The organism is Mycolicibacterium hippocampi (assembly GCF_010723735.1).
In the GTDB taxonomy this organism is placed as follows: domain Bacteria; phylum Actinomycetota; class Actinomycetes; order Mycobacteriales; family Mycobacteriaceae; genus Mycobacterium; species Mycobacterium hippocampi.
Window position 1 is genome coordinate 5756354 of record NZ_BLLB01000002.1, and the last position, 56678, is coordinate 5813031.

General features: G+C 67.5%; 54 protein-coding genes (2 of these 54 running past the window's edge). 22 read left to right on the plus strand and 32 right to left on the minus strand.

Annotated features, from left to right (window positions below; translation table 11 throughout):
• Nucleotides 1-384: the beginning of an enoyl-CoA hydratase gene (locus G6N53_RS28700; protein WP_205390489.1), read on the minus strand. 513 nt of this gene lie to the left of the window's left edge; the window shows 384 of its 897 coding nt (coding positions 1-384); it begins with the start codon at nt 382-384; its stop codon lies beyond the left edge, outside the window.
• Between the two features lie 78 nt (nt 385-462).
• Here G6N53_RS28700 and G6N53_RS29975 point away from each other — a divergent pair, with 78 nt between their 5' ends.
• Nucleotides 463-630, plus strand: a complete 168-nt coding sequence (locus tag G6N53_RS29975) for a hypothetical protein (RefSeq protein WP_205390490.1) — start codon at nt 463-465, stop codon at nt 628-630.
• Nucleotides 630-2117 carry an alpha,alpha-trehalose-phosphate synthase (UDP-forming) gene (locus G6N53_RS28705; protein WP_163894950.1) on the plus strand — a complete coding sequence of 496 codons (1488 nt, stop codon included), beginning with the start codon at nt 630-632 and terminating at the stop codon, nt 2115-2117. Before G6N53_RS29975 ends, G6N53_RS28705 begins: the two co-directional genes overlap by 1 nt.
• Here the strand turns inward: G6N53_RS28705 and G6N53_RS28710 are convergent.
• From G6N53_RS28710 to G6N53_RS28765, 12 genes are all read right to left on the minus strand, one after another.
• Nucleotides 2104-2592, minus strand: coding sequence for a mammalian cell entry protein (locus G6N53_RS28710; RefSeq protein ID WP_163894952.1), 489 nt, complete (start codon nt 2590-2592; stop codon nt 2104-2106). The two genes, G6N53_RS28705 and G6N53_RS28710, sit on opposite strands and share 14 nt — an antisense overlap.
• Entirely contained in the window at nt 2592-3179 is a 588-nt protein-coding gene (locus G6N53_RS28715; RefSeq protein ID WP_237166670.1) for an Rv1363c family protein, read from the minus strand. The genes G6N53_RS28710 and G6N53_RS28715 overlap by 1 nt, the downstream gene beginning before the upstream one ends.
• Before the next feature lie 172 nt (nt 3180-3351).
• Nucleotides 3352-5106 (minus strand): MCE family protein, encoded by a 1755-nt coding sequence (locus G6N53_RS28720; RefSeq protein WP_163894956.1) that lies wholly within the window; start codon nt 5104-5106, stop codon nt 3352-3354.
• A complete protein-coding gene (locus G6N53_RS28725; protein ID WP_163894959.1) occupies nt 5106-6266 on the minus strand; it encodes an MCE family protein in 1161 nt (386 codons plus the stop codon). Before G6N53_RS28725 ends, G6N53_RS28720 begins: the two co-directional genes overlap by 1 nt.
• Nucleotides 6263-7615 (minus strand): MCE family protein, encoded by a 1353-nt coding sequence (locus G6N53_RS28730; protein ID WP_163894961.1) that lies wholly within the window; start codon nt 7613-7615, stop codon nt 6263-6265. The genes G6N53_RS28725 and G6N53_RS28730 overlap by 4 nt, the downstream gene beginning before the upstream one ends.
• Entirely contained in the window at nt 7612-8670 is a 1059-nt protein-coding gene (locus tag G6N53_RS28735; protein ID WP_163894964.1) for an MCE family protein, read from the minus strand. Before G6N53_RS28735 ends, G6N53_RS28730 begins: the two co-directional genes overlap by 4 nt.
• A complete protein-coding gene (locus G6N53_RS28740) occupies nt 8663-9697 on the minus strand; it encodes an MCE family protein (protein ID WP_163894965.1) in 1035 nt (344 codons plus the stop codon). The genes G6N53_RS28735 and G6N53_RS28740 overlap by 8 nt, the downstream gene beginning before the upstream one ends.
• Before the next feature lie 7 nt (nt 9698-9704).
• Complete coding sequence (locus G6N53_RS28745) at nt 9705-10907, minus strand: MCE family protein (protein ID WP_163894967.1); 1203 nt, start codon at nt 10905-10907, stop codon at nt 9705-9707.
• 10 nt (nt 10908-10917) lie between these two features.
• Nucleotides 10918-11760 carry an MlaE family ABC transporter permease gene (locus G6N53_RS28750; RefSeq protein WP_163894969.1) on the minus strand — a complete coding sequence of 281 codons (843 nt, stop codon included), beginning with the start codon at nt 11758-11760 and terminating at the stop codon, nt 10918-10920.
• Complete coding sequence (locus G6N53_RS28755; RefSeq protein ID WP_163894971.1) at nt 11757-12515, minus strand: MlaE family ABC transporter permease; 759 nt, start codon at nt 12513-12515, stop codon at nt 11757-11759. The genes G6N53_RS28750 and G6N53_RS28755 overlap by 4 nt, the downstream gene beginning before the upstream one ends.
• Before the next feature lie 259 nt (nt 12516-12774).
• Nucleotides 12775-13716, minus strand: coding sequence for a 3-oxoacyl-ACP reductase (locus tag G6N53_RS28760; RefSeq protein ID WP_205390491.1), 942 nt, complete (start codon nt 13714-13716; stop codon nt 12775-12777).
• 13 nt (nt 13717-13729) lie between these two features.
• Complete coding sequence (locus G6N53_RS28765) at nt 13730-13921, minus strand: ferredoxin (RefSeq protein WP_163894973.1); 192 nt, start codon at nt 13919-13921, stop codon at nt 13730-13732.
• A gap of 138 nt (nt 13922-14059) precedes the next feature.
• Between G6N53_RS28765 and G6N53_RS28770 the strand changes: the two genes are divergently transcribed.
• The 8 genes from G6N53_RS28770 (at nt 14060) to lpqN (G6N53_RS28805) (ending at nt 23884) form a co-directional block, all read left to right on the plus strand.
• The gene (locus G6N53_RS28770; protein WP_163894975.1) at nt 14060-15238 is read left to right on the plus strand and encodes an acyl-CoA dehydrogenase family protein; all 1179 of its coding nucleotides are present in this window, start codon (nt 14060-14062) and stop codon (nt 15236-15238) included.
• A 16-nt stretch (nt 15239-15254) separates the two neighbouring features.
• Nucleotides 15255-16358: an acyl-CoA dehydrogenase family protein gene (locus G6N53_RS28775; RefSeq protein WP_163894977.1), complete on the plus strand. Its 1104-nt coding sequence runs from the start codon at nt 15255-15257 to the stop codon at nt 16356-16358.
• A 14-nt stretch (nt 16359-16372) separates the two neighbouring features.
• The gene (gene fadD17 / locus G6N53_RS28780) at nt 16373-17905 is read left to right on the plus strand and encodes a long-chain-fatty-acid--CoA ligase FadD17 (RefSeq protein ID WP_163894979.1); all 1533 of its coding nucleotides are present in this window, start codon (nt 16373-16375) and stop codon (nt 17903-17905) included.
• Nucleotides 17906-17934: 29 nt separating this feature from the next.
• A complete protein-coding gene (casI, locus tag G6N53_RS28785) occupies nt 17935-19575 on the plus strand; it encodes a steroid-22-oyl-CoA synthetase (protein ID WP_237166800.1) in 1641 nt (546 codons plus the stop codon).
• The gene (locus G6N53_RS28790; protein ID WP_163894984.1) at nt 19572-21125 is read left to right on the plus strand and encodes an FAD-binding protein; all 1554 of its coding nucleotides are present in this window, start codon (nt 19572-19574) and stop codon (nt 21123-21125) included. The genes casI and G6N53_RS28790 overlap by 4 nt, the downstream gene beginning before the upstream one ends.
• Entirely contained in the window at nt 21118-22257 is a 1140-nt protein-coding gene (locus G6N53_RS28795; protein ID WP_163894986.1) for a 3-ketosteroid-9-alpha-monooxygenase, oxygenase component, read from the plus strand. The genes G6N53_RS28790 and G6N53_RS28795 overlap by 8 nt, the downstream gene beginning before the upstream one ends.
• A gap of 77 nt (nt 22258-22334) precedes the next feature.
• On the plus strand, nt 22335-23063 hold the full coding sequence (gene lpqN / locus G6N53_RS28800; protein WP_163894988.1) for an envelope biogenesis lipoprotein LpqN: 729 nt from the start codon (nt 22335-22337) through the stop codon (nt 23061-23063).
• Nucleotides 23064-23155: 92 nt separating this feature from the next.
• Entirely contained in the window at nt 23156-23884 is a 729-nt protein-coding gene (gene lpqN / locus G6N53_RS28805; RefSeq protein ID WP_163894990.1) for an envelope biogenesis lipoprotein LpqN, read from the plus strand.
• Between the two features lie 5 nt (nt 23885-23889).
• On the opposite strand, the gene G6N53_RS28810 is transcribed toward lpqN (G6N53_RS28805), so the two are convergent.
• Nucleotides 23890-25446 carry an acetolactate synthase large subunit gene (locus G6N53_RS28810; RefSeq protein WP_163894992.1) on the minus strand — a complete coding sequence of 519 codons (1557 nt, stop codon included), beginning with the start codon at nt 25444-25446 and terminating at the stop codon, nt 23890-23892.
• A 50-nt stretch (nt 25447-25496) separates the two neighbouring features.
• Here G6N53_RS28810 and G6N53_RS28815 point away from each other — a divergent pair, with 50 nt between their 5' ends.
• The gene (locus G6N53_RS28815) at nt 25497-26600 is read left to right on the plus strand and encodes a DNA alkylation repair protein (RefSeq protein WP_163894995.1); all 1104 of its coding nucleotides are present in this window, start codon (nt 25497-25499) and stop codon (nt 26598-26600) included.
• Here the strand turns inward: G6N53_RS28815 and G6N53_RS28820 are convergent.
• Both G6N53_RS28820 and G6N53_RS28825 read right to left on the minus strand, forming a co-directional pair.
• Nucleotides 26597-27718 (minus strand): NAD(P)H-dependent flavin oxidoreductase, encoded by a 1122-nt coding sequence (locus G6N53_RS28820; protein WP_163894997.1) that lies wholly within the window; start codon nt 27716-27718, stop codon nt 26597-26599. The genes G6N53_RS28815 and G6N53_RS28820 overlap by 4 nt on opposite strands.
• A 95-nt stretch (nt 27719-27813) precedes the next feature.
• Nucleotides 27814-29463 (minus strand): medium/long-chain-fatty-acid--CoA/3-oxocholest-4-en-26-oate--CoA ligase, encoded by a 1650-nt coding sequence (locus G6N53_RS28825; protein WP_163894999.1) that lies wholly within the window; start codon nt 29461-29463, stop codon nt 27814-27816.
• A gap of 70 nt (nt 29464-29533) precedes the next feature.
• Between G6N53_RS28825 and G6N53_RS28830 the strand changes: the two genes are divergently transcribed.
• Nucleotides 29534-30343, plus strand: coding sequence for a crotonase/enoyl-CoA hydratase family protein (locus G6N53_RS28830; protein ID WP_163895001.1), 810 nt, complete (start codon nt 29534-29536; stop codon nt 30341-30343).
• A gap of 68 nt (nt 30344-30411) precedes the next feature.
• On the opposite strand, the gene G6N53_RS28835 is transcribed toward G6N53_RS28830, so the two are convergent.
• From G6N53_RS28835 to G6N53_RS28845, 3 genes are all read right to left on the minus strand, one after another.
• Entirely contained in the window at nt 30412-31644 is a 1233-nt protein-coding gene (locus tag G6N53_RS28835) for a cytochrome P450 (RefSeq protein WP_163895002.1), read from the minus strand.
• Between the two features lie 21 nt (nt 31645-31665).
• A complete protein-coding gene (locus G6N53_RS28840) occupies nt 31666-32358 on the minus strand; it encodes an acetoacetate decarboxylase family protein (protein WP_163896430.1) in 693 nt (230 codons plus the stop codon).
• A gap of 97 nt (nt 32359-32455) precedes the next feature.
• Nucleotides 32456-33496: an LLM class F420-dependent oxidoreductase gene (locus G6N53_RS28845; protein WP_163895004.1), complete on the minus strand. Its 1041-nt coding sequence runs from the start codon at nt 33494-33496 to the stop codon at nt 32456-32458.
• Nucleotides 33497-33563: 67 nt separating this feature from the next.
• Between G6N53_RS28845 and G6N53_RS28850 the strand changes: the two genes are divergently transcribed.
• From G6N53_RS28850 to G6N53_RS28865, 4 genes are read left to right on the plus strand one after another with little or no spacing between them, the layout of a single operon-like run.
• Nucleotides 33564-34556, plus strand: a complete 993-nt coding sequence (locus G6N53_RS28850; RefSeq protein ID WP_205390493.1) for a Zn-ribbon domain-containing OB-fold protein — start codon at nt 33564-33566, stop codon at nt 34554-34556.
• A 13-nt stretch (nt 34557-34569) separates the two neighbouring features.
• Nucleotides 34570-35634, plus strand: coding sequence for a thiolase family protein (locus tag G6N53_RS28855; protein WP_163895006.1), 1065 nt, complete (start codon nt 34570-34572; stop codon nt 35632-35634).
• Nucleotides 35634-36812, plus strand: coding sequence for a thiolase family protein (locus G6N53_RS28860; RefSeq protein ID WP_163895008.1), 1179 nt, complete (start codon nt 35634-35636; stop codon nt 36810-36812). Before G6N53_RS28855 ends, G6N53_RS28860 begins: the two co-directional genes overlap by 1 nt.
• Nucleotides 36813-36817: 5 nt before the next feature.
• The gene (locus tag G6N53_RS28865; protein WP_163895010.1) at nt 36818-37699 is read left to right on the plus strand and encodes a TIGR03619 family F420-dependent LLM class oxidoreductase; all 882 of its coding nucleotides are present in this window, start codon (nt 36818-36820) and stop codon (nt 37697-37699) included.
• Here the strand turns inward: G6N53_RS28865 and G6N53_RS28870 are convergent.
• Nucleotides 37696-38292, minus strand: a complete 597-nt coding sequence (locus G6N53_RS28870) for a TetR/AcrR family transcriptional regulator (RefSeq protein WP_163895012.1) — start codon at nt 38290-38292, stop codon at nt 37696-37698. The two genes, G6N53_RS28865 and G6N53_RS28870, sit on opposite strands and share 4 nt — an antisense overlap.
• 92 nt (nt 38293-38384) lie before the next feature.
• Between G6N53_RS28870 and G6N53_RS28875 the strand changes: the two genes are divergently transcribed.
• Nucleotides 38385-39389: an SDR family NAD(P)-dependent oxidoreductase gene (locus G6N53_RS28875; RefSeq protein ID WP_163895014.1), complete on the plus strand. Its 1005-nt coding sequence runs from the start codon at nt 38385-38387 to the stop codon at nt 39387-39389.
• 3 nt (nt 39390-39392) lie between these two features.
• Here G6N53_RS28875 and G6N53_RS28880 read toward each other — a convergent pair whose 3' ends face one another.
• A complete protein-coding gene (locus tag G6N53_RS28880; RefSeq protein WP_163895016.1) occupies nt 39393-39980 on the minus strand; it encodes a TetR/AcrR family transcriptional regulator in 588 nt (195 codons plus the stop codon).
• 4 nt (nt 39981-39984) lie between these two features.
• On the minus strand, nt 39985-41241 hold the full coding sequence (locus tag G6N53_RS28885) for an MFS transporter (protein WP_371870872.1): 1257 nt from the start codon (nt 41239-41241) through the stop codon (nt 39985-39987).
• A gap of 206 nt (nt 41242-41447) precedes the next feature.
• Here G6N53_RS28885 and G6N53_RS28890 point away from each other — a divergent pair, with 206 nt between their 5' ends.
• Together G6N53_RS28890 and G6N53_RS28895 are read left to right on the plus strand one after the other, a co-directional pair.
• Nucleotides 41448-42632 (plus strand): 3-ketosteroid-9-alpha-monooxygenase, oxygenase component, encoded by a 1185-nt coding sequence (locus tag G6N53_RS28890; RefSeq protein WP_163895018.1) that lies wholly within the window; start codon nt 41448-41450, stop codon nt 42630-42632.
• Between the two features lies 1 nt (nt 42633).
• Nucleotides 42634-43101: a hypothetical protein gene (locus G6N53_RS28895; RefSeq protein ID WP_163895020.1), complete on the plus strand. Its 468-nt coding sequence runs from the start codon at nt 42634-42636 to the stop codon at nt 43099-43101.
• A 36-nt stretch (nt 43102-43137) separates the two neighbouring features.
• Here G6N53_RS28895 and G6N53_RS28900 read toward each other — a convergent pair whose 3' ends face one another.
• From G6N53_RS28900 to G6N53_RS28915, 4 genes are read right to left on the minus strand one after another with little or no spacing between them, the layout of a single operon-like run.
• Nucleotides 43138-43896, minus strand: a complete 759-nt coding sequence (locus G6N53_RS28900) for an SDR family oxidoreductase (RefSeq protein WP_163895022.1) — start codon at nt 43894-43896, stop codon at nt 43138-43140.
• Between the two features lie 44 nt (nt 43897-43940).
• Nucleotides 43941-45095: a sulfotransferase family protein gene (locus G6N53_RS28905; RefSeq protein WP_163895024.1), complete on the minus strand. Its 1155-nt coding sequence runs from the start codon at nt 45093-45095 to the stop codon at nt 43941-43943.
• A complete protein-coding gene (locus G6N53_RS28910; protein WP_163895026.1) occupies nt 45092-45883 on the minus strand; it encodes an SDR family oxidoreductase in 792 nt (263 codons plus the stop codon). The genes G6N53_RS28905 and G6N53_RS28910 overlap by 4 nt, the downstream gene beginning before the upstream one ends.
• Before the next feature lie 2 nt (nt 45884-45885).
• Nucleotides 45886-47013, minus strand: a complete 1128-nt coding sequence (locus G6N53_RS28915; protein ID WP_163896433.1) for a hypothetical protein — start codon at nt 47011-47013, stop codon at nt 45886-45888.
• Nucleotides 47014-47121: 108 nt separating this feature from the next.
• On the opposite strand from G6N53_RS28915, the gene G6N53_RS28920 reads away from it, so the two are divergent.
• Complete coding sequence (locus G6N53_RS28920; protein ID WP_163895029.1) at nt 47122-48054, plus strand: IclR family transcriptional regulator; 933 nt, start codon at nt 47122-47124, stop codon at nt 48052-48054.
• Here G6N53_RS28920 and G6N53_RS28925 read toward each other — a convergent pair.
• The 5 genes from G6N53_RS28925 to G6N53_RS28945 form a co-directional block, all read right to left on the minus strand.
• On the minus strand, nt 48051-50150 hold the full coding sequence (locus G6N53_RS28925; protein ID WP_163895031.1) for a RecQ family ATP-dependent DNA helicase: 2100 nt from the start codon (nt 50148-50150) through the stop codon (nt 48051-48053). The two genes, G6N53_RS28920 and G6N53_RS28925, sit on opposite strands and share 4 nt — an antisense overlap.
• 141 nt (nt 50151-50291) lie before the next feature.
• Complete coding sequence (locus G6N53_RS28930; RefSeq protein ID WP_163895033.1) at nt 50292-50765, minus strand: hemophore-related protein; 474 nt, start codon at nt 50763-50765, stop codon at nt 50292-50294.
• A 160-nt stretch (nt 50766-50925) separates the two neighbouring features.
• Complete coding sequence (gene dmpG, locus G6N53_RS28935) at nt 50926-51978, minus strand: 4-hydroxy-2-oxovalerate aldolase (RefSeq protein ID WP_163895035.1); 1053 nt, start codon at nt 51976-51978, stop codon at nt 50926-50928.
• Complete coding sequence (locus G6N53_RS28940; protein ID WP_163895038.1) at nt 51975-52904, minus strand: acetaldehyde dehydrogenase (acetylating); 930 nt, start codon at nt 52902-52904, stop codon at nt 51975-51977. The genes dmpG and G6N53_RS28940 overlap by 4 nt, the downstream gene beginning before the upstream one ends.
• Nucleotides 52905-52931: 27 nt before the next feature.
• Nucleotides 52932-53717: a 2-keto-4-pentenoate hydratase gene (locus tag G6N53_RS28945; protein ID WP_163895040.1), complete on the minus strand. Its 786-nt coding sequence runs from the start codon at nt 53715-53717 to the stop codon at nt 52932-52934.
• A gap of 73 nt (nt 53718-53790) precedes the next feature.
• On the opposite strand from G6N53_RS28945, the gene kstD reads away from it, so the two are divergent.
• Together kstD and chsH3 are read left to right on the plus strand one after the other, a co-directional pair.
• The gene (kstD, locus tag G6N53_RS28950) at nt 53791-55473 is read left to right on the plus strand and encodes a 3-oxosteroid 1-dehydrogenase (protein ID WP_163895042.1); all 1683 of its coding nucleotides are present in this window, start codon (nt 53791-53793) and stop codon (nt 55471-55473) included.
• A gap of 3 nt (nt 55474-55476) precedes the next feature.
• Nucleotides 55477-56337 carry an enoyl-CoA hydratase ChsH3 gene (chsH3, locus tag G6N53_RS28955; protein WP_163895044.1) on the plus strand — a complete coding sequence of 287 codons (861 nt, stop codon included), beginning with the start codon at nt 55477-55479 and terminating at the stop codon, nt 56335-56337.
• 3 nt (nt 56338-56340) lie between these two features.
• Here chsH3 and G6N53_RS28960 read toward each other — a convergent pair whose 3' ends face one another.
• Nucleotides 56341-56678: the 3' portion of a hypothetical protein gene (locus G6N53_RS28960; protein ID WP_163895046.1), read on the minus strand. Its footprint extends 130 nt past the window's final position; the window shows 338 of its 468 coding nt (coding positions 131-468); its start codon lies beyond the right edge, outside the window; its stop codon occupies nt 56341-56343.

The following is a 56678-nucleotide window of genomic DNA, read 5'->3' on the forward strand; positions in this document are numbered from 1 at the left end:
CTGGGCGATGGTGATCTTGCGCAGGTCCCGCCAGCGGCGGGTGTTGTCGAAGAAGTAGTGCCACTCCTGCAGATAGGTGCGTTCGGCCACCGCAGCCCTGGTGGCACCGTTGAACTGGAAGGTCGGGTGCTGGCCGGGACCGGGCGCCCGTTCGGCCAGCGCCTCCTCCGAGCCCAGGTCGTGGCCGGCCGAGAAGTTCTTGCCCCGCGCGGCCAGGATCACCACCCGCACGTCGTCGTCGGCCTCCGCGCGGCCGAATGCCTCGTCCAGCTGCACCAGCAGCGTCCGAGACTGCGCGTTCTGGGCGTCGGGCCGGTTCAACCAGATGCGAGCGATGCGGCCCTCGTCGACGGTTTCATATGTCACCTGTTCAGGGTTCGCCACATCAAGCACACTACGGTTGACGTGCGGACAACTGGCCGAGTGGTCGGTGTGGGGCCGACAATTGGCTAGAGTTGACGCATGCCTGCAAAATCTGATCCCGCCGAGCTCGGCGACGTCGAACCGATTGCCGACACCACCGAACGGCAGGCCCGCCGCGTCGTCGCCGCCTACGCGACCGACGCCGACGAATGCCGGATCTTCCTGTCGATGCTCGGCATCGGACCTGCGAAGCTCGCCGACGCGTAATGAGTCCCGAGAGCGGCCCTGAGGCACGCTCCGGCTCTGCTCCGCCTACCGCGTCGGCGGACTTCGTCGTGGTCGCCAACCGGCTGCCGATCGACATGGTGCAGCTGCCCGACGGCACCACGGAGTGGAAACAGAGTCCCGGCGGCCTGGTGACCGCACTGGAACCGCTGCTGCGGCGGCGACGCGGCGCGTGGATCGGCTGGCCCGGCGTTCCCCAGGAGCCGGGCGAATCCGAGGACGAGCCGATCGTGCAGGACGATCTGACCCTCGTCCCGGTGCGCCTGAGCGCCGAAGATGTCGCGCTGTACTACGAGGGCTTCTCCAACGCCACGCTGTGGCCGCTCTACCACGATGTGATCGTCAAACCGATCTACCACCGGCAGTGGTGGGACCGCTACGTCGAGGTCAACAGGCGCTTCGCCGAGGCGACCGCCCGCACAGCGGCCCAGGGCGCCACCGTGTGGATTCAGGACTACCAGCTGCAGCTGGTCCCGAAGATGCTACGGATGTTGCGCCCCGACCTCACCATCGGCTTCTTCCTGCACATCCCGTTCCCCCCGGTCGAGCTGTTCATGCAGATGCCGTGGCGTTCGGAGATCGTCGACGGCCTTCTCGGCGCTGACCTCGTCGGTTTCCACCTGCCCGGCGGCGCGCAGAACTTCCTGATCCTGGCCCGCCGGCTCGCCGGTGCGAACACCTCACGCGCATCCGTCGGGATCCGTGCCCGCTTCGGTGAGGTGCACGTCGGGTTCCGGACCGTCAAAGTCGGCGCCTTCCCCATCTCGATCGACTCCACAGACCTCGACCAGAAGGCCCGCAGCAAGGCGATCCGGCAGCGGGCCCGCGAGATCCGTGCCGAGCTGGGCAACCCGCGCAAGATTCTGCTCGGAGTCGACCGGCTGGATTACACCAAGGGCATCGACGTGCGGCTGCAGGCATTCTCCGAACTCCTCGAAGAGGGCCGGGTCAACCGCGAGGACACGGTGCTCGTCCAGCTCGCCACCCCCAGCCGTGAGCGGGTGGAGAGCTACAAGGTGATGCGCGAGGACATCGAGCGCCAGGTCGGGCACATCAACGGCGAGTACGGCGAGGTGGGCCATCCGGTCCTGCACTACCTGCACCGGCCCGTTCCGCGCGAGGATCTGCTCGCGTTCTTCGTCGCCGCCGACGTCATGCTCGTCACCCCGTTGCGCGACGGCATGAACCTGGTGGCCAAGGAGTACGTCGCGTGCCGCAGCGACCTCGGCGGCGCCCTGGTGCTCAGCGAGTTCACCGGCGCCGCGGCCGAGTTGCGCCAGGCCTACCTGACCAACCCCCACCACCCGCAGGGCATCAAGGACTCGATCGAGGCGGCACTCAACCAGACCCCCGAAGAGGGCAGGCGCCGGATGCGGGCCCTGCGCCGACAGGTTCTGGCCCACGATGTCGACCGCTGGGCACGGTCGTTCCTGGAGGCGCTGGCCGGAGCCCCGCCTAAATCGGAGTGATGTAGTTGATCAGCCACTTGCCGTCGACCTTCTCGTAGTCGACACGCAGCCGGCTGCCGTCGTAGATCGGTTGGCGATCCTTGTCGGTGACGGTGCGGTTCATGTAGACCATCACCGACGCGGACTCCCGCTGGGCGTCGAGAACTCCGACGCCAACGACGTTGGCCTGGCTGATGAGCTGACGGTCCCGCGCCTGCGGGATGATGTCCTCGGTCGCGCGGTCCTGGAACTCCCGCCGGTAATCGGGAGTGAGCAGCGGGTAGACCTCGTTGAGACTGCGTTCGACGGTCTGGTAGTCGTACCCGAACACCTGCGGGATCTGTTCGGCGGCCAACGGAGCGAGCTCTTCCCGCGCAGCCTGCTCACCGTGCAGCTGCACCCCGTTCCAGTAGAGCGAGCCACCGAACGCGGCCAATCCCACGACGCCGACAGCGAGGATCACCGCAATCGCGCCCCACAGCCGAGCCGCCCGCATCAGTTTCCCCCGTCCGGGTACTTGAGGTCGTAGCCGGTCATGTGACCGTTGTCGTCCTCGTGCACGATCACCCGCAGGCGGTAGGGCTGTGACGGCCTGTTGTTGCCTTCCATGTCGGTGACGGTGACGCGCACCGACACCAGCACCGCCGCGTTGTTGGCGATGTCGTCGACGTCCTCCAGCGCCGCGCCGTTGATCACGGTTTCAGAACTGGCGTTGGTGTCGCGGAACATCGCCTTGAGGTTCTCGACGTTGTTGCCCTGGCTGAGCATGTCGCGGAGCGGGCCGCTGGTGCTGTCGACAAACCTGTTCACACTGTCGTCGATGTTGTCCTGCGTGTAGCTGAACATGTTGGTGACCAGCTGGGAAGCGGTGTCGACGAAGCGTTGGGTACGCGCCTGCTCGGCTTGTGCCTCACGCTGCTCGACCATCATCCACGCGACGCCGCCTGCCAGTCCCGCGACCAGGACGACGAGGGTGAGCACCGACACCAGGGCGACCCGTGTCCGGTTGGGGGCCCGCCGCGGCGGCGGTCCTGAGGGAAGCACCGACCGCACCTGCGGCGGGGTGGGTCCCTCGACCGTCACTCCCCCGACGGCGACGGGGGCAGCGCCGGGTTCGACGCTGCCGGCCGCAGGTCCCGCGGCTCGCGAAGCGCGGCGCCGCGCCGTCCGGCCCGGATTTCGGGGTGCTTCTTCTACCAATGCGACTTCCTATACCTACGTATTGCTGCCCGACTGAGGCGCGGGGCCACATCCACTATGCCTGTTTGGGCGACAGCATCAGGTCGACCCAGTTCTCCGCAGGCGCCAGCTTGTCCGTCCCGGGGGCGTAGATGCCGGTCCCGCCGGCGGGATCGACGAACTCCCCGTTTTGGTCGTAGCTGGCCATCGCGGGACCCGAGGCCATCGCAGCCTCAGCGGGCAGCGGAGCCGTTCCCGCCGGAGGGGGCGGCGGGGGCGCGGGCGCCGGCGCCGGCGCCGGAAATGGTGCCGGGGCACGTCCCGGTGCGGGTGCCGGTGGGGTGCGGCCGTACGGCGGCACCACCTGGTCCGGCGGTGAGAAGTACGGCCACGGCGGCGGCAGCTGATCGGGCTCGTTGGGCGGCACCGGCAGCGGGTACGGCGCGTGCGGAGCCGGCCCCGGACCTGGCTCGACACCCGGGGGCAGCTGAACCGACGGCGGCCCCGGATCCGGATCCATCTCCGGTGGGATGAACGGGAACTTGTTGGGCGGGAAGGTGTTCCGTCCCGGCGGCTCGTAGTGGTTGTCTTCGCGCTGGTCCATCGGCGTGCCGTACGGAATCGGCGGCCCGCGCCAGGGGTTGGTGCCGATCGGGACGTAACCCTTCGGGTCCCGGCACAGCTGGATCGTCGGCGCACGCTTGCCCGGGAACTCCTGACACGGGTAGTTGCGGGCGCCGCGCACCACGCTCGGATCGTTCTGCGCCACCTTGCAGTACAGGTCGGTGGGCAGCTCCCGCAGCGTGGTGTCGGCGGGTGAGCGGATCTGCGGCGGCGGGATGAAACCGACCGAGCAGGGCGGTGGATCACCGAGGTCGACCTTGAAGTCCAGCTTGCCGCCCTCGTCGGGGGGCACGCCACCGGCGACAGTGTTGAGTGCGGCGATCAGCGCCGGGAACACCACAAGCGAATGCTCCAGCGACTTGTTGTAGATCACGCCGATGCGGCCGAAGTTGGCCAGGTTGGCGGCCAGCACCGGGAACGTCGGCCTGATGCCCTCGAACGTCGTATTCGCCGCCTCGGTCGCACCGGGAACGGTCTGCAGCACCGAGCGCAGTTGCGGATCAGCGTTGGCGACCTCGGTGGTGAACCGGGCCAAGCCCTCGGAAAGCGACCTGGTGTCGTCACCGCTGCGGATCTGCGCCTCGAGGAACGGGCCGACCTGGTCGATGAGCTGGGTGGTCTGCCCGTAGTTGGCGTTCGCCTCGTCGATCAACAGCCTGGAGGACTGGATCAGCCGGGCGAGCTCGGGCCCGGATCCGTTGAACGCCTTGAAGGTCTCGTCCAGCAGGTCCCGGATTCGGCTGTCGCCGATACTGCTCACCAACGCGTCGGCCTGCTGGAGCAGCCCGTAGATGTCCTGACCGATCGCGGTGCGGTCCATGCCGATGTCAGCGCCGTTGCTCAGTAACGCCTGTGAGGGTTGTTCCGGCGGCACCAGGTCGATGTACTGCTCACCGATCGCGGACACGCTCTTGACCGTCGCGGTGACGTTCTCCGGCACCGGGGTGCCGCTCTGCAGCCGCATGTGCGCGACGACGCCGTCGTCGCTGAGCCCCACCGACTCGACCCGCCCGACGGTCACCCCCCGGTAGGTGACGTTGGCGTTCTCGTAGAGACCGCCGCCGGCCACGAAGTTCGCGGTCACCTTGTAGGAACCGAGCCCGACCGCCTCGGGGACACGCAGGTAGAAGATCGAGATCGCGCCGACGGTCAGCACTGTCACGACAGCGAAGATCATCAGCTGGATCCTGGTGAGCCGGTCGATCATCAGGGCGTCCCCTCGTGCTGGGTCGCCGTTCCCGGCGGCACCTCGAACGGGTCCGCCGCCTGGCCGGACAGGTTCGCGACCGCACCGGTGAGGAAGTCGGGCGGGGTGATGATCTCGTGCATCCGCTTCATGTTGGGGTCGAGGCCCTTCGACGTGGTGAAGACCGTCTCACCGAGCCGCCGCAGCGTCAGGTCGAACGTCACGAACACGTTCAGGTAATCGCCGCGCACCGCGTTGCGCAGGTAGTCGTAGTGGAACGGGAACGTGGGCAAAAACTCCAGAGACTTGATGAACACGTCGGCGTTGTCGTTGAGCGACTTGATGATCGGGAACAGATCCTTGAAGTCGGCGGCGAAGTCGTCCTTGGTCTGCTCCAGGATCCGCGAGCCGACCGTGGCGAAACCGCGCAGTGCGGCGAACGCGTCGACGATGTTCGTCCGGTTGCGGTTGAGCACCTCCAGCACCGCGGGCAGGGTGTCCAGCGTGCGACCCAGACTGTCCTTGCTGCGCGCCAGGATGCCGGCGAACCGGTTGAGCCCCTCGGCCGCGGCGATGATGTCACCGGTCTGCCGGTCCAGGGAACTGGTCAGCTCGGCCAGCCGCGGGATCAGGTCGGTGAAGGTGCCCTCACGACCGGCCACCGCGTTGTAGGTCTCCTCGGTGATGTCCTGCAGCGCACCCAGGTTGCCCTTGTTGACCACAACACCGAGGGAGGCGAGAACTTCCTCGGTCGTCGGGTAGCGACCGGTGCGATCCAGCGGGATCTCCGATCCCTCACCGAGGCGCCCCACCCCGTCCTCATCGAGGGGTTCGGCGAGTTCCACGTGCTGTGAACCCAGCAGCGAGGTCTGGGCCACCCTGGCGGTGGCGTTGGCGGGCAGGTTCACGTCCTTGTCCAACGACAGCTCGGCCGCCGCGAAGAACGTACCGTCCGGACGCTGCACGGCCTCGAGGCCCGACACGCTGCCGACGGTGACGTCGTCGACCATCACCGGTGAGTTCTGGGGCAGCGTCGAGACGTCCGGCAGTTGCACCGTGATGGTGAAGGACCCGGACCCGTGCCCGGCCGTGCCCGGCATGTCCAGCGAGTTCAGCCCACCGAACTGGCAGCCCGCGAGCAGCACGGACAGCGATGAGATGGTGACGACCTTGCGTATCATCCGCCCGCTCCCGGTGCTGGTGCTGTTTCCGGGCCGCCGTTGTGCGAGTTGGAAGCCTCGGGCGCCTCGGGAACCAGCAGCGAAGCCAGGTCGGCGTCGGGCGGAATCTCCGGCGGGGTGACGCCGGGAGCGTTCTGCCACTGCAGGTAGGGCACCGGGGTCTCCGCCTTGGCTTCGGTGGCCGGGGTGTCGTAGATGACCTGTCCCTTGTAGGCGGTGATGCTGTTGATCGGGTGGAACAGCACCGGCGGATAGTTCATCGCGATGCGCTTGAACACCGGACCCATTCGCTGACGGCAGATCTCGGCGCGCTTGTAGTTGTCAGGAGAGGCGCCGACGTCGAAGGTGCCGCCGCAGATGAACTGCACCGGGTTGGCGAAGTTCGGCAGCGACAACAGACCACCGACGGTGCCCTGGGCGGGGTTGTAGATGTTGTAGAAGTTCGACAACCCATTCGGCGTGATGTGCAGGATCTGCTCGATGTCGTCGCTGTGGTCGGTGAGGATCTGCGTGAAATCGGCGAGCCTGCTGATCTGACCGATCAGCGCCTCGTTGTTCTCCCCGAGGAAGCCGCTGACGTCGGTGAGCGCCTGGTTGAGGGTGCCCAGGGTGTTGTCGAGGTCGGCTGAGCTGTCCGCGAGCACCTGCGACACCGACGCGACGTGGTTGGTGAACTGGACGATCTGCTCATTGCTGTTGGACAGCGCGTCGACGAGACCCTGCAGGTTGCGGATGGTCCCGAACAGGTCCGTGCGGGAATCACCCAATCGCCCTGCCGTCTGCGACAGTTCGCGCACCGCCTGGCGGAACGAATCGCCGTTGCCGTCGAACGTGTCGGCGGCCTGGTTGACGAACTCCGTCAGCGGCCCCTGGACCGACCCCTGCTGCGGGCCGAGCTGAGCGCTGAGCTGGGTGAGCTGTTCTTTGACCTCGTCCCACTCGACGGGGACCGCGGTGCGGTCGGTACCGATCTCCGCGCCGTCGGCCATCGCCGGACCGCCGGTGTACGCCGGTGTCAGCTGGATGAACCTGGCGGCCACCAGGTTCGGCGCAATGATCAGCGCCCTGGCGTCCTCGGGCACCTGCACGTCGCTGTCCATCGTCATCGTGATCTTGACGTCGTTGGCGCGCGGCTCGACCGAGTCGATGGTGCCCACCGGGACGCCGACGATGCGCACCTGGTCACCTGCGTAGATCCCCACGGCGGACTCGAAGTAGCCGACGATCTTGGTCCCGGTGCGCGACGGCCACACCAGGTAGGCGCCGACGGCGAGGATGACCACCAGGGTGGCGGCCAGGGCCACCTTGAACCAGCGACTCTGGGCGAAGGCGGTGTCGGCTGAGGTCATGGTGTCTCCGGCCTGATGATCAGTCGCTCGGAGATGAAGCCGCGCAGATAGTCGGCGAGGCTGTCGGGCAGCTTGCCCGGCTGGAAGTAGGTGTCCAGCAGGACTTCGGACAGACTGACCGGAGGCAGTCCGTAGAGGTTGATGTTGAAGCCCGATCCCGAGCCGACCACCTCCCCCAGGGTCGTCGCATACGGCGGCAGCCGGCGCAGCGCCTCACCGATGTGCTCACGACGTTCCAGCAGGTTGTCCATCACGAGGTTCAGTTGCTCCAGGGCGGGTCCGAACTCCCGGCGGTTGTCGGCGACGAAACCCGAGAGCTGTTGTGAGACATCGTCGATACCGGCGATGAGGTTGTTCAGTGCCTGACGGCGCTCATCCAGTGCGGCGAACAACAGGTTACCGTCGACGATCAACTGATTGACCTGCCCGGAGCGCTGCGCCAAGGTGTCCGACACCCGCTTGGCGTGCATCAGCAGCTGCTCGAGCGCGGCATCGCGCCGGTTGAGGCTTCGCGACAGGTCGGTGACGCCGTCGAGCGCACTGCGCAGGTGCGGGGTGGCGTCCTGCAACGTGTCGGTCAGCGTTTGGATGGCCAGCTCGAAGCGCGGCTTGTCCAGCTCGCTGGCGCTCTGGCCGAGGTCCTGCAGCGCGGTGTTGAGGGTGTAGGGGGTCGTGGTGCGCCCCAGCGGGATCGATGTCACCGAACCGGCGCCCTGGGGTGTCACCGCGAGCGATTTCTGACCCAGCACGGTGTCGGTCTTGATCGACACCATGGACTGGTCACCGACGCGGACCTCCCGGTCCACCGTGAACGTCACCTTGGCGGCATCTCCGGCCAGCGCGACATCACTGACCGAGCCCACGGTGATCCCCGAGACGTTGACGTCGTCGCCCGGCGAGATGCCGCCGGCGTCGGTGAAGAACGCCTCGTAGGACTTGCCCTGGGGCATGAACGGCAACCCGCTGTAGCCGAAGGACACCAGCACCAGGCAGGTGACCAGCACGATACCGAAAATGCCTGTGCGGAGCGGATTCCCACCGTCTGGCCTAGCCATCCTCCGAACACCTCCCCTTGGTCGGGTCCGGCGGGGCGCCGAACGGGATCAGGATGTCACTGCCGGCGGGGCCGTTGATCTTCATCCGGATCGAGCAGTAGTAGATGTTGAAGAACGCACCGTACGCGCCCAATGCGTTGAGCCGCAGGTAGTTCTCGGCCAGCGGCTCGATGACCTTGTTGACGTCGGCCTTGCGCTCGTCGAGACGTTGCGCGAGCGGCCGGGCGTTCTCGATGACACCCTGGATCGGCCGGCGGGACTGCTCGAGCATGTCGGTCAGATCGGTCGACGCTGACGCCAGCGGCCCGATGGCTCCCGCAATCGGGTCACGGCCCTCGGCCAGCCCGGTCAGCAGCTGCTGCAACTGGTCCACGCTGGCGTCGAACTGGGCCCCCTTCTCGTCGACAGTGGCCAACACGGTGTTCAGGTTGGTGATCACATCACCGATGAGCTGGTCCCGGGCCGCCAGGTTCTGGGTGAACGCGCTGGTGGTCGACAACATGTTCGCCAGCGCACCACCCTGGCCCTGCAGCAGCTCGATGACGGCGTTGCTGACCTCGTTGATCTTTTCTCCGTCCAACCCCTTGAGCACCGGGCGCAGGCCGCCGAGCAGCGCGTCGAGATCGAGAGCGGGCTCGGTTTTGTCCTCGGGAATGGTGCTTCCCGGCGGCAACTTCACCAGATCGCCCGGACCCGCGGTGATCTCCATGTACCGGTCGCCGACCAGGTTCTCGTAGCGGACCACGGCCCGGGTCGACGTGTAGAGCTGGTACTGGTCGTTGACGCTGAACGCCACGTTGACGGTGTTGTCCTCGTTGAGGGTGACGTCCTGGACGCTGCCGACGGGCACGCCGGCGATGCGAACGTCCTCACCGGACTTCAACCGCGACGCATCGGCGAACGTGGCGTGATAGCCCTTGTCCGGGGCGAACCGGAACTCGCCGAACACCACGATCAGGCCCGCCGCCACGAGCACCATGACCACGGTGAAGACCGAGACGTTGACCAGGGTGCGCTTTGGATTCATCGGTTGATCACCACTCGTCCCTCTCGGCGTACGCCCCGTTGAACAGGAACTGGAGCGTCGACGGCGCATCGAACTGCAACTCGGTGTTCGGCTGGTAGGGAACGTAGGCGTTGTCGGTGACCAGGAACGGTGTCCGGTACCAGGAACCGCCGAACTGCTTGCTCGGTACATCCGGCAGACCGCGGCAATTGGGCCCTCCGGAGGCATTCACGATCGGCAGGCTCTCCGGGTAGGTGTAGGCCGGCGCGCCGGGGATGAAGCTCGACGACACGAACAGCCCCGGGCGGATGCCACCGATGATTGGAGCGAACCGGTCCACAGCCACCGCCGTGCCCTTCAGGACACAACCGAGCACCGGTGAGTACTCACCGGCCACCTTCAGCGGTGCCCGCAACCGCTGGATCGCGGCGATGTAATCGTCGGCCGCCGGTTCCAGCGTGGCGGTGCCGTTGTTGGCCAGGCCGGTCGCGGCCAACAGCGTCGCGTTGAGGTTGTCCTGCTCGTCGACGACGGTCTGCGTGATGCTGGGCGCGTTGTCGAAGATCCGCACCAGATCCGGCGCGGCGTCACCGTAGATCGCAGCCACCTGCGCGGTCTTCCGGAGATCCTCCTGCAACGCCGGCAGCTTCGGGTTCAGCTGCTCCAGGTAGTAGTTCAGGCCGGACAGGATGGCACCCGCGTCGTCCCCGTTGCCGCGCAGGCCCTCGGCGAGAGCGGACAGCGTCGCGTTGAGGTTGATCGGGTCGATCTTGGCGAGCACGTCGGTCAGCGTCTGGAACAACGTGTTGACTTCCAGCTGCACGTTCTGCGCCTGCACCTCGGCACCCGGGCGAAGGGACCTGCCATCCGGATCCTCGGGGGCCAGGAACTCGACGGCCTTGGCGCCGAAGATCGTGGTGCCGGCGATCCGCACGCTCGCGTTGGACGGGATGTAGTTCAGCTCACCGCTCCTGATGGCGAGCGTCAGCTTCGCCTCGTTCCCGGTGTACTCGATGGATTCGACCTGGCCGACCTGGACACCCCGGTACTTGACCTTGGCCTTGTCCTCCATCACCAGGCCGGCACGCGGGGAGAGCACCGTCACCTTGTCCGTCGGGGTGAACGCCGCGGTGTAGGACAGGTAGGTGAACACCACCGCGGCGAGGACGCACACAGCGAGGATCGCCGCAGCGATCCTGACGTGGCTGCGCTTGGCGTCACCGTCGGCCATATCCAGCCACCTATCCGGAGAGGTTGAAGTTGCCGGAGGAGCCGTAAACGGCGAGGGAGATGAACAGCACGATCGTCACCACCACGATCAGCGAGGTGCGCACCGCCTGCCCGACCGCGATGCCCACCCCGACCGGGCCGCCCGACGCGTTGTAGCCGTAGTAGGTGTGCACCAGCATCACCGCGATCGACATCACGATCGCCTGCAGGAACGACCACAACAGGTCGCTCGGTATCAGGAACGTGTTGAAGTAGTGGTCGTAGAGGCCGGCTGACTGGCCGTTGATGTACACCGTGGTGAATCGGGCGGCGAAGAACGCCGCCAGCACCGACAACGCGTACAGCGGAACGATCGCGATCAGACCCGCGATGATGCGCGTGGACACCAGGTATGAGACCGCGTGCACCGCCATCGCCTCGACGGCGTCGATCTCCTCGGCGACGCGCATCGCGCCCAGCTGTGCCGTGGCCCCGGCGCCGATGGTCGCCGCGAGCGCGATACCGGCGATCACCGGCGCGACGATGCGGACGTTCAGGAAGGCCGAGAGGAAGCCGGTGAGCGCCTCGATGCCGATGTTGCCCAGCGACGAGTATCCCTGCACGGCGATGACGCCGCCGGACGCGAGCGTCATGAAGGCGGCCACCCCCACGGTGCCGCCGATCATCACGAGCGCGCCGGTGCCCATGGACATCTCGGCGATCAGCCGGATCGTCTCCCTGCGGTACTTGGTCAGCGCGTTGGGGATGTAGCGGACCGACTCGCCGTAGAACAGTGCCTGTTCCCCGATGACATCGACGGCGTTGGGCACCACGCGCAGCGCGCGGCGGAAGCGGAGCGTGGCGTCGTAACTCATAGCACCCGAACCCCGATGGCCGTCATGATGACGTTGATCACGAACAGGCAGATGAATGCGTAGACGACGGTCTCGTTGACGGCATTGCCGACACCCTTCGGCCCGCCCTTCACCGTCAGGCCGCGGTAGCAGCCGACCAGCCCGGCGACCACGCCGAACAACAACGCCTTGACCTCGGCGAGCAGCAGCTCGGGCAGCCCCGTCAGCACGGTGAGGCCGTTGATGAAGGACCCGGGGTTGACCCCCTGCAGGAAGACCGAGAAGACGTAGCCCCCGGTCAGACCGATCAGGCAGACCAGACCGTTGAGCAGCAGCGCCACGAACGTCGAGGCCAGGACCCGGGGGACCACGAGACGCTGGATCGGGTCGATGCCCAACACCCGCATCGCGTCGATCTCCTCGCGGATGGTGCGGGCACCGAGGTCCGCGCAGATCGCGGTGGCGCCCGCGCCCGCCACCACCAGCACGGTCACCACCGGGCCGAGCTGGGTGACGGTTCCGAACGCGGTGCCCGCGCCGGACAGGTCGGCGGCACCGATCTCGCGCAGCAGGATGTTCAGCGTGAAGGCCACCAACACGGTGAAGGGGATCGCCACCAGCAGCGTGGGGATCAGCGAGACGCGCGCGATCATCCACGTCTGGTCGAGGAACTCACGGAACTGAAAGGGTCTGCGGAAGGTTTTGACGAACGTGTCCAAGGACATTTCGACGAACCCACCCACGGCCCGCGCCGGCGCCGCAAGCTGTTCGATCAACCTCGGCTCCGTTCTCGGGCGGGGTGGGGAGGACGACACCGTGGCGAAGAATCCGACGATGGCCGGTCGCGACGGTCACCCACCCCTTGGCTAAGCGGTGCTCTTAGTGAGCCGGATCATATTAACTAGAACACGTTCGGAGTGTCAAAGAACGGCAAATACAGTCCAAACTCTTACATTTTCGCTGTTCAGGCACACTGTGACGCAGATCATCCTAGAACGTGTTCCAATTGACGCACGGCACTGACAATCAAGACTGTCAGTCTCGATCGCCCAGCCCCATCGCGGCCGAGAAGCTACGCTCCGGGTCCCTGTCAGCAAAGTAGCTCTGCAAAGTGCCGGACAGGTCCGCCGGATCCCATGCGTCACTGGAGGCACTGAACTGCGCTTCAGCGGTGGGCGCCGCGACGAGCGTCACCGTCGGACCATAAACGATGAAGAGCTGTCCGTTGACCGCTTCGGCCGCCGGCGACGCCAGAAACCGGACCAGGTTCACGACGTGGTCCGGAGACAGCGGATCCACGGCCCCCTCCGGCAGCTCGGGAGCATCACCGAACACGCCCGCGGTCATCGCGGTGCGCGCGCGTGGAGCGATGACATTGGCCCTCACCCCGAACCGGCCGAGCGCCCGGGCAGCCGACAGCGTCAGCGCGGTGATGCCCGCCTTGGCGGCGCCGTAGTTGGGCTGGCCGACCGGACCCGAGAGACCGGCCTCCGAGGAAGTGTTGATGATCCGCCCGTACACTCGCCCGTTTTCGACCCCGTCACCGCCCTGTTTGGCCTTCGAGCGCCAGTAGGTCGCCGCATTGCGGGTCAGCAGGAAGTGCCCGCGCAGATGCACCGCGATGACCGCGTCCCACTCCTCGTCGGTCATGTTGAACAGGATCCGGTCGCGGGTGATCCCGGCGTTGTTGACGACGATGTTGAGCCCACCGAGGCCGTCGGCCGTCTCGACCAGCTCGTCGGCGGTGCTGCGTTCGCTGATGTCGCCGGCCACCGCGACACCCTTGGTGCCCGCTGCGGCGATCTCGTCGAGGACATCGGATTGGTCCAGCGCCGCGGCGATGTCGTTGACGACGACGGCCGCGCCGGCGCGGGCCAGACCGATCGCCTCGGCGCGGCCCAACCCGGCGGCGGCACCGGTCACGACGGCGGTTCTGCCGGCCAGATCGATCTGGGCGGCGGGGTCTGATTGAGTCAAAGTACGAATACCTCTAGTCGTGGCGGATCAGGGCAGCGCGGGGACACTCGGCGATGGACTGTTCGGCCACCGCCTCCTCGCCGGCGGGGACCGGGTCGGCCTTCACCACCGCGTAGTCCTCGTCGTCGAGGTCGAACAGGTCCGGGGCAATGCCCACGCACACCGCATTGCCCTCACAACGATCACGATCCACTTCCACTCGCATGACAACCTCCTGCCCGTAGTGTGACACCACCCTGGACCGTAAGACTAGAACGTGTTACAACCGCAGAAGGCATGAGGTATGCCCGGGCCCCGGGATGGCACTGCAATTCAAGGCTCGCAGAGAAGTGAGGACGGCGCGATGCGAATCGGCTACACCCCCGAGCAGGAGGACCTGCGCCGCGAACTGCGCGCGTATTTCACCAAGCTCATGACACCCGAGCGGGCCGAGGCGCTGGCATCCAACGACGGCGAGATGGGGCGCGGCAACGTCTACCGCGAGACCGTTGCGCAGATGGGCAGGGACGGTTGGCTGACGCTGTCCTGGCCCGAGGAGTTCGGCGGGCAGGCCCGGCCACCGATGGACGGGCTGATCTTCAACGACGAGGCCTCGATCGCCAACGTCCCGGTGCCGTTCCTGACCATCAACAGCGTCGCACCGACGATCATGCACTTCGGCAGCGACGAACAGAAGAAGTTCTTCCTGCCCAGGATCGCCAAGGGCGAGTTGCACTTCTCCATCGGCTACTCCGAACCCGGCGCAGGCACCGACCTCGCGGCTCTGCGCACCACCGCGGTGCGCGACGGTGACGACTACGTCATCAACGGCCAGAAGATGTGGACCAGCCTGATCGCCTACGCCGACTATGTCTGGCTGGCGGTGCGCACCAACCAGGAAGCCAAGAAGCACCGCGGCATCTCGATGCTGATCGTGCCGACGACTGCCGACGGCTTCTCCTGGACCCCGGTGCACACGATGTCCGGTGTCGACACCAGCGCCACCTACTACCAGGACGTCCGGGTTCCGACGTCGGCCCGGGTGGGTGAGGAGAACGCCGGGTGGAAGCTGGTCACCAACCAGCTCAACCACGAGCGCGTCGCCCTGGTGTCAGCGCAGCCGATCTTCTCGGCACTCGACGGAGTCCGCGAGTGGGCGCAGAACACCAAGGACGCCCACGGCAGGCGTTACATCGACTCGGAGTGGGTGCAGCTCAACCTCGCCCGGGTGCACGCCAAGGCCGAGGTGCTCAAGCTGATCAACTGGGAACTGGCCTCCAGCGATGCCGCGCCGTCGCCGGCTGACGCGTCGGCCGCCAAGGTGTACGGCACCGAGTTGGCCACCGAGGCCTACCGCCTGCTGATGGAGGTCCTGGGCACCGCGGCGACCCTGCGCACCGATTCGCCCGGCGCTCTGCTACGCGGCCGGATCGAACGGATGCACCGGTCCTGCCTGATCCTGACCTTCGGCGGCGGCACCAACGAGATCCAGCGAGACATCATCGGCATGGTCGCACTCGGCCTGCCCCGGGTAAACCGCTGAGAGAGGCGAGAATTTCATGGACTTTTCCAAGCCGGAAGCGGCGGAGGACCTCGGCGGCCTGGTCCGCACGATCACCGAGTCGGTGTGCACGCCCGAACACCAACGTGCCCTCGACGGTGCGGAGAACCGCTTCGACCGGGATCTGTGGTCCAAGCTCGTCGACGCCGACGTGCTGAGCGCCGCGTCTCCGGAATCGTTGGGCGGCGGCGGATTCGGTGTTCTGGAGCAGACCGCCGTCCTCGAAGCACTCGGCAGGCAGCTCGCCGCGGTGCCCTACCTGGAATCGGTGGTGGTCGCCGCGGGCGCACTGGCGAAGTTCGGTTCCGAGGAGCTGCAGCAGCAATGGGCGGCGCCCGCCGTCAACGGTGCCAAGATCCTCACCGTCGCGTTGTCCGCAGAAATGGGTGACGGCCCGGTGCAGGCGCAGCCAGCCGGCGACGGGTACAAGCTGACCGGCGCCCGCACCCTGGTGCCGTACGGCCCGGTCGCGGACGCATTCCTGGTCCCGGCCGAAACCAATTCGGGGACAAAGATCTTCGTCGTCGCCGCGGACGATCCGGGCGTGACAGCGACGGCGCTGAGCACCACCGGGCACGGCAGTGTCGGGCACCTCGAGCTGCACGGCGTCGAGCTCGGCGAGCAGCGCCTCGTCGGTGACGACGGGACCGCCGTGCTGGACTGGCTGCAGACCCGCCAGCTGCTGGGTCTTTCGGCATTCCAGCTGGGCGTGGTGGACCGTGCGCTCGAACTCACCGCGCAGTACGCGCGCGAACGCGAGCAGTTCGACAGGCCGATCGGCAGCTTCCAGGCGGTGTCGGCGCGCCTCGCCGACGGCTACATCGACATCAAGGGTCTGCGGTTGACGCTGACCCAGGCGGCGTGGCGGTTGTCCGAGGATCTGCCCGCCGACATCGATGTCCGCTCCGCGGCGTTCTGGGCGGCCGAGGCCGGCCACCGGGTGGCCCACACGACGGTCCACGTCCACGGCGGTGTGGGCATCGACACCGACCATCCGGTGCACCGGTACTTCCTAGCCGCCAAACAGTCCGAGTTCGCAGTGGGCAGCGCGACCGGAGCGCTGCTGGCCATCGGTCGCGAACTGGCCGACACCCCGGCCTGATCCGCCTCTGTCCGGTGGCCACCTCCCTCGCACCGACCGTCCCGGATCTGTTGAGGCCGCTGGCCGAGGTCGACGATCGTGGCGTGTTCTCGGTCGACGGCGACGGCGATTCATCGGTGTCGTTTGTCAGCTGGCGCAACCACATCCGGGATGCCGCCGCGTTGGCCGGGGCGCTGCGCACCCGGCTGGATCCCGGCCGGCCGCCACACGTCGGTGTGCTGCTGGGCAACACCCCGTTCTTCTGCACCGTACTGGCCGCCGCCGCCCTGTCCGGGATCGTGCCGGTGGGGCTGAACCCGACCCGACGCGGCGCGGCCCTGCAACGCGACGTCGCCCACGCGGACTGCCAGCTGGTGCTCACCGACAACCCGGGCGCCGGAGACGGCGACACCGCCGTGATCGATGTCCGCACAGCGGAGTTCGACGCCGAACTGAGCTCCTTCAGCGATTCACCGGTCCGGTTCCGCCGTGCCGACCCCGACGATCTATTCATGTTGATCTTCACGTCCGGCACCAGCGGCGACCCGAAAGCGGTGCGGTGCACCCACGAGAAGGTGGCGTTCCCCGGAGCCATGCTCGCGCAGCGGTTCGGGCTGGGGCCCGCCGACACGTGTTATCTGTCGATGCCGCTGTTCCATTCGAACGCGATCATGGCGGGGTGGGCTCCCGCGGTGGCCGCGGGAGCGTCGATCGCGCTGCGCCGCAAGTTCTCTGCGTCCCGGTTCATCCCCGACGTCCGGCGCTTCGGCGCCACGTACGCCAACTATGTGGGCAAACCGCTGTCCTACATCCTGGCCACGCCCGAGCAGCCGGACGACTCCGACAATCCGTTGAAGGTCGCCTACGGCAACGAAGGCGCCCCCAGTGATCTGACGAGGTTCGCGCACCGCTTTCGGGTGCAGGTGGTCGACGGCTTCGGTTCCAGCGAGGGGGGCGTGTCCATCGCGCGGACCCCCGACACCCCAGACGGCGCCCTGGGCCCACTGGTCGGGGGGGTGACGATCGTCGACGTCGACACCGGCGCCGAGTGCGCCCCCGGGGTCATCGGTGAGCTGGTGAACACCGAAGGACCCGGCCAGTTCCGGGGCTACTACAAGGATCCCGCCGCCGAGGCCGAACGGATGCGCGGCGGGGTATACCACAGCGGCGACCTGGCCTACCGCGACGAGCGCGGGTTCGCCTACTTCGCGGGGCGGCTGGGCGATTGGATGCGCGTCGACGGCGAGAACCTCGGCACCGCACCGATCGAGCGGATCCTGTCGCGCTACCCCGGCGTCACCGCAGCCGCGGTGTACCCGATCCCCGATCCCGCGGTGGGCGACCAGGTGATGGCCGCCCTGGTGTTGCCCGAGGACGTGCACTTCGATCCCGGCGAGTTCACCCGGTTCCTGTGCCGGCAGGACGATCTCGGCCCCAAGCAGTGGCCCGCGTTCGTACGGATCGGGACCACGCTGCCCCGCACCGAGACCTTCAAGGTCGTCAAAAGACAACTCAGTGCACAAGGCACCGAATGCCCGGATCCCGTCTACCGGATCAAACGGCCGTGACGTCCGCCCGCCGTGACGACGTGGCCACGATGCTGCTCGACCGACTCGGCGACCCACACCCGGGTCTGAGAACCCGGGATCGCGACTGGGGCTGGGACGAGGTGGTCTGGGAGTCGGCGGCGCGTGCCGGCCTGGCTCTCGAGCTGCGCGAGCAGAACTTCGGTGCCGCACCGTTTCACATCGGTGTGCTGCTCGACAACGTCCCCGACTTCGTGTTGTGGCTCGGGGCGGCCGCACTGGCGGGCGCGACCGTCGTCGGGCTCAATCCCACCCGCGGCGCCGGCGAGCTGGCCGCCGACATCCGGCACGCGGACTGCCAGGTGATCGTCACCGACGCACCCGGCATGGACCGGCTACGGGAGCTCGACCACGGGCTGGCCCCATCCCGGTTCCTGCTCGTCGACGATCCCGGGTACCCGCAACGCCTCGAGCAGCACCGGAATCCGCCCTCGGTCGCGGCGGACGTCGACGGGCGGTCATTGCTGCTGTTGCTGTTCACTTCGGGCACCACCGGCGTGTCCAAGGCCGTGAAGTGCAGCCAGGGCCGGCTGGCCCGGATCGGCTACGCCGCGACCGACAAGTACGGCCACCACCGCGGTGACGTCGACTACTGCTGCATGCCCCTGTTCCACGGCAACGCGATCATGGCGCTGTGGGCGCCGGCACTGGCCAACGGCGCGACCGTGTGCTTGACACCGAAGTTCAGCGCCGCCGGATTCCTGCCCGACATCCGGTTCTTCGGTGCGACGTTCTTCACCTACGTCGGAAAGGCACTGGCCTACCTGTTGGCCACGCCGCCGCGGGCGGACGACGCCGACAACACGTTGGCGCGGGGGTTCGGCACCGAGGCCTCACCGGAGGACCAGGACGAGTTCCGCCGCCGGTTCGCCGCCGAACTCTTCGAGGGATACGGTTCCAGCGAGGGCGGCGCAGTAGCCGTCCCCGACTCCGCCGCACCCGCCGGCGCGCTCGGCCGGCCGGCGCACCCCGGGGTCGTCATCGTCGACCCGGACTCGCTTGATCGTTGTCCCGCAGCGGTTCTCGATGTCCATGGCAAGGTACTCAACCCCGACGAGGCCATCGGCGAGATCGTCGACCAGCGCGGTGCGCACGATTTCGAGGGTTACTACCGCAACGATGCCGCGGATGCCGAACGGGTCCGCAACGGCTGGTACTGGTCCGGCGATCTCGGGTACCTCGACGATGCCGGGTTCCTGTACTTCGCCGGCCGGCGCGGCGACTGGATCCGGGTGGACGGCGAGAACATCTCCGCGCTCAACATCGAGCGCGTCATCCGGCGTTGTCCGGACGTGATCACCGCGGGGGTCTACGGCGTACCCGACCCCCGCACCGGCGACCAGGTGATGGCTGCCCTCGAGGTCGCCGATCCCGAGACGTTCGACGTCGACGGGTTCACGGCGTTCCTGGCCGCCCAGCATGACCTGGGAGCCAAGGGAACCCCCCGCTTCATCCGGGTGTCGGACAGCTTGCCCGCCACCGGATCCAACAAGGTGCTCAAGCGGGATCTGCAGGCGCAGCGCTGGCACACCGCCGAATCGGTGTATCGCTGGGCGGGCCGGGGCCGTCCACTCTACCGCCGGATGACCGAAGCTGACCGACAGGCCCTGGATGCCGAGTTCGCCGTGCACGGAAGGAAGATCCCTTCATGAATGAATGGGACGAGACCACCGATGTGCTGGTCGCCGGGTCCGGCGCGGGCGGGGTCACCGGCGCGTACACCGCCGCGCGAGAGGGTCTCGACGTCATCCTGATCGAGGCCACCGACAAGTTCGGCGGCACCACCGCGTACTCGGGCGGGGGTGGAATGTGGTTCCCCTGCAACCCGGTTCTGCTGCGCGCGGGCACCGACGACAGCATCGACGACGCGCTGGAGTACTACACCGCGGTGGTCGGGGACCGCACCCCGAAGGCACTGCAGGAGACCTACGTGCGCAGCGGTGCGCCCCTCATCGAGTACCTCGAATCCGACGAGTTGCTGAAGTTCACCCTGCTGCCCTGGCCCGACTACTTCGGCAAGGCCCCGAAGGCGCGCGCCGACGGCATGCGGCACATCGCGGCCAAACCTCTCAAAGTCGCGGCTGCCCCCGCGCTGCGCGAACTCGTCCGCGGGCCGCTGGACGCCGATCGGCTGGGCCGGCCGCAACCGGAGGATTATTTTGTCGGCGGGCGCGCGCTCGTCGCCCGGTTCCTTGCGGCCTCCGAGAAGTATCCGCACTTCTCCGCCCGCCGGAACACGGCGCTGACCGAGCTGGTGGTCGACGACGGCGCCGTCGTCGGCGCGATCGTCGAGACCGACGGGCAGCGCCGAGCCATCCGGGCCCGGCGCGGGGTGCTGTTGGCCGCAGGCGGTTTCGAACACAACGATGACATGCGGCAGCGCTATGGCGTTCCCGGGAACTCACGAGACACCATGGGGCCCTCGGGTAACCGTGGCCTGGCCCATCTGGCAGCAATGGCCGTTGGGGCAGACACCGATTTGATGGACCAGGCGTGGTGGTCGCCGGGACTGACCCATCCCGACGGCACCTCGGCGTTCGCGCTGTGGTTCACCGGTGGGATCTTCGTCGACGACAACGGACGCAGGTTCGTCAACGAGTCGGCGGCCTACGACCGTCTCGGGCGCGAGATCCTCGCTGCGATGGACGCAGGCACAGTCACGCTGCCGCTCTGGATGATCTACGACGACGCCGAGGACGGCGTCCCGCCGGTGAAGGCGACCAACGTCTCGATGGTCGAACCGGCGAGGTACGTGGACGCGGGCTTGTGGCGCACGGCCGACACCCTCGAACAACTCGCCGCCGAGATCGGCGTGCCACCGCAGAACCTGGTGGACACGGTGACGCGGTTCAACGAGTTCGTGCGGCGCGGCAGCGATGACGACTTCGGTCGCGGCGACGAACCATACGACCGCGCGTTCTCCGGCGGCGCCCCACCGCTCTACCCGATCGAACGTGCGCCGTTCCACGCGGCCGCATTCGGCGTGTCCGATCTGGGCACCAAGGGCGGTCTGCGCACCGATACCGGCGCGCGGGTGCTCGACGCGGCGGACAATGTGATCGCCGGACTCTACGCAGCCGGCAACACGATGGCAGCACCCAGCGGCACCGTCTATCCCGGCGGCGGCAATCCGATCGGAACCAGCATGGTCTTCAGCCACCTGGCTGTGCTGGACATGAAAGAAGGAGTCAGCCATGAGTGAGGCAGCGACCGAGAACATCCGCGAGATCGACACCGGCGCAGTGATGACGCGGTTCGCCCGGGGCTGGCACTGCCTGGGCCTGGCGGAGTCCTTCCGCGACGGCAAGCCGCACGGCATCACCGCGTTCGGCACCATGCTCGTGGTGTTCGAGGATTCCAAGGGCGCGCTCAACGTCCTGGACGGCTACTGCCGGCACATGGGCGGCAACCTCGCTCAGGGCACCATCAAAGGCGACGACATCGCCTGCCCGTTCCACGACTGGCGCTGGGGCGGCGACGGCAAGTGCACCCTGGTGCCGTACGCCAAGCGCACCCCGCGGCTGGCCCGCACCCGCGCCTGGCTCACCACCGAGGTCAACGGTCAGCTGCTGGTCTGGCACGACCCCGAGGGTTCCACTCCCCCAGCGGAACTGACCCCGCCGACGATCGAAGGCTTCGACGAGGGTCTGTGGTCGCCGTGGCAATGGAGCTCGATCCTGATCGAGGGTTCGCACTGCCGCGAGATCGTCGACAACAACGTCGACATGGCGCACTTCTTCTACATCCACAAGGCCTACCCGACGTACTTCAAGAACGTCATCGAGGGACACACCGCTAGCCAGTTCATGGAGTCCAAGCCCCGGCCCGACTTCACTCCCAACTTCGAGAAGCTCTGGGAAGGAACCCATCTGCGGTCGGAGGCGACCTATTTCGGACCGGCCTACATGATCAACTGGCTACACAACGATCTCGCTCCGGAATTCACCGTCGAGGTAGCCCTGATCAACTGCCACTATCCGGTCAGCCACAGCTCGTTCGTGCTGCAGTGGGGCGTCGCCGTCCAGGAGATGCCAGGGTTGCCTGCCGACAAGGCCGCCAAGCTCGCTGCGACGATGAACCGCAGCTTCGGCGAAGGTTTCCTCGATGACGTGGAGATCTGGAAGAACAAGACCCGCATCGACAATCCACTGCTCACTGAGGAAGACGGGCCGGTGTACCAGCACCGCCGCTGGTACCAGCAGTTCTACACCGACGTCGCCGACGTCACCGCCGACATGACCGACCGCTTCGAGCAGGAGGTCGACACCACCCACGCCAACGATCTGTGGCAGCAGGAGGTGGCCGAGAACCTCGCGGCCCGTGCCCGAAGTTGAGTACAACTACCCACACAGCAGGAGCCTCCTCCTGACTTAGGCTTTCTGAACGACCTGATACCGACAGGAGTTCAGCCATGAAGCTCTCGGCCGTCGCCCGAGCCGCCGCGATCGCTGCCACGCTTGCCGTCGTCGCAACCGGCTGTGGTTCGGATACCACGGCTGGGTCTGGCACCACGGCTTCGGAGACAACCGCTTCGGAGACAACCGCGTCGGAAGCCACCAGCGCAACGGCGGCGCCAACGACGGGCAGGACCGCTCCGCGCGAGGAGGATCCGCGGGGGCCGAACCCGACGATCGCCGACTACATCGTCGCCAACAACATTCAGGAAACACCGGTCAGCCCGGGCGATCCCGGCGCCCCAGTCATTACCCTGCCCTCTCCGGACGGCTGGCGCGACGCCGGTCCCGACACCCCCGAGTGGGCTTACGGCGCGATCGTCTACACCGGGCCCGAAGCCCGGGAGTACACGCCGAGCATCGTCGCAGTGGTGTCCCGGCTCACCGGCAATGTCGACCCGCAGGAAATCCTCGACCTCGCGGCGGGCGAGCTGAACAACCTGCCCGGCTGGGACCCGATGAGCACTGGCCGGTCCAGCACGCTCGCCGGCTTTCCCGCGTTCCATCTTGGCGGCACCTGGGAGCAGGACGGGGTGACCAAGGTGGTGGGGCAGAAGACGGCGGTGATCGAAGGCGGCGACGGGCTGTACGTGCTGCAGCTCAACGCTGACGGCCTGGAGAGCCAGATGGAGTTCGTCGGTGATGCAACAGGTGACGTCGACCGCGGGATCACCATCACGCCGTGAAAACAGGGAATTGAGTACAGCTACCCACTGAGCAACCGCGGGCTTCTGTTCTAGCCTTCATTGAACATTTTGATACCGACAGGAGTTCAGCCATGAAGCTCTCGGTCATCACCCGGGCCGCCGTGATCGCGGCGGCGCTGGCCCTCGCCGCGACGGGCTGCGGCTCGACTACAACCACCGGGTCCGGCACCACCGCGTCGGAGTCGTCGGAGACCAGCACCTCGGAGGCGACGTCCACCAGCGCGACGGCGGCGCCGTCCACGGAGCGGATCGCTCCGCGCGACGAGGACCCGCAGGGGCCGAACCCGACGATCGTCGACTACATCCTGGCCAACGGGATCCAGGAGACTCCGATCAAGCCGGACGACACAGGAGCGCCACGTATCGATCTGCCGATTCCGGAGGGCTGGCAGCCGGCAGGATCCGACACCCCCGAATGGGCTTACGGCGCCATCCTCTACGACGGGCCCGAAGCGCGGGAGTACACGCCGAGCATCGTCGCGTTGCTGTCCAAGCTGACCGGCGATGTGGATCCGCAGGCCATTCTCGACCATGCGCCCGGCGAGTTGGCGAACCTTCCCGGTTGGAGTCCGTTGACCAACGGCCGGGAGAGCTCACTCAGCGGTTTCCCGGCATTCCAGCTCGGCGGCACTTGGGTGCAGGACGGCGTGGAGAAGATCGTCGCGCAGAAGACGGTGGTGATCCCGTGGCGAGACGGGTTGTACGTGCTGCAACTCAATGCCGACGGCCTGGAGAGCCAGATGGACGTGGTCGGCGCTGCGACGAACATCATCGACGACGAAACCGTCATCACACCGTGACGTGATCAGCCGGCCAGCGAACCGACCACGGCGTCGATCAGGTGCGGCCCCGGCTCGCGGAACGCATCGGCCAACGCGGCCGCTAACTCCTCGGCAGTGGTCGTCCGCCGTGCGGAAACGCCCATGCCTTGCGCGATCTTGACGAAATCGATCGCCGGACTACCGAGATCGAGCAGCTCCAGCGCCTTGGGACCCGGCGGTTCGGCACTCACCGCACCGACACGCTGCAATTCGATCCGCAGAATGTCGTAGGCGCCGTTGTTGAAGATCACCGTGGTGACGTCGAGATTCTCCCGCGCCTGGGTCCACAGCCCGGCGATGGTGTACATCGCCGAACCGTCGGCCTGCAGGGACAGCACCGGCCGTTCCGGCGCGGCGATCGCGGCGCCGATCGCCGCCGGGATGCCGTAGCCGATCGCTCCCCCGGTCAGCGTCACCACATCGTGGGCCGGGGCGCCCGCCGTCGCGGCGGCGACTCCGACTCCGGCGGTGTTGGATTCGTCGACGATGATCGCCCGCTCGGGAAGAAGTGCGGCCACCACGGCGGCGGCGGTGAAGGCGGTGAGATCGCCCGTTGGCAGTTCGGGCCGCGCTGCGGGCGCCACGACAGCGGATGCGCCCGGGGCCAGTTCGTCGGCGAGCAGTTCCAGTGCCGCCGCGGCGCCGGCGCCGTCGGCCAGCAGGTGCACGTCGCAGCCTTCGGGCACCAGGTCGCTGGGTTTACCGGGGTAGGCGAAGAATGACACCGGAGACTTCGCCCCGGCCAGGATCAGATGTGCCGCACCGGCCAATTGCTCCTGAGCCGCCTCGGCGAAGTACGCCAGCCTCTCCACGGCGGGCACCCCCGCCCCACGTTCCAGCCGGGCGGGGAACGTCTCGCACAGCACCCTGGCCCCGGTGGCCTGCGCGATGCGGGTTGCCGCAGCCAGCCCCGGGGTCCGCGTCGCGTCCCCGCCGATCAGGATGACCGTCGGCGCACCGGATCGCAGAGTTGCCAGCGCGGTGCGGAGGCCGTCCCGGTCCACGGCGGGCGCGATGGTTTCGGGCGCAGCGGCGCCGGCGTGTGCCCCGGCGGTCCACGACACGTCGGCGGGCAGGATGAGCGTCGAAACCATCCCGCCGCGACTGGCGCTCACGGCGTCAGCGGCATCGGCGCCGACATCATCGGTCCTCATCGTGCGACGCACCCACCCGGACACGGTGCCGGCCAGCGCGTCGATGTCGGACTCCAGCGGGGCGTCGTAGCGCTTGTGGTAGGTGGCGTGATCGCCGACGACGACGACCATCGGGGTGCGGGCCCGGCGTGCGTTGTGCAGGTTGGCCAGGCCGTTGCCCAGACCCGGGCCGAGGTGCAGTAACACCGACGCCGGTTTGTCGGCCATCCGGGCGTATCCATCGGCGGCGCCCGTCGCCACACCCTCGAACAACGTCAGCACACCCCGCATCCGCGGCACCGCGTCGAGTGCTGCGACGAAGTGCATCTCCGAGGTGCCGGGGTTGGCGAAGCACACCTCGATCCCGCTGTCGACGAGAGTGGAAAGCAGGGCTCGGGCACCGTTCACACCGAGCCAACCTACGCCGCCGTGTCGGAGTCGGTGGCTACCATCGCGACATGCCGCTGGCCGAAGAGTTGATCAACGACAGGACGGCAGCGGCGCTGATCACCGCCATCGAAGGTGCGGCCCCGCAGAACCCGCTGGTTGCTCTGCGGGCCGCACGCACCGCCCTGGCGGCGCTTCCGCTGCGCTCGCGTGCCGACCTGTTGCGCGACGCGCTGCTCACCGACATCCCGGGCGATTTCGCGACGCTCGCGGCGGTGGTTCGGTCGGCGCGTGACGGCGCCGCTCCGTTCGACGGCTGGCTGATCTGGCCGGTGTCCACCGCGATCGCAGACCGGGCCGTTGCCGACGGGGGTCCTGCGGCGTTCGACGACGCGATGGGCCTTCTTGCCGACCTAACCGGACGGCTGAGCGCGGAGTTCGCGATCCGGGCGCTGTTGCGCCATGACCCCGACCGGGCGCTGGAGCTCATCAGCGCCTGGACCACCTCGCCGGACGCCGCGGTCCGCCGATTGGCGTCGGAGGGGACTCGCCCGTACCTGCCGTGGGCGACCCGGGTTCCGCAGCTCACCGCCAGACCCGGTGCGACCGTGTGGATTCTGGATGCGCTGTACCGCGACCCCGATCCGGCGGTGCGACGTTCGGTGGCCAACCACCTCAACGATCTCAGCCGCGACCACGCCGACCTCGTGGTCAGCGCCGCACGGCGCTGGCTTGCCGCGCCGGATGCCGACACCGCCGCTGTAGCGCGCCACGGGTTACGTACTCTGGTCAAACGCGGGCACCCGGATGCGTTGCAGCTACTCGGTTTCGGGGCGGTGACGGTCGAGGTGGACGGACCCGTGGTGGACCGGGCGACGGTGCCGTTCGGTGGAAGCGTCAGGTTCTCCGCGACGATCCGCAATGACGGCGACCGGCCGGCGCGGCTGGCGATCGACTACGCGGTGCATCACCGCAAGGCCAACGGCGGTCAGACGCCCAAGGTGTTCAAGCTGACCACCCGCACGCTCGGCCCTGGTGAGCGGGTCACCGTCACCAAGGAGCACTCGTTGCGGCCGATCACCACTCGGCGCTACTACCCGGGCCCACACGCCGTCGACATCCGCGTCAACGGAGTCGCTTCCAGCCGAGCCGATTTCGAGCTACTGCCGGGCTAGCCTTCGCGAATGCCGTCCAGTCGTTTCGTGGCTTCCTCGAACCCGGCGACTAGTTCGGCGATGATGTCGGCGACCGGGCGGATCTCGTTCATCCGGCCCACGATCTGTCCGACGGGCATGGCCACGGCGGTCGGATCGGTGGAGTCGCTCATCCGCTGATGCGCTTCGCTGACCAGGATGTTCTGCAGCGGCATCGGCAGCGGCTCGGGCGCCCCCTCGGCGTCCCAGGCGTCGGTCCACCGGCTCTTGAGCAGCCGTGCCGGCTTGCCCGTGTAGATGCGCCTGCGCACGGTGTCGGCAGAGGTCGCGTTCAGCATGGCCTCCTGCACGACCGAGCGGCCCGAATCCAGCCGGACCCCGAGGTCGTATTCGGCCGAGGTCAGGAAGGCCGAACCCATCCACACGCCCTGCGCGCCGAGCGCCAGGGCCGCCGCGACCTGTCGTCCGGTGCCGATGCCGCCCGCCGCCAGCACGGGCGCCTTACCGTCCACGGAGTCGACGATCTCGGGCCACAACACCATCGAGCCGATCTCGCCGGTGTGACCACCCGCCTCGTGACCCTGCGCGACGACGATGTCGACGCCGTTCTCGACGTGCCGCAGCGCGTGCTTGGCGGAACCGGCGAGCGCCGCCACCGGCACCCCCGCCGCGTGCGCCTGGTCGATGACATCTTTGGGCGGCGAGCCCAGTGCGTTGGCGATCAGCTTGATCGGATGCCGCAGCGCCACCTCGACGTGGCTGCGCGCCACCGAATGCAGCCACCCCAGAACACCTTCGGACTTCTCGTCGTCCTCCGGCAGCGGCGGTACACCCAGGTCGGCGAGTGTCTTGTCGACGAACTCGCGATGGGTCTGCGGGATCAGCTTGTTGATGTCGACGCTGGTGCCCTCGGTCGGCACCTTGGCCGGCATCACGATGTCGACGCCGTACGGCTTGCCGTCGGTGTTGGCGTCCATCCACTGCAGGACGCTCTCGAGTTCGTCGGCGGCGTTGAACCGGACACACCCCAGGACGCCGAGTCCTCCGGCCTTGGTGACGGCCGCGGCCACCTTCTCCGACGGCGTGAAGACGAAGATCGGGTATTCGATGCCGAAGCGGTCACACAGCTCGGTACGCATCATTTCTCCCGTCGCTTCGCTCGCCCCAGCATCATTTCTCCCGTCGCTTCGCTCGCCCCAGCATCATTTCTCCCGTCGCTTCGCTCGCCCCAGCATCATTTCGCCTCTGCGTGCTTGGCGTGCACATCGTCGGCCGGACGCTCCTCGGTGGTGTCCTTGGCCCACCGGTAGTCCGGCTTGCCCGCGGGCGAACGCTTGACCTCGTCGACGTACCACAGGCTGCGCGGCACCTTGTAGCCGGCGATCTCCTTGCGCACGAACGCATCCAGCTCCGCGAGGGTCGGCTTGGTGCCCTCCCGGGCATGCACGACGGCGGCGACGTGCTGACCGAAGCGCGGGTCGGGCACACCGACCACCAACGCGTCGAAGACGTCGGGATGGCCCTTGAGCGCGGCCTCGACCTCCTCGGGGTAGATCTTCTCGCCGCCGCTGTTGATCGACACCGAGCCGCGGCCCAGCATCGTCACCGTGCCGTCGGCTTCAACCTCGGCGTAGTCACCCGGAATCGCGTACCGCACACCGTTGATCGTCTTGAACGTCTCGGCGGTCTTTTTCTCGTCCTTGAAGTACCCGACCGGGATGTGGCCCCGTTTGGCGATGATGCCGCGAACCCCGGAACCGGGGACGACCTCGTTGCCGTCGTCGTCGAGCACCACGGTGTTCTTGTCGATCGTCACCCGGGGACCGCCGGTGTGCGACTGCCCCTTGGCGACGATGCTGGTGCCGCCGAAGCCGGTCTCCGAGGACCCGATGGAGTCGGTGATGATCCGGTCCGGCAGCAACTCGAGGAACTTCTCCTTGATGCTGGTGGAGAACAGCGCCGCGGTGCTGGCGAGCAGGAACAGCGACGACAGGTCGTACTCGTTCCCCTTTTCCTGATGGGCCAGCAGCGCGTCGAGCAGCGGCCGCGCCATCGCGTCACCGGTGAAGAACAGCAGGTTCACCTTGTGCTTCGCGATCGTGCGCCACACCTCGTCGGCGTCGAACTCCGGCACCAGCACGACGGTCTGGCCGGAGAACAACGACATCCAGGTCGCGGACTGGGTGGCGCCGTGGATCATCGGCGGGATCGGATACCGGACCATCGGCGGGTTCGCGGCGGCCTGCTTGGCCAGGTCGTATTCGTCGGCGATCGGCTCGCCGGTGGCGAAGTCCGTGCCGCCGAAAAGCACCCGGTAGATGTCCTCGTGGCGCCACATCACGCCCTTGGGGAAGCCGGTGGTGCCGCCGGTGTAGAGCAGGTAGATGTCGTCGGCGCTGCGCGGACCGAAGTCGCGCTCGGGCGAGCTCTGCTCCAGCGCCGAGTAGAACTCCACGGCCCCGTACCGCTGGTAGTCATCGTCGGATCCGTCCTCGACGGACAGGATCGTCTTGACCTTCGGAGTCTCGGGCAGCACGTTGGCCACGCGGTCGGCGTAGCGGCGCTCGTGCACCAGGGCGACCATGTCGGAGTTGTCGAACAGGTACTTGAGTTCGCCCTCGACGTAGCGGAAGTTGACGTTGACCAGGATGGCGCCCGCCTTGACGATGCCCAGCATCGCAATCACGATCTCGATGCGGTTACGGCAGTACAGGCCGACCTTGTCGTCCTTCTTCACCCCCTGGTCGATGAGGTAGTGGGCCAGTCGGTTGGCCTTTTCCTCCAACTGGGCGTAGGTCAGCTCACCGTCACCTCCGATCAGGGCGATGCGGTCAGGCACAGCGTCGATGGCGTGCTCGGCGAGGTCAGCGATATTCAGAGCCACAGCTCTAAACTAGAACGTGTTACATTTCCAGACAAGTCTGTGGCATCGACGCTGGAAGGCGGACCAGTCCGTGAGTGACGACAAGACATCGGAAAAGGCCCCCGACGCCCTCATTGAGCAGCGCGGACACACCCTGATCCTGACCCTGAACCGGCCCGAGGCGCGCAACGCGCTCTCCACCGAGATGCTCTCGATCATGGTCGAGGCGTGGAACCGGGTCGACGACGATCCCGAGATCCGCACCTGCATCCTGACCGGCGCCGGCGGCTACTTCTGCGCGGGCATGGACCTCAAGGCAGCCACCGCGAAGCCGCCGGGTGACTCGTTCAAGGACGGCAGCTACGACCCGTCGAAGATCGAGGGTCTGCTCAAGGGCCGGCGGTTGACCAAGCCGTTGATCGCCGCTGTCGAGGGACCCGCGATCGCCGGCGGGACGGAGATCCTGCAGGGCACCGACATCCGCGTGGCCGGTGAAAGCGCCAAATTCGGGATCTCCGAGGCCAAGTGGAGCCTGTACCCGATGGGCGGGTCCGCCGTTCGACTCCCCCGCCAGATCCCGTACACCATCGCCTGCGATCTGCTGCTGACCGGCCGTCACATCACCGCCGCCGAGGCCCTGGCGTACGGGCTGATCGGTTATGTGGTGCCCGACGGCACGGCGCTGGACAAGGCGCTCGAGATCGCCGAGGTGATCAACAACAACGGCCCGCTGGCGGTCCAGGCGATCCTCAAGACCATCCGCGAGTCCGAGGGGATGCACGAGGAGCAGGCGTTCAAACCCGACACCGCCAACGGCATCCCGGTGTTTCTGTCCGAGGACGCCAAGGAAGGTCCGCGGGCGTTCAAGGAGAAGCGCGCCCCCAACTTCCAGATGAAGTAGCGCCGGAACGGTATTCCAGGCGGCATCCGCGGCCCAAAACGCCCCTGGAATACAGTTCCGGCGAGACGTCAGGCCAGCACCTTCGCCGTTGGCGTGAACACCACCGGCATCGCTTCGGGACCACTGACGAAGTTCGCCGGCCGCAGCGGCACCTCGGCCCCTTCGGCGAGGCGCAGATCAGGCAACCGCTCGAGCACCCGGGTCGTCATCTTCGACAGCTCCAGGCGGGCCAACTGGTTGCCCAGGCAGAAATGGGTGCCGAAGCCGAAAGCCAGGTGGTTGTTCGGGTTTCGATCGATACGGAACTTCTCGGGGTCGCCGAACACGCTCTCGTCGAAGTTGGCGGACTCGAACATCAGCATGATCTTCTCGTCCTTGTGCAACTCGGTCCCGTGGAACTCGGTGTCCGCGGTGAGCACCCGGCACATGTTCTTCACCGGCGAGGTCCAGCGCAGCATCTCCTCGATCGCGGCGGGAAGCTTCTCCCGATCGGCCACCAGCGCCTCCCACTGATCACGATGTCGCAGCAGCTGCTCGGTGCCACCCGAGAGCGTGTGGCGGGTGGTCTCGTCACCACCGATCAGGATCAGCAGCGTCTCGAAGACGATCTCGTCGTCGGACATCCGCTGCCCCTCGACCTCGGAGTTCACCAGCACCGAGAACAGGTCGTCGGTGGGCTCGGCACGGCGCTTGGCGATGACGTCCATGGTGAAGGCGGTGTACGCGGCGAAGGTGTCCATCAGCTTCTGCACCGTCAGCTCGTCGACGTGTGAGCTCAGTCCACCGACCAGATCGTCAGACCACTCCAACAGCATGTCGCGCTCTTCGGGCAGCACCCCGAGCATGTCGCCGATGACCGCCATCGGCAGCGGTGCGGCGATGTCGCGGACGAAGTCGCACTCGCCGCGTTCACACACCGCGTCGATGAGCGTGTCGCACAGCGCCTCGATCGACGGGAGCCGGTCCATCACCCGCTTGCGGGTGAAGCCGGCGTTGACCAGCTTTCGCCGCAGCAGATGAGCCGGATCGTCCATGTCGATCATGTAGGGCATCCCCGGCTGATCCGGGCGGATCCCGCCGGCACTGGAGAACAACTCGGGGTTGCGTTCGGCGTCGAGCACCGCCTGGTGACTGGTGGCCGCGGCCAGACCGTTGCGGTCCCGGAACACGGGCTGGTTGGCCCGCATCCACTTGTACGCCTCGCGTGCCGCCGGGCCGTCGGCGTAGAAGCGGCCGTCGGCGAGATCGACGTCGATGCCGGTGGCCAGACCGGTACCGGCAGCAGGGGTGGTGGACGTCATGGCGCTCCTGGTGGTCGTTGGTTATGGCGTGATCAGGCGGGCGTTGCCGAAGGTCATGTCGACATTGGCAGCCGAACTGGACATCAGCGCCCGTTTCGGCAATCCCAGCGCGGCGAGTTCGGCCGCGTACGGGTGGTCACCCAGCCGCACCTCGACACCTCCGGGCCGGTAACGCACCCCGCTGAGCAGCATCTCCCCGGCCGTCTCCCGGATCACGCCGTCCATGGACGAGTAGGTGTTGTGCACCTGCCTGCCGGAGGTGAACGCCGACGGCACGGGCAGGCCCGGGCTGAACTCCATGCTGACCGCCCGTTGTCCGTCGATGGTCACGTCGAACCCGAACCGGCGTCCCTTGCGGACGGTGAAGTCGGCCATCACCTTCGGATAGCCCCAGATCGTCCGGCCCGCCTCCAGCGTGAACGACTGGTCGACGGGAAGGTGGTGGACGAACGCGCCCGCGGACTGCAGCGCCCGCAACCCGCTGGCGTCGGGGGTCTCGGGCGGGTTCACCATCACGTTGGTGCCGTACTCGTAGTACTGACCGAGGTCGGTGTCCTCGTAGCGCATCAGCATCAGCACCACCAGCGCCCGGCCGTTGCCCTTCCCGAACCGGCACACCCGCAGCCCGCTGTAGTCGACCATCCGCTGGGCGGCGTCGGCGTCCACGACGAACATCGCGGTGTGCTGATACGCGGTGCGGACGCGCACCGGCATCGTCAGAACGGTGTCGGCGATGGTGTACTGCGAGGACAGAGTGTGGTCGGTCACACCCTCAATCTAGAACGTGTTCTAGACAACCTGCAAGAAGTGTCTACGCTTTCTGGACCAGACCTGCCAGATCGCGGATCTGCTCGGGTGAACGTGCGCCGACCACCATCATCGTGACCCCCGCGGCCTCCCACGCCTTGATCTGTTCCTGCACGTAGCCGAGGTCACCGACGATCGCCGAGTCGTCGACGAGCTCGTCGGGGATCACCTTGGCCGCTTCGTCTTTGCGGTCACTGCGGAAAAGCTTGGTGACGTCGTCGACGACCTCGGCGTAGCCCATCCGCCGGTAGACGTCGGCGTGGAAGTTGGTGTCCTCGGCACCCATGCCTCCCATGTAGAGCGCCAGGTGGGGCTTCATCAACTCCATGATCTCGGCGCGGTCGTCGGTGACGACGACCTGGGCCGTCGCGCAGATCTCGAACGTCTCCCGCGTCCGCCGGGCGCCGGGACGGGCGAACCCCTCGTCGAGCCACTCGTTGTACATCCCCGCGATGCGCGGGGAGTAGAAGATGGGCAGCCACCCGTCGCAGATCTCGGCGGCCAGCGCGACGTTCTTGGGCCCCTCGGCGCCCAGCATCACCGGGATGTCCGCGCGCAGCGGATGGGTGATCGGCTTGAGGTTCTTGCCCAGACCTGTGGTCCCTTCGCCGCTGAGCGGCAGCGGGTAGTGCGGACCGTCACTGTGCACCGGCGCCTCCCGCGCCCACACCTGGCGCAGGATGTCGACGTACTCCCGGGTGCGGGCCAGCGGTTTCGGGAACTTCTGCCCGTACCAGCCCTCGACCACCTGTGGCCCGGACACCCCCAGACCCAGGATGTGCCTGCCACCCGAGAGATGGTCCAGGGTCAACGCCGCCATCGCGCATGCGGTGGGGGTGCGCGCCGACAGTTGGATGACCGAGGTGCCCAGCCGCATCCGGGTGGTCTCGCGCCCCCACCACGCCAGCGGCGTGTAGGCGTCCGACCCCCACGCCTCGGCGGTGAACACGGTGTCGAACCCGGCCTCCTCGGCGGTCGCCACCAGCTCGGCGTGGTTGGTCGGCGGCTGTGCACCCCAATATCCCAGCTGAAGTCCCAGTTTCATCGCTTCGCCACCCGACCCTTCAGACCCGTCCTTGAAACCATTCTTAGAACCTGTTCTACTCGATGCCGTGACCGCCAGCCAAAGCAGCCCGGTGCAGATCGATCCCCATGAGCCGCCACTTTCGGCGCCGTTGAAGCTGTCCTTCGACTACACCCGTTCAGTAGGACCACTCCTCGGTGAGTTCTTCACCGCCCTCCGCGAGCGACGCATCCTCGGCGTCCGGGGGTCCGATGGGCGGGTGCACGTTCCGCCCGCTGAGTATGACCCCGTCACCTACGAGGCCCTGACCGAGGTCGTGCCGGTGGCCAGCGTCGGCACGGTGCTGTCGTGGACGTGGCAGTCCGAGCCGCTGGAGGGTCAGCCGTTGGATCGCCCGTTCGCGTGGGCGCTGATCAAGCTCGACGGCGCCGACACCCCGATGTTGCACGCCGTCGATGTTCCGTCGTCGGAGGCGATCAGCACCGGCGCCCGGGTGCACGCGCACTGGCTCGACGAGACCATCGGCGCGATCACCGACATCGCGTACTTCGGACTGGGCGATCAGCCCGAGGAGGTGCCGCCGCCCGCCGAGGGCCTGGATCCGGTGACCATCCAGGTGTCGCCGAGCAGCATCGAGATCCAGCACACCGCATCACACGCCGAGAGCGCCTTCCTGCGGGCGCTGGAGAACGGCAAGCTCTTAGGGGGCCGGACAGGGGCTGGCGGCAAGGTGTACTTCCCTGCCCGCGAAGCGGATCCGGCGACCGGCCAGTCGCTCGACGAGTTCATCGAGCTCTCCGACGAGGGCACGGTGACGACGTTCGCGATCATCAACATCCCGTTCGCCGGTCAGCGCATCAAGCCCCCGTACGTGGCGGCTTACGTACTGCTGGACGGCGCCGACATCCCGGTCCTGCACCTGGTTGCCGACATCGAGGCCGACAAAGTGCGGATGGGCATGCGGGTGAAGGCCGTGTGGAAGCCGCGCGAGGAGTGGGGCCTGGGCATCGACAACATCGAGTACTTCCGGCCGACGGGGGATCCCGACGCCGAGTACGACTCCTACAAGAAGCACCTGTAAAGGCGGCTCCCCAATGACCTCAGAGAACTCAGTTGCCGTAGTCGGCTTCGCCCATGCACCTCACGTCCGGCGCACCGACGGGACCACCAATGGCGTCGAGATGCTGATGCCGTGCTTCGCCGAAATCTACGCCGAGCTCGGTCTCAAACAGACCGATATCGGGTTCTGGTGCTCCGGATCCTCCGATTACCTTGCCGGCCGGGCGTTCTCGTTCATCTCCGCTATCGACTCGATCGGTGCGGTGCCGCCGATCAACGAGTCGCACGTGGAGATGGACGCGGCCTGGGCGCTGTACGAGGCCTACATCAAGCTGCTCACCGGTGAGGTCGACACCGCGCTGGTCTACGGATTCGGCAAGTCCTCGGCGGGCATCCTGCGTCGGGTGCTCGCGCTGCAGACCGATCCCTACACCGTCGCCCCGCTGTGGCCCGATTCGGTCAGCATGGCCGGGCTCCAGGCCCGGTTCGGGCTGGACTCGGGCAAGTGGACCGCCGAGCAGATGGCCCAGGTCGCGCTCGAGGCGATGGCGGCCGCACCGCGGACCGACTCGGTGGAGCCGGCCAACAGCGTCGAGGAACTGCTCGAGCGTCCCTACTTCGCAGATCCGTTGCGCCGCCACGACATCGCCCCGATCACCGACGGCGCGTCGGCGATCGTGCTGGCCTCCGGTGACCGTGCCCGCGAGCTGCGGGAGCGGCCCGCGTGGATCACCGGGATCGAACACCGCATCGAGACCCCCGTGCTGGGTGCGCGGGATCTGACCACGTCGCCGTCGACCGCGGCCTCGGCGCACGCAGCGACCGGCGGGGACGCCGGATCCATCGAGATCGCCGAACTCTACGCCCCGTTCAGCCATCAGCAGCTGATCCTCAAAGAGGCGATCGGTCTGGGCGGGTCGACGAAGATCAACCCGTCCGGCGGTGCACTTTCCGCCAATCCGATGTTCTCGGCAGGACTGGAGCGCATCGGTTTCGCCGCTCGGCACATCTTCGAGGGCAACGCCTCGCGGGTGCTGGCGCACGCGACGAGCGGGCCTGCACTGCAACAGAATCTGGTCGCGGTCCTGGAGGGAAAGTAATGACCAAGAAGCTTGCAGCCGTCCTGGGCACCGGTCAGACGAAGTACGTCGCCAAGCGCAAGGACGTCTCGATGAACGGCCTGGTGCGCGAGGCGATCGACCGCGCACTGGCCGACGCGGGGGTCACGATGGCCGACATCGACGCCGTCGTGGTGGGCAAGGCACCGGACTTCTTCGAGGGCGTGATGATGCCCGAATTGTTCATGGCCGACGCGACCGGGGCGACGAACAAGCCGCTGATCCGGGTGCACACGGCGGGCTCGGTCGGCGGCTCGACCGCGATCGTGGCCGCAAGCCTGGTCCAGTCCGGCAAGTACCGCCGGGTGCTGACGATGGCGTGGGAGAAGCAGTCCGAGTCCAATGCCATGTGGGCGCTGAGCATTCCGGTGCCGTTCACCAAGCCCGTCGGCGCCGGCGCCGGGGGCTACTTCGCGCCACACATCCGCGCATACATCCGGCGCTCCGGAGCGCCGACCCACATCGGGGCGATGGTCGCGGTGAAGGACCGGCTCAACGGGACCAGGAATCCTCTCGCCCATCTGCACCAGCCCGACATCACGCTGGAGAAGGTGATGGAGTCCCCGATGCTGTGGGACCCCATCCGCTACGACGAGACCTGTCCGTCCTCCGACGGGGCGGCGGCGATGGTCATCGGTGACGAGGCCAGTGCCGATGCGCGTGTGGCCGAAGGCCATCCGGTGGCGTGGATCCACGCCACCGCGCTGCGTACCGAACCGCTCGCGTACTCCGGACGCGACCAGGTCAACCCCCAGGCGAGTCGCGATGCCGCGGCCGCTCTGTGGAAGGCGGCCGGGATCACCAGCCCCATCGACGAAATCGACGTCGCAGAGGTCTATGTCCCGTTCTCCTGGTACGAGCCGATGTGGTTGGAGAGCCTCGGCTTTGCGCCCGAGGGCGAGGGGTGGAAGCTCACCGAGGCCGGGGAGACCGCGATGGACGGCCGAATCCCGTTCAACCCGTCGGGCGGGGTGCTGTCGTCGAATCCGATCGGCGCGTCGGGCATGATCCGATTCGCCGAGGCGGCCATCCAGGTGATGGGCAAGGGCGGTGCGCACCAGGTCGAAGGCGCCCGCAAGGCCCTCGGCCACGCCTACGGCGGTGGCGCGCAGTACTACTCGATGTGGGTGGTCGGCGCTGACAAGCCAGCCGAGCCGTGACACGGATGCAGTACACCTGCAGCGTCGCCATGGGGCCGGTGGATCAGCTCATCGAGATCGCCAGGACCGCAGAGGAAGTAGGATTCGACTCGATCGCGCTTCCCGATTCGCTGTTCTACATGGAGAAGCAGGCCGCCGACTATCCCTACACGCCTGACGGCTCGCGGATGTGGAACGAAGACACCCCGTGGGTGGATCCGCTCATCGCCGCGGGCGCGATGGGAGCGGTGACATCCACGCTGCGGTTCTACACGAACGTGATGAAGCTCGGCTCCCGCAACCCACTGCTACTGGCCCGGCAGGTCGGTTCGGTGGCCAACCTCACCGGCGACCGGTTCGGATTCGGCGTCGGTATCGGCTGGGCGCCAGAGGAGTTCGAATGGTGCGGGGTGCCCTACGCCAAACGCGGCAAGCGGGTCGACGAGATGATCGAGGTGATCAAGCTCGTCCTGGGCGGCGGCATGGTCGAATTCCACGGCGAGTTCTACGACTTCGACCGCCTGCAGATGAGTCCGGCGCCGAGGGCGCCCGTCCCGTTCTACGTCGGCGGACACACCGACGTCGCACTCAAACGCGCCGCGCGCGTCGGTGACGGCTGGACCAGCGCGATGATGACCGGCGACCAGTTGGCCGAGACCATCGCGAAGATCAATGCGCTGCGCGCCGAGTTCGGCCGTGCCGACCGGCCGTTCGAGTTCCAGGCGGTGTGCATCGACAAGTTCGGGGTCGACGGGCACCGCGAGCTGGCCGAGGCGGGCGTCACCGACAACATAGTCATCCCGTGGGTTTTCGACGGTTTGGGCTTCGACGCCCCGATCGAGAAGAAGAAGGACTCGCTGAAACGGTTCGCCGACACCTATATCCACTCGGGCTGGCAGGACAGCTAGCCACCGGACCGGTAACGCAGCCCGTCGAGAAGCAGGTCCACCATCCGGTCGGCGTGACCCGACGACTCGGCGTCGGCAGGCAGGCACAGGTTGCCCACTGCACGCAGGAGATCGCCCGGCGCGACGTCGGCGCGAATCCTGCCTGCCGTCGCCGCGGCATCGAGCAGCGACTTCAGCGCAGGTTCCATGCGTTGATCGAAGTAGCCGGGCAGCGCGTCGAACGCCGAATCACCGGAGTGCAGCGCGGCAGCCAGTCCTCGCTTGGTGGCGATCAGCGTGGTGTAGCGGCGCAGCCACCTCGCCAGCGCTTCGTCCGGCTCGTAGGTGACTCCGAGGCGGTCAGCCGCGCCGGCACATGCATCGATCTCCTTCTGGAACACCGCGACGACGAGATCGGAGCGTTGCGGAAAGTGCCGGTAAACGGTCCCGACGCCGACGCCCGCTCGCGAGGCGATCTCCCGGACCGGCGCGTCAACACCGGATTCGGCGAACACCGCCTTGGCGGCGTCGACCACCGCCTCGATGTTGCGCTGGGCGTCAGCCCGCACCCGACGCCGCGCATGGCCGTCACCCGCCGCTGACCGGTCGCCCATCCGCCTGTTCCTTGACTAAGCGGAACGGTGTTCCATATCGTTGCGGAACACCGTTCCGGTTATCCGTCGTCTCGACATCGAGGAGAGTAAGCATGTCCCCTGAGACCTTGCACCACAACCAGCATCCACTGGGATCGGGATTTTCCGCGGCCGCCACGGCGGACGAGGTCCTCGGCGGCATCAGTCTGGAGGGCTTCAACGCGGTGGTGACCGGTGGACACTCGGGCATCGGCCTGCAGGCCACCCGCGCCCTGAGCAGAGCCGGTGCCTCGGTTCTCGTCGGTGCCCGAAACCCTGCCCGCGCCGCGGCCGCAGTCGCGGGGCTCGACCGCGTCGAGGTCGGTCGACTGGACCTGCTCGAACCGGCGTCGATCACCGACTTCGCCACCAGGTGGCTCGACACCGGCCGACCGGTGCACATGCTGGTCAACTGCGCAGGCCTGCCCCCGACTGCCCAACGAATGGTCGACGGACGCGGTTACGAAGCCCAGTTCGCGACGAATCACCTCGGCCACTTCCAGCTGGCAGTGGATCTGTACCCGGCCCTGCGCGCTGCAGGCGGATCCCGGGTGGTCAGCGTCACCTCCGGCGCCCACCGGCTGTCCGACATCCATTGGGATGACGTGCACTTTGTCACCGGATACGACGCAGGGACCGGGTACGCACAGTCGAAGACGGCCAACGTCCTGTTCGCCGTGGAGCTGGACCGTCGGTGGTCCGAGGACGGCATCCGCGGCTACGCCCCGCACCCGGGTGTGGTGGTCGGCACGAACCTCAACGGCTCCGTCGGCGAGGACGCGCTACGGGCGATGGGGCTGATCGACGAAGCGGGACAGCCGATCATCATTCCCGAGCACGGCCGCAAGACCGCCGCGCAGGGAGCGGCCACGATCGTTTTCGCCGCGACCAGTCCGCTGTTGGCAGATATCGGTGGGGTTTACCTGAAGGACAGCGACGTCTCCCCCGTGGACCCCGAGGACCGGCCGATGACGAACAGTCCCGATCTTGACATCCCGGCGGAGGTTGCGCCGCACGCCATCGACCCGCACTCGGCGCGGCGGCTCTGGGAGATGAGCGAAAAACTCCTCACGAGGTGACAATCAGGGCGTCCTGCAGCCGTGCCACACCGTGTGCACCAGCGCGACGACGCCCTCGGCATCCAGCGGTGCCATCCCGAACATCAGCCGGTAGTACGGCGGTGACACCAGGGCGTCGACCGCCACCTCGACGTTCGTCTCGGGGGGCAGCTCGCCGCTGTCCACGGCCTCCCGCAGGGTGACCGCGACGGCCGCGCGCCGCGGGGTGATCCACTGGTCGAGCAGCGCCCGCTCGATGGCGGGGTCGGACGGCGACGCGGCGATCACGTTGCGCAGCAGCGGACCGACGGAAGGGTCGGCGAGGATCGAGTTGAGCGCGCTGACGTGGTGGGTCACCGCCTGCACCGCCGTGCTGCCCGGCGGCCGGGTGATCGAATCGCGCACCGCGTCGAGCAGACCCTCCAGCACGATGGCCGCCGCCGAGGGCCACCACTTGTAGATGGTGGTTCGACTCACCTCGGCGCGCCGGGCGATGGCCTCGACCGTCGCCGCAGCGGGTCCACCGTCGAGGGCGAGCGCGGCCGCGGCTTCGAGCACCGCACCCCGAACGGCCTCGCTGCGCGGCCGACCGCGGCGTTGAGCAGGCGCCATGCCCTCAGCCTATTGCGGGCCGCCGCTTCGCTCCCAGAGCCACGACGACCAGGCACGCCGCCGCGGCCAGCGCACCCACACCGAACATCACGGGGTAGGTCAGTCCCGCCCATCGTTGGGACAGGAACGCCAACGCGGCGGGCACCGCGAAGCCGAGATAGCTGATCCCGTAGAAGACCGCGGTCAGCCCGGCCAGATCGTCGGGGTCAGCGATGCGCTGGATCTCCTGCAGTCCCGCCAGCAGCGCCATCCCGTACCCGGCGCCGAGCACCGCGGCCGCGGCCAGCGCGGCCCAGACCGTCAGCACCGCAGCTGCCCAGGCGGCGGTCGCCATCCCGAGGACCAGCAGCACCAGGGCCGTCACCACGCCGCGTCGTCCGCCGCTACCGAGCCGGCGCCCCAGGTGCTGGACGGCAAAGCCCACCCCGAGGGTGACCACGCACATCAGCGCCGAGAACGCGATCGGGGCCGTCGCTACGCGGTCCGCCATCAGTGCGGGCAACACGGCGTAGGCCGACGCACCTGCGCCGAACACCCACGGGGCGACGGGCACGACCACGAGCAGGAAACTGCGGTGCCGAACCTGCGCCGGAACGGTATTCCAGGCGGAAAAATTCGAGTGACGCGCTGCTGGAATACCGTTCCGGCGGGGGAAGCGGGTTTCGGGGGCGGCGGTGAGCAGCGCGGCGGCGGCCAGCGCCAGCACGATGTTGACCGCATAGGACAGCACCGCCGGCGCCGGCGCCCACTGCGCCAGCGTCCCGGCCACTCCGGCGCCCAGGCCGAACCCGGCTGTCAGGCTCATCGCGGCACGCCGGGCACCGGCGTTCCCGTCTTCCCACGGCGGACTGGACAGTTCCTTGAGCCAGGCGCCACCGACCGCCATCGCCAGTCCGAGCGCGATTCCGCTGAACACCCGGCCCACCGCCAGCAGCAGCGCCGAATCCGCCCCCACGGCGAGGATCGACGAACCGAGCGCCGCCAGTACCGGGGCGGGCAACATCAGCGGGCGACGGCCGTAGCGGTCGGACAGCGGGCCACCGATGAGCAGCGCCGGCACGATGCCGAGCACGTAGGCGAACAGCAAGAGGTCCACGGTCAGGGCCGAGAAAGCGCCGTTGGACCGGTACATCACCAGCAGCGGCGTGAACTCGTTGCCGCCCCACGCGATCGCGCAGGTCGCTGCGGCCACCGTGAGCCATCCCCGGGGCCGGCCACGGGTGCCGGTCTCGACCGGCTGCGGGGAGATCAGTGCCGTCACCGTCGGCGCCCTTCATTACTGAACACTTTGTCCACTATATATGAGTCGCAGAGTCGGGCAGCGAGGGTCCGCCGAACGGGTACTCACTGACCAGTGCAGTGGTGTTCGCAACACTTACCGCAGGTAAACCGTCATTGGATTGCGCCGATGAGCAGAAAAACTGTAACGTGTTCTAATTCGAGACCCATACAAGCGGGAGGCCCACCGTGAGTACTGACACATCCGCGGGAAGCGCGGGTATCCGCGAGATCGACACCGGCGCGCTACCCGACAGGTACGCCCGGGGTTGGCATTGCCTCGGCCCGGTCGCGGACTACCGCGACGGCAAGCCGCACGGCGTCGAGATCTTCGGCACCATGCTCGTCGTCTTCGCCGACTCCCAGGGTGAGCTGAAGGTCCTGGACGGTTACTGCCGCCACATGGGCGGAAACCTCTCCCAGGGCACCCTCAAGGGCGACGAGGTGGCCTGCCCGTTCCACGACTGGCGCTGGGGCGGCGACGGCAAGTGCAAGCTGGTGCCATACGCAAAGCGCACGCCGCGGCTGGCGCGCACCCGCGCCTGGCACACCGACGTGCGCGGCGGGCTGCTGTTCGTCTGGCACGACCACGAGGGCAACCCGCCGCAGCCCGAGGTCCGGATCCCCGAGATCGCCGAGTTCGCCGACGACCAGTGGACCGACTGGCGCTGGAACTCGATGCTCATCGAGGGTTCCAACTGTCGCGAGATCATCGACAACGTCACCGACATGGCGCACTTCTTCTACATCCACTACGGGTTGCCGACGTACTTCAAGAACGTGTTCGAAGGCCACATCGCCAGCCAGTACCTGCACAACGTCGGCCGCCCGGACATCACCGACATGGGGACCACCTACGGCGAGGCGCATCTGGACTCGGAGGCCTCGTACTTCGGGCCGTCGTTCATGATCAACTGGCTGCACAACAACTACGGCGGCTACAAAGCGGAGTCCATCCTGATCAACTGCCACTACCCGGTCACCCAGGACTCGTTCATGCTGCAGTGGGGTGTGATGGTCGAGAAGCCCAAGGGCGTCGACGAGAAGACCTCCGACAAGCTGGCGCGGGTGTTCACCGACGGCGTCAGCAAGGGATTCCTGCAGGACGTGGAGATCTGGAAGCACAAGACCCGCATCGACAATCCGCTGCTGGTCGAGGAAGACGGCGCGGTCTACCAGATGCGCCGCTGGTACCAGCAGTTCTATGTGGATGCCGCGGACGTCACCGCTGAGATGACCGACCGCTTCGAGATGGAGGTCGACACCACGGCCGCCAACGAGAAGTGGAATGTCGAAGTCGAGGAGAACCTCAGGCGGCAGGCCGAGGAGTCCGAGGGCACCCAAGACGCGGAGCACTCCCCCCAGGTGTCATGACATGACCACGGACCGACGACCACCGGACGTCGATCGGCTGGCCCGGTCGATGCTGCTGCTCCACGGCGGCCATGACGACGATCACGAGCACGGGTCCGGCGGTGACACCAACAACAGCGGATCCTGGCGCAAGGCACCGGATTTCGCGTCTGATCCGGAACGGGCCGCCGCGGTGCGCGAGAGCACCGCTCGGGACCGGGAGCGGTATCTGACATCCGGACTGGTGCCGATCGACTGCCGCTTCTGCCACGTCTCCGTCTCGGTCAAGAAGCTGGGCCCCCAGCACACGGCGGTGCAGTGGAACGCGCAGGCGTCACAGCGGTGCGCGCATTTTGCCGAGATCCGCGAGTCGGGCGGTGACCCGGCGAGGACCCGAGCGTGCCCGCGGCTGGCCGACAGCATCAAGCACGCGGTCGCCGAGGGGTGCCTCGACGAGGTGTCCACCGCCCCGGCTCCCGGCGACGGCTAGAGCGGGATCGCGCGGCGTCGGTGACGCCGGCTGCGCTCAGCGCGCCAGCCAGCCCCCGTCGACGGGAATCACCGCGCCGTGCACGTAGTCCGCCGCCCGGGATGCGAGGAACAGCACGGCACCGACCATGTCGTCGGGCGTCCCCCACCGGCCGGCGGGTATCCGCACCGAGATCGCCTCGTGGCGTTCCCGGTCCGCGATCAGCGCTTCGTTCATGTCGGTACTCACATAGCCGGGCGCGACGGCGTTCACGTTGACGCCGTGGCCTGCCCATTCGTTGCACAGCGCCTTGGTCAGTTGCGCCACCGCGCCCTTGGCGGCCGCGTACGCCGGCACCCGGAAACCGCCCTGAAAGCTCAACAGCGACGCGAGGTTGACGATCTTTCCGTCGCCCCGCTGCACCATCGGCGCTCCGAATCCCTGGCACAGCTGAAACACCGACCGCAGGTTGACCGCGAGCATGGTGTCGAAATCCGCGAGCGGAAACTCGACGGCATCGTGGCGGATCTGGGTTCCGGCGTTGTTGACCAGGATGTCGACTTGGCCGGCGGCCAGCACAGCAGTGACCGCTTCGGCGATCGAGTCCTCGGACGCCAGGTCGATGCCCTGGTGGGACAGCCGTCGCTGGTGCTGGGCGGCGACGGCGTGCAACTCCGGACCGGGTTCGGCCCGCTGGAGAGTCACGACGTCGGCCCCCGCACGCAGCAGACCGGCGGCCAGCGCCTGGCCGATGCCCCGTGAGGCACCCGTGACGACCGCGGTGCGGCCGGTCAGATCGAACAGCGAGTCAGACATGTGAGGCCACGTTATCGAACACCGTCAATCGAACAACACCGCCGTCAGAGTCCGGTGAAGCGCTCCTTGACCTGTTCGTCGGTCAGGCCGTAGTCCGCCAGCGAGTACGTGTGCTTCGGCGCACGCGGCCCCTGCCTGCTCTCGGCGTGGGCGGCGGCCATGGCGTTGCGGGCGGCGTCGGTCATCTCGATTCCGAAGTGCGCGTAGACCCCCTCCACCGCGGCGATCGGATCCTTGATCAGTGCGAAGTAATCCATGTCGTAGAACTGCGCCGGATCGTGTTTGGCCCGTTCGGCGTTGAACAGCCGCAGGCCGCGGGACCAGGTCTCCATCGAATCGGCGCCGATCACGTCGCCCACGAACGTGTTCGACCACCCCTCAGTGGTGTGCTGGGCCAGCGAACACATCGAGGCCATGATCGTCTCGGCGGGCCGGTGACACTGCACCACCAACGCGTCGGGATAGGTGGCGAGCAGTGCGTCCAGCGCGAACAGATGACTGGGGTTCTTCAGCACCCAGCGCTTCTCGCGGTCGTTGAGCCCGATCAGTTGCAGGTTCTTGCGGTGACGCTGATAGGGCTTCGTCCAGTCCTGCCGGGACAGCCACTGCGAGTACGTCGGCACATGCGCCAGCGTTTCGTAGGAGACCGAGTGCAGCGACTGGCGCAGCAACTGCCAGCATTCCTCCACCTCGTCGGCGGTCATGAAATGCAGCCCGGTGTAGTCCGGGTTCTCCTCGTGCGCCTTGGCGAACTGGGCGTCTATCTGCTGGAAAACCGGGTTCTGCGACCAGGTTTCGCGAGGCGGGCGCGGTTGCGGGAACTCCGCTAGCCACAGCTCCAGACCTTGATGCCGCGGGTCGGCAGCCAGCAGGCGGTGGATCGCCGTGGTGCCGGTGCGCGGCAGGCCGGTGACGAAGATCGGCCGTTCGATCGGGACGTCGACGTGTTCCGGGCACTGCTTGAACGCCGCCTCGGAGACCAGCCGGGCCACCAGCGCGTTGCGGACGAAGAACCGCTGCATCTTGCTGCCGAACTCGGTCAGGTCGGCGTCGCGCTGAAACGACTCGAGCAGCACGCCGAGAGCCTCGCGATAGTTGTCGTCGTCGCTGCCGAAGTCGTCGAGCCCGCAGGCCTTCGTGGCCGAGGCGTGCAGGTCCTCCACGGTACCCACGTTGGTCCGGGCATTGGTTCCGCTCACGCCTTGTACTCCCCGCAGTTCACGTCGAGTGCCTGTCCGGTGATCCCGCTGGACAGATCGCTGGCCATGAACAGGATGGCCGCCGCGACCTCAGCCTCGGTGGGCAGACGCTTGAGATCCGACGCTGCCGCGGTGGCCTTGTAGATCTCGTCGACGGTGGTGCCGTACTTGCCGGCCTGGTGGTTGAAGTAGCTCTCCAGGGTCCCGCCCCAGATGTAGCCGGGCAGAATCGAATTCACCCGGATGCCCTGCTCCCCGAGCTCGGTGGCCAGCGACTGCGACATGGCCAACAACGCCGATTTCGCCATCTTGTAGGCGCCGTACTTCGCCTGTGAATGCCGCACCACCATCGAGTTCACGTTCACCACGGAACCGTTCGACTCCGCCAGCGCCGGGGTGAAGCCCTGGATCATCCGCAGGGCCCCGAACACCGTCAACTCGATGGCATCGCGCATGTGGTCGAACGTGGTGTTGGCCAACGGCTTCATCGACGGCACCCGGAACGCGTTGTTGATCAACACGTCGACCCTGCCGTAGGCCTTCATGGACTCGTCGACCAGATTTTTCACCTGCGTCTCGTCGGTGATGTCGGTACCGACCGACAACGCGCGCCGCCCGAGGTCGGTGATCTGCTCGGCGACGTCCTCGAGCCGCTCGACGGTGCGCGCCGCCAGCACCAGATCGGCACCCTCCTCGGCGCATCGTCGCGCGAGCGTCGTGCCCAGCGCGGGTCCGACGCCGCTGATGACGACGACCTTGCCTTCCAGAAGTCCTCCGGCACCAGCCATCGTCAACCCACCATTCTCTCGCCAATTTGCTTCTGGCGCAGTGCGATCCGCGCACGCCAGTCTTCCTCGGTGATCTTGTTGCTCTCGTAGTGCGGCAACGCGCCCGTCACCTCGTCGAAGTCGACGAGGTCGACGGTCGGGCCGTCGGCCTCGGTGAGCTCCCGGGAGACCCGCTGCCAGCGGAACTGGAGGAATCCCTTGCGGTGCCCCAGCGTCTCCACCCAGTTCGTGACGCCCGGGTTCCTGTCCGACACCACGATGCGGATCTTGCCGTCCGGATCCGCCTGCGCCTGAGTGCCGTTCAGCGAGGTCTGGTGGTTGATGTAGTCCAGGGAGATGTACCACAGGCTCCCCAGCTGGAAGCCCAGATAGGGGGCGTCGGTGACCGGCAGCGTGATGATCAGCGCCTGGTCCTCGGCCAACTCGAACTGTCCGGCCGACGAGTACTGCGTCGCCAGTCCGCCCGGCGTCAGCCGGGGCGCCACCATCGTGTTGGCGGGACTGTCGTTGTAGAACCACTGCGGAAACTGCAGCCAGGTCTTCACACGCTGTACCAGCTGCTTACCCGCGACGGCATAACGCTTCTCGATCAGTTCCCTGGTCAGCGGTGGCGGCGCCGTGCCGGCCGTGTCGGTCCGCGAGATGGCGAACGTGCCGCGCTGGGCGGACCAGTCGTTGTACACCTCGCGGATCACCAGCTGCGACGGGCCGGGCGGGGTGAAGCGCCATTCGAAGGTGCCGTCGGCGGCGATGTCGAGCTTGCGGTCATCGAACGCCGTCTCACTGTCGGGCACGTTGTCGTCGGTGTAGTCGCCGCCGAGCAGCTGGAAGCTGACATCGGTGGTGGTGCCCCGCCGGCCGGTGACGACATATTCGTGGCCGGGCGCCACGCGGGTGCCGAAGTACATGGTGTCGGGGTTGTCCAAGCCCATCTTGGTGAACGGCCCGGTGCCGCTGTGCAGGAAAGGGTGGTCGCGGTCGTAGTCGAAGGCCACGTGGGTGCAGGCCGCGATGCATCCCGCGAGGTACTGCAACCCTTCGAGCAGGTCGGCCTCGGATTCGATGAACGGCGCGGCGGCGACGAGTTGTTCGGCTTCGGCGATGGCATCGGCCAACGGCTGGGAGTACATCACGGTGACTACCTCTCACTTTCCAGGCTGTTCCAATATTGGACCGGACTGGTAGAGTTTCCGACCTGACACTAGAACGCGTTCTAATTCGAGTCAACGGGCGGGTGCATGCGGGAGGCCGAGGAATCACCGACGGGCGCCGGTCGCGCCTCCCCGCCGACGGCCCGGGTGGTCGCCGTCCTCGATTTCCTCGCCGAGCATTCACACGATGGGTTCGGCTTGTCCGAACTGGCCCGCAGGCTCGGGGTGAGCAAGCCGACGTGTCTGGGCATCGTCACCACCCTGACCGAGGCGCGCTACCTCATTCGCGATTCCCGCGACAAGACCTACCGGATCGGACCCAGGCTGATCGCGCTCGGCCACACCGCCCAGGAGTCCATGCGAGTCAACCCAGCCGCGCGCACGGAACTGCGCCGGCTCTCGGCGATGTACGGCACCACCGCGGCGCTGTCCGCGGTCATCGACGACCGAATCACATTGCTCGAACTGGTCGGACCCCCCGGCGCCGACACCGGCGTTCAGGTGGGCCAGAGCTATCCGTTCGCGCCGCCGGTCGGCCTGATGTTCGTGCTCTGGGACGACGAGGCACTCCGCGCCTGGCTGGCGAAGGAACCCACGATCCCGCTGCGCACCGACACCGCCCGCCTGGACCGGGTTATCGCCGAGTGCCGCGCCGCCGGCCACCTCGTCGAACGCCAGACCCCCGGCGGCCGGCGCCTGTACTCGCTGATGGCCGGGATGTCGAGCACGCTGCCGGACGAACTGCGGGCCCTGTTGGGCGAACTCGTGTCCGACATCGGCGAGCGGGTGTATCTGCGCACCGAGGACGGCCGGGACAGGACCGGACGCCGCAACACCCGTTCCGACATCAGCGTGATCTCGGCGCCGGTGTTCGACCACCACCAGCGACAGGTCATGGTCGCGTCGATGCACATCGGAGAGTCGTTGACCGACAGCGAGATAGCCCGCCGGGCCCGCTCACTCATGGCGACGGCCGACGAGGTCACCGCCCAGTTCGGCGGTGTGAAACCGGACCACTAGCTGGTGGCCGCGAGCGCGAAGGGCAGCACCGCCGGTGCTCCCGCCTCACGCACCATGCGTGCGGCCATCGTGAGCGTCCACCCGGTGTCGGTCATGTCGTCCACCAGCAGCACCGGTCCGCCGGCTGCCTCCACGACACCGGCGTCGAGGGGTGACCACGAACGGTGCAGTGCCGCGACCCGGTAGGCGGAGTTCGCCGCGGTCACCGGCCGGCGATCCGGCGCGTACCGCAGCGTGCCGAGGTCGGTGAGCCGGCCCAGCTCGGCGAGCTTGCGGGCCAGTGACGAGATCAGCAGCGGATGGGTGTCGGAGTCCAACGCCATCACCGCTGTCGGCCTGGCCGCCCACTCCCACGACGCCAACACCTTGACCGCGGCTTGCACCACGTCCTCGGACACCTCGGCATCGGCATCGTCGAGCAGCTTGCGCAGCCGGGCGCCCCAGCCCAGATCGGTCAGCCGACCGATCGCCCGCCCCGGGGCCGGACCGTCGGTGATCCGCCCGCTGAGCTCCACGCCGAGCTTGCCCAGCCCCGAGGGCCACTGCTTGCGGGGGCTGAGTTCGACCCCCGGGCGCATCAGGCGCTGCCGGGTGTCCTCGGCCGCGGTTGCGTCGACGTCGACCGCCGGCCGGACACCCGTGCAGTTGTCACAGCGGCCGCACCGCTCATCGGCACCGAGTTCGGGATCGTCGAGTTGGCGGCGCAGAAAGGCCATCCGGCATTCCGCGGTGCGCTGGTAGTCGAGCATCGCCTGCTGCTCACGCTTGCGGGCTTCGTCCAGATTGCGGTAGCGGGGTTCGTCGTACTCCCAGTCTGCACCGGTACCGACCCAGCCGCCCTTCACCCGTCGCACCGCACCGTCGACGTCGAGCACCTTGAGCACCATCTCCAGTCGGGACCGCCCGAGGTCGACGAGGGGTTCCAGCGCCGGCGTCGACAACGGCCGCTGCGGGTCCAGCTCACCGATGACCTTACGCACCATGGCTTCCGACGGGAACGCCACAGAGGCGAAGTAGCGCCAGACGTCCTGGTCCTCGCGGCCGGGGAGCAGGATCACCTCGGCGCTCGCCGTCGACCGGCCCGCACGGCCGACCTGTTGGTAGTACGCGATCGGCGACGAAGGCGCGCCGAGGTGCACGACGAACCCGAGGTCGGGTTTGTCGAAACCCATGCCCAGCGCCGAGGTGGCGACGAGCGCCTTGACCCGGTTGGCCAGCAGATCCGCTTCGAGTTGCTCACGTTCGGCCGCCTCGGTGGAGCCGGTGTAGGACGCGACCTCATGTCCCTGCTCCCGTAACAACGCGGCGATGTCGTGCGCCTGGGCGACGGTCAGCGTGTAGACGATGCCGGAGCCGGGCAACGAATCGATGTGTGCGGCAAGCCAGGCGGCGCGTTGCGCCGGGCTGCCCGCGTCGACCACCGACAACCGCAGTGACTCGCGGTCCAGCCCGCCGCGCAGCACCAGCGTGTCCTTGCCCGCGCCGGAGCCACCGACGCCCAGTTGCGTGGCGACGTCGGTGACCACGCGGTCGTTCGCGGTGGCCGTGGTCGCAAGGACCGGGACGTCGGCGCCGAGTTCTGCGATCAGCGTGCGGATGCGTCGGTAATCGGGCCGGAAGTCGTGACCCCAGTCCGACACGCAGTGCGCCTCGTCGACGACCACCAGCCCGGCGTCGCGGGCCAGCGCGGGTAGCACCTGATCGCGAAAGTCGGGGTTGTTCAACCGTTCCGGGCTGACCAGCAGCACGTCGAGATCACCGCCTCGAACCCGGTCGTGGATCTCGGACCAGTCGGCCATGTTGCTCGAGTTGATGGTGGCCGCCTTGACGCCAGCACGGTCGGCCGCGGCCACCTGGTTGCGCATCAAGGCCAGCAGGGGCGACACGATGACGGTGGCCCCGCGCCCCTCGGCGCGCAGCAGCTTGGCGGCGATGAAGTAGACCGCTGATTTGCCCCAGCCGGTGCGCTGCACGACGAGCGCGCGGCGACGCTGCACGACCAGAGCTTCGATCGCCGTCCACTGGTCGTCACGCAGCCGGGCATCCGGGCCTGCCAGCTGTTCGAGGATCGTCTGGGCCTCAGCTCGTGTCGCCATGGCCCCATCGTGCCCCGCGGGTGCGACAGCCTGCCCGACGGCCCGGCCGAGGCCACAGAACACACTTGCCGTACCTGCGCCGGAGCGCGGGCACGGCAAGTGTGTTTTCTACCTAGGCGGCTACCCACGCGGTGAACTGCGTCAGTTCGACGGCGCCTCGGGCGTCTCGGCGGCCGGCGCAGGTGTTTCTGCGGCCTGCGGGCCGGTCGCCGTGCCGGTGCTGGTCCAGACGGCCTGTGCCACCGGTGTCGGCGCCACCGCCACGTTGCACTGGGTGTTGATCGCGCTGACCGGCTCATAGATCGCCGTCAGCTGCTCCTCGACCTCGGGGTTCTCGGCGAAGAACGTCCGGAAGCCCTCCTGGGCTTCGGGCTGCGCCTGCGACGCGATGTTCGAAAGGGTCTCGTTGGTCTGCGGATTGGCCGTCAGATACGCGCCTTCCGAGGCGGCTGCGGTGCTGACGGTGCCCGCGATGCCGGCAGCGGAGCAGTCCGGTCCTGGAGCCGGCTGGGCGTTGGCGACCGGCGCGACGATGGCAGCCGAGCCGAAGGCGAGCAATCCGCCGGCGAACACGCCGAACAGACCGCGGCGCACGGTGGTAGCGGAGGTGTTCATGGAATTCACTCCTCGTCAATCGGTCGAGCACGCGACCATTCGGTCGCTCCCCGGGGCCTAGCCAATCGACGTGACCGCCAAACACCCGGCGGCCTCCACCGGCCGGGCCCCAGCGGCGTCGACGCTGGTCAGCCCTGTCGTGGAGCGATCTGAAAAATGTCTATGCCGGGGTGTCCATTTCGCGTTTGATCTCGAGTGCGATGTCGATGAGTTGGTCTTCCTGGCCGCCGATGAGTTTGCGTTGTCCGGCGCGGTGCAGGAGTTGGTGCGCGGGCACCCCGTACCGCTCGGACTGGCGGATGGCGTGTTTGAGGAAGCTGGAGTACACCCCGGAATAGCCCATGATCAGCGCGTTGCGGTCCAGCAGGCACTCGGCCGGCATCGCCGGGGCCACCACCTCCTCGGCGGCATCGGCGATCTCGAAGAAATCGATCCCGGTCTTCACCCCGATCTTGTCGAACACCCCGATCAGCGCCTCGACCGGCGCGTTGCCGGCCCCGGCGCCGAACCGCCGGCACGACCCGTCGATCTGCTTGGCCCCGGCGCGGACGGCCTCGATCGAGTTGGCCACCCCCAGACCCAGGTTCTCGTGACCGTGAAAGCCCACCTGGGCGTCGTCGCCGAGCTCGGCGACCAGTGCCGAGACCCGATCGGCGACACCCTCGAGCACCAGTGCCCCCGCCGAGTCGACCACATACACACACTGGCACCCGGCATCGGCCATGATCCGCGCCTGCTTGGCGAGCTTGTCCGGCGCAATGGTGTGGCTCATCATCAGGAACCCGACGGTCTCCAGACCGAGTTCGCGGGCCAGGCCGAAATGCTGGATCGACACGTCGGCCTCGGTGCAGTGCGTGGCGATCCGGCAGATCGACCCGCCGTTGTTCTGCGCCTCTTTGATGTCTTCCTTGGTACCCACCCCGGGCAGCATCAGGAACGCGATCTTGGCGTTGCGGGCCGTCTGCGCCGCGAGCTTGATCAGCTCCTGCTCCGGGGTCTTGGAAAACCCGTAGTTGAAACTCGACCCGCCCAGACCGTCACCGTGGGTCACCTCGATGACCGGCACCCCGGCGGTGTCGAGCGCGGCGACGATCGCGCCCACCTCCTCGGCGGTGAACTGGTGGCGTTTGTGATGACTGCCGTCGCGCAGCGACGTATCGGTCATCCGGATGTCCCACATCGGATCGAAATAGATGGTGTCGATGCCACTCATGCTTGCCCTCCTGACGACGCGGACAGCGATGCCCCGGCACTCTGCTTGGCGATCTCCTCGCCGACTTTCGTCGCCGCCGCGGTCATGATGTCCAGATTCCCCGCATACGGCGGCAGATAGTCACCGGCGCCTTCCACCTCGATGAACGTCGTCACCACCGCCTGCCCGCCGGAGTTCATCGACGGATCGTCGAACTGCGGGTCGTTGAGCAGCCGGTATCCCGGCACATAGGTCGCCACCTCGGCGACCACATCACGGATCGACTGCGCGATCGCGTCACGATCGGCGTCCTCGGGGATCGCGCAGAAGATGGTGTCCCGCATGATCATCGGCGGATCGGCCGGATTCAGGATGATGATCGCCTTGCCGCGCGCCGCCCCACCGATGTGCTGCACGCCGGCGCTGGTGGTCTTGGTGAACTCGTCGATGTTGGCCCGAGTCCCCGGTCCCGCCGACGCCGAGGACACCGACGCCACGATCTCCCCGTAGGGCACCGGGACCACCCGCGACACCGCATGCACGATCGGGATGGTCGCCTGACCGCCACAGGTCACCATGTTCACGTTCGGCGCGTCGAGATGCTCCCGCAGGTTCGCCGGCGGGATCACCCCCGGCCCCACCGCCGCCGGGGTCAGATCGATCGCCCGGATCCCCGCCTCGGCATACCGCGGCGCCGCATCCCGGTGCACATACGCACTGGTGGCCTCGAACACCAGGTCCGGCTTCTCCTCGCGCGCCAGCAACCAGTCCACACCCTCATGGGAGGTTTCCAGGCCGAGCTTGCGCGCCCGGGCCAGACCCTCACTGTCAGGATCGATGCCGATCATCCACCGCGGCTCCAACCACTCCGAGCGCAGCAACTTGTACAACAGATCGGTACTGATGTTGCCCGATCCCACGATCGCGACGGATGCCTTGTCAGGCATGGATTCTCCCTGTCATTCGAAACACAGTCATTCGAAACTCAGTTGTACTGAACCTAACCCGCTGAAGTCGGCGACAAAATGGCTGCCCGCAGGTGCATCTATCGCACGGGTGCACGACCCGGGGAGCACGATGTCACCGGCTTTGAGCCGGACCCCGAAAGCCTCGACCTTTCGCGCCAGCCACGCGACCGCGGTCACCGGATTTCCCAGCACCGCATCGCTGCGGCCCTCCGCGACGACCTCGCCGTTGTTGGTCAGGACGGCGTCGATAGCTCGTATATCTATGTCCTTCGGGGACACCCTCGCCTCGCCCAGCACCCAGCCCGCCGACGACGCGTTGTCGGCGATCGTGTCGCAGAGCTTGATCTGCCAGTTGGTGATGCGGGTGTCGATCAACTCGATGGCGGGAGCGAACGCCGCCGTCGCTGCGAGCACGTCGTCCTCGGTGCATCCCGCCCCGGGCAGGTCGTCGGCGAGCACGAAACCCACCTCGACCTCCACCCGCGGATACAGATAACGCTCGGAGCGCACTGGAACATCTTCGAAGACCTGCATGTCGTCGAGCAGATGCCCGTAGTCGGGCTCGTCGACGTTCATCATCTTCTGCATCGCCTCCGACGACAACCCGACCTTGTGCCCGATGATCCGGGCACCGTCGGCGACCCTCTGACGGATGTTGATCAGCTGGATCTCATAGGCGTCGACCACATCGATGTCGGGGTTGCCGTCGGTCAGCGGCGAGATCGGAACCCGGCTGCCTTCCGCCTTGGCCAGGTCAGCGGCAAGTTGCTCACGCACCTCGGAACTGAGCATTAAGGTGAAGTCCCCTCGTTTCGTCAACCGGCACAGTTGTGGGTCAGCCGCGCGATTCTATAACGTGTTCTACATGACTGGACAGGAGTACGACGTCGTCGTGGTGGGCAGTGGCGCTGCCGGCATGGTTGCCGCCCTCACGGCCGCCCACCAGGGTCTGTCAACAGTAGTCCTCGAGAAGGCCCCGCACTATGGCGGTTCCACTGCGCGGTCAGGTGGCGGAGTGTGGATCCCGAACAACGAGATCCTCGAGCGCGACGGGGTCCGCGACACCGCGGAGGCGGCCCGCACCTATCTGCACTCGATCATCGGCGACGTCGTGCCGGCGGAGAAGATCGACACGTATCTGGACCGTGGTCCGGAGATGCTGTCGTTCGTGCTGAAGCACTCGCCGCTCAAGCTCTGCTGGGTGCCGAACTACTCCGACTACTACCCCGAGAGCCCGGGCGGCAAGGCGACGGGCCGGTCGGTGGAGCCCAAGCCGTTCAACGCCAACAAGCTCGGCCCCGACCTGCCCGGCCTGGAGCCGCCGTACGGCAAGGTTCCGATGAACATGGTCGTGCTGCAGCAGGATTACGTCCGGCTAAACCAGCTCAAGCGGCACCCCCGCGGAGTGCTGCGCAGCTTGAAGGTCGGCGTGCGCGCGACGTGGGGCAAGGTCACCGGCAAGAACCTGGTCGGCATGGGCCGCGCGCTGATCGCCCCGCTGCGCATCGGGCTCCAGAAGGCCGGCGTCCCGGTGCTGCTGAACACCGCGCTGACGGACCTCTATGTCGAGGACGGAGTGGTCCGCGGCGTTTACGTACGCGACACCACCGAGCCCGAATCCGCTGAACCGCGGTTGATCCGCGTCCGCCGCGGGGTGATCCTGGGCAGCGGCGGGTTCGAGCACAACGAGCAGATGCGGGTGAAGTACCAGCGTGCGCCGATCACCACCGAGTGGACTGTCGGCGCGAAGGCCAACACCGGCGACGGCATCTTGGCCGCCGAGAAGCTCGGTGCCGCTCTGGACGTCATGGAGGACGCCTGGTGGGGCCCGACGGTGCCGCTGGTCGACGCGCCATGGTTCGCTCTGTCCGAGCGAAACTCGCCCGGATCGATCATCGTCAACATGTCGGGCAAGCGGTTCATGAACGAGTCGATGCCCTACGTCGAGGCCTGCCACCACATGTACGGCGGCCGGCACGGGCAGGGCCCGGGGCCGGGCGAGAACATCCCGGCCTGGCTGGTGTTCGACCAGCGCTACCGCGATCGCTACATCTTCGCCGGTCTGCAGCCCGGGCAGCGCATCCCGAAGAAGTGGCTGGAGTCGGGCGTGATCGTCTCCGCCCCGACCCTCGACGAGCTGGCGGCGAAGACCGGCCTGCCTGCGGGCGCCTTCAAGGAGACCGTCGAGCGGTTCAACGGCTTCGCCCGCTCAGGAGTCGACGAGGACTTCCACCGCGGTGAGAGCGCCTACGACCGCTACTACGGCGACCCCACCAACAAGCCGAACCCCAACCTCGGCGAGATCGACCACGGGCCGTTCTATGCGGCCAAGATGGTCCCCGGCGACCTGGGCACCAAGGGTGGCGTCGTCACCGACGTGCACGGCCGCGCGCTGCGCGACGACGGTTCGATCATCGAGGGTCTCTACGCGGCGGGCAACGTCAGCGCCCCGGTGATGGGCCACACCTACCCCGGTCCCGGCGGCACCATCGGCCCGGCGATGACGTTCGGATATCTCGCGGCCCTTCACGTTGCCGGCAAGGAGTGAACTGTGCCCATCAACCTCGATGAAGCCATCGGTGCCGAGCTCCCCGCCGTCGATTTCTCCTGGACCAGCAACGATGTCCAGCTCTATCACCTCGGCCTGGGCGCCGGCGGCGACCCGATGGACAAGCGCGAGCTGCGCTATCTGGTGGACGGCGCCCCGCAGGTGCTGCCGACCTTCGGCAACGTCGCGCAGAGCTTCCACATGACCGAGCCGCCCGCGGTGAAGTTCCCCGGTATCGACATCGAGCTCAGCAAGGTGCTGCACGCCAGTGAGGCCGTCACGGTGCCCGGCCCCATCCCGGCGACGGGGTCCGGGACCGCGGTCACCCGGTTCACCGAGATCTGGGACAAGGGCAAGGCCGCGGTGATCTGGTCGGAGACGACCGTGACGAACCCTGAGGGTGCGCTGCTGTGGACGCAGAAGCGGTCCATCTTCGCCCGCGGTGAGGGTGGCTTCGGCGGAGACCGTGGCCCGTCGACGTCATCGAGCACGCCGGACCGGGCGCCGGATCTGGAGTTGTCTGTTCCGACGTCACCGTCGCAGGCGCTGCTGTACCGGATGTGCGGGGACCGCAATCCGCTTCACTCCGACCCGGATTTTGCTGCCGCAGCAGGTTTTCCGCGTCCGATCCTGCACGGGCTGTGTACCTACGGGATGACCTGCAAGGCGCTGGTGGACAACCTGCTCGACGGCGACGTCACCGGGCTCAAGTCCTACGGCGCACGGATGGCGGGCGTGGTGTTCCCCGGTGAGACGCTGCGGGTGAGTGTGTGGAAGGGCGACGAGGGATTCAGCGCCGTCGTGACCGCCCCGGAGCGCGACAACGCCGTCGCGCTGTCCGGAGTCGAGTTCGTCCCCGCCTGACGGCTATGCGCAGAGCTCGGCGATCCGCTCGGCGGAGGCCTGGGCGTCGTTGAGGCGGCTGGTCTGGGCCGCATCCTGACTGGATGCACCGGCGAGCTGACCCATTCCGATGTACTCGAGGTTGTTCGCGAACGCGCGCACCTCATCGGCAAGCTCGGCCGGTACCGTGTCGTCGAGTCGGGAGAGCAGGAACTGGCCGCCGCCGAGGGTGGCAAGTCTGGCGTTGGCGGCCACCGCCTGGGTGGCCACCGGGTCGGTGCCGAGGTTGGCGTTGGTCTGCAGCGACACCGCGTTGCGCACCAGTTCGAACGCGCCGCAGACCTGGGTCTCGGCCTCCGCGG

Excerpts from the sequence above, each read along its gene's own strand:
- G6N53_RS29975 (WP_205390490.1), top strand. The coding sequence starts at position 463 with ATGCCTGCAAAATCTGATCCCGCCGAGCTCGGCGACGTCGAACCGATT.
- G6N53_RS28705 (WP_163894950.1), top strand. The coding sequence starts at position 630 with ATGAGTCCCGAGAGCGGCCCTGAGGCACGCTCCGGCTCTGCTCCGCCT.
- G6N53_RS28710 (WP_163894952.1), bottom strand. The coding sequence starts at position 2,592 with ATGCGGGCGGCTCGGCTGTGGGGCGCGATTGCGGTGATCCTCGCTGTC.
- G6N53_RS28720 (WP_163894956.1), bottom strand. The coding sequence starts at position 5,106 with ATGATCGACCGGCTCACCAGGATCCAGCTGATGATCTTCGCTGTCGTG.
- G6N53_RS28725 (WP_163894959.1), bottom strand. The coding sequence starts at position 6,266 with ATGATACGCAAGGTCGTCACCATCTCATCGCTGTCCGTGCTGCTCGCG.
- G6N53_RS28730 (WP_163894961.1), bottom strand. The coding sequence starts at position 7,615 with ATGACCTCAGCCGACACCGCCTTCGCCCAGAGTCGCTGGTTCAAGGTG.
- G6N53_RS28735 (WP_163894964.1), bottom strand. The coding sequence starts at position 8,670 with ATGGCTAGGCCAGACGGTGGGAATCCGCTCCGCACAGGCATTTTCGGT.
- G6N53_RS28740 (WP_163894965.1), bottom strand. The coding sequence starts at position 9,697 with ATGAATCCAAAGCGCACCCTGGTCAACGTCTCGGTCTTCACCGTGGTC.
- G6N53_RS28745 (WP_163894967.1), bottom strand. The coding sequence starts at position 10,907 with ATGGCCGACGGTGACGCCAAGCGCAGCCACGTCAGGATCGCTGCGGCG.
- G6N53_RS28750 (WP_163894969.1), bottom strand. The coding sequence starts at position 11,760 with ATGAGTTACGACGCCACGCTCCGCTTCCGCCGCGCGCTGCGCGTGGTG.
- G6N53_RS28765 (WP_163894973.1), bottom strand. The coding sequence starts at position 13,921 with ATGCGAGTGGAAGTGGATCGTGATCGTTGTGAGGGCAATGCGGTGTGC.
- G6N53_RS28770 (WP_163894975.1), top strand. The coding sequence starts at position 14,060 with ATGCGAATCGGCTACACCCCCGAGCAGGAGGACCTGCGCCGCGAACTG.
- G6N53_RS28775 (WP_163894977.1), top strand. The coding sequence starts at position 15,255 with ATGGACTTTTCCAAGCCGGAAGCGGCGGAGGACCTCGGCGGCCTGGTC.
- casI (WP_237166800.1), top strand. The coding sequence starts at position 17,935 with ATGCTGCTCGACCGACTCGGCGACCCACACCCGGGTCTGAGAACCCGG.
- G6N53_RS28790 (WP_163894984.1), top strand. The coding sequence starts at position 19,572 with ATGAATGAATGGGACGAGACCACCGATGTGCTGGTCGCCGGGTCCGGC.
- G6N53_RS28795 (WP_163894986.1), top strand. The coding sequence starts at position 21,118 with ATGAGTGAGGCAGCGACCGAGAACATCCGCGAGATCGACACCGGCGCA.
- lpqN (WP_163894988.1), top strand. The coding sequence starts at position 22,335 with ATGAAGCTCTCGGCCGTCGCCCGAGCCGCCGCGATCGCTGCCACGCTT.
- lpqN (WP_163894990.1), top strand. The coding sequence starts at position 23,156 with ATGAAGCTCTCGGTCATCACCCGGGCCGCCGTGATCGCGGCGGCGCTG.
- G6N53_RS28815 (WP_163894995.1), top strand. The coding sequence starts at position 25,497 with ATGCCGCTGGCCGAAGAGTTGATCAACGACAGGACGGCAGCGGCGCTG.
- G6N53_RS28820 (WP_163894997.1), bottom strand. The coding sequence starts at position 27,718 with ATGCGTACCGAGCTGTGTGACCGCTTCGGCATCGAATACCCGATCTTC.
- G6N53_RS28835 (WP_163895002.1), bottom strand. The coding sequence starts at position 31,644 with ATGACGTCCACCACCCCTGCTGCCGGTACCGGTCTGGCCACCGGCATC.
- G6N53_RS28840 (WP_163896430.1), bottom strand. The coding sequence starts at position 32,358 with ATGCCGGTGCGCGTCCGCACCGCGTATCAGCACACCGCGATGTTCGTC.
- G6N53_RS28845 (WP_163895004.1), bottom strand. The coding sequence starts at position 33,496 with ATGAAACTGGGACTTCAGCTGGGATATTGGGGTGCACAGCCGCCGACC.
- G6N53_RS28855 (WP_163895006.1), top strand. The coding sequence starts at position 34,570 with ATGACCTCAGAGAACTCAGTTGCCGTAGTCGGCTTCGCCCATGCACCT.
- G6N53_RS28860 (WP_163895008.1), top strand. The coding sequence starts at position 35,634 with ATGACCAAGAAGCTTGCAGCCGTCCTGGGCACCGGTCAGACGAAGTAC.
- G6N53_RS28865 (WP_163895010.1), top strand. The coding sequence starts at position 36,818 with ATGCAGTACACCTGCAGCGTCGCCATGGGGCCGGTGGATCAGCTCATC.
- G6N53_RS28870 (WP_163895012.1), bottom strand. The coding sequence starts at position 38,292 with ATGGGCGACCGGTCAGCGGCGGGTGACGGCCATGCGCGGCGTCGGGTG.
- G6N53_RS28875 (WP_163895014.1), top strand. The coding sequence starts at position 38,385 with ATGTCCCCTGAGACCTTGCACCACAACCAGCATCCACTGGGATCGGGA.
- G6N53_RS28880 (WP_163895016.1), bottom strand. The coding sequence starts at position 39,980 with ATGGCGCCTGCTCAACGCCGCGGTCGGCCGCGCAGCGAGGCCGTTCGG.
- G6N53_RS28895 (WP_163895020.1), top strand. The coding sequence starts at position 42,634 with ATGACCACGGACCGACGACCACCGGACGTCGATCGGCTGGCCCGGTCG.
- G6N53_RS28900 (WP_163895022.1), bottom strand. The coding sequence starts at position 43,896 with ATGTCTGACTCGCTGTTCGATCTGACCGGCCGCACCGCGGTCGTCACG.
- G6N53_RS28910 (WP_163895026.1), bottom strand. The coding sequence starts at position 45,883 with ATGGCTGGTGCCGGAGGACTTCTGGAAGGCAAGGTCGTCGTCATCAGC.
- G6N53_RS28915 (WP_163896433.1), bottom strand. The coding sequence starts at position 47,013 with ATGTACTCCCAGCCGTTGGCCGATGCCATCGCCGAAGCCGAACAACTC.
- G6N53_RS28920 (WP_163895029.1), top strand. The coding sequence starts at position 47,122 with ATGCGGGAGGCCGAGGAATCACCGACGGGCGCCGGTCGCGCCTCCCCG.
- G6N53_RS28925 (WP_163895031.1), bottom strand. The coding sequence starts at position 50,150 with ATGGCGACACGAGCTGAGGCCCAGACGATCCTCGAACAGCTGGCAGGC.
- G6N53_RS28930 (WP_163895033.1), bottom strand. The coding sequence starts at position 50,765 with ATGAACACCTCCGCTACCACCGTGCGCCGCGGTCTGTTCGGCGTGTTC.
- dmpG (WP_163895035.1), bottom strand. The coding sequence starts at position 51,978 with ATGAGTGGCATCGACACCATCTATTTCGATCCGATGTGGGACATCCGG.
- G6N53_RS28940 (WP_163895038.1), bottom strand. The coding sequence starts at position 52,904 with ATGCCTGACAAGGCATCCGTCGCGATCGTGGGATCGGGCAACATCAGT.
- G6N53_RS28945 (WP_163895040.1), bottom strand. The coding sequence starts at position 53,717 with ATGCTCAGTTCCGAGGTGCGTGAGCAACTTGCCGCTGACCTGGCCAAG.
- kstD (WP_163895042.1), top strand. The coding sequence starts at position 53,791 with ATGACTGGACAGGAGTACGACGTCGTCGTGGTGGGCAGTGGCGCTGCC.